This window comes from Ruegeria sp. YKSD179 (genome assembly GCF_059612885.1).
The window spans coordinates 1-56,424 of sequence record NZ_JBXWRL010000003.1 but is presented as its reverse complement, the minus strand read 5'-3'; the positions used below and the strand labels follow the sequence as shown (position 1 = coordinate 56,424).

Here is a 56,424-nt window from a genome sequence, read left to right as displayed (position 1 = left end):
CAGAAATAGCGCTATTGAGTGATGATGGGTAACGAGCATTGGAATAACTTTCCGTTTTCCGGATCGCCATGCCTTTGATACGATCGCTGATTGACTACGCTGTATGCGCGTTGTCATCCCCATTTCAGCAAAACAATTCGTGAACGACTTCGAGTAAACGACTTGGACGTTCGTCGGCAAGGCGATAAAATATTGCCTTACCTTCACGACGCGGAGTAACAATGCCCTCCAACCTCAGGCGGGACAATTGTTGTGACACCGCTGCCTGACGCGCCGATAGCAACTCTTCCAACTCTGTCACTGATTTTTCACCCGAGGCAAGATGACAGAGGATCATAAGGCGGCCTTCGTGGCTGATTGCTTTTAGAAAATTTGAAGCCCGCGCCGCGTTAGCAACTAAATCAACCAAATCTTGAGAGGGCAACTCTTGTGAAAGCTGGGGAAGAGCCATTGTTTTCGATTCCTTAACTTGCTCGATATCGCATAAGTTGATCGCACTTGTGCAACTTCAGTATTAAGTTGTCCACACCATTCGAAGTATTGAAGTCAAATATTTCCATATGTCGGGCTCAAATCGATGCGAAATTTAAAGAAATTTGATAAATGTCATGCCTGTCATGGGCCTGTCCACTTTTGAGTTTTTACCGGGTTCGATCTTTTTCGCCATGCATATGGTGAGTGTGGAAGTGTTAAGTTTCCGATCAATCGATCAAAACGGACCGCAAGGCGTCAGGCGACCCGCCGATCCGCTTAGCCCCCCGGCGGCGGCACTAAGACTCGGGTAACACATTTACGGGTAGTGTCCCGATCCACAGCAAAGCAGGCAGGTTCCGAATGTTCGATCCAGTAGATACCTATATGAATACGCTTGTTCCGATGGTTGTCGAGCAGACCAGCCGGGGTGAGCGCGCCTATGACATTTTCTCTCGTTTGCTGAAAGAACGGATCATCTTTATCAATGGTCCCATCCACGATGGGATGAGCCATCTTGTGGTGGCTCAGTTGCTGCATCTTGAGGCAGAAAATCCGAACAAAGAGATATCGATCTACATCAACTCGCCTGGTGGAGTTGTGACAAGCGGGCTGTCGATTTACGATACAATGCAATACATTAAGCCAAAATGTTCGACTTTGGTAATCGGTCAGGCGGCGTCGATGGGATCGGTTTTGCTGGCCGGTGGCGAAAAGGGAATGCGATTTTCGCTGCCCAACAGCCGGATTATGGTGCACCAACCCAGTGGCGGATACCAGGGTCAGGCAAGCGACATCATGATCCATGCGGCAGAGACGCAGAAACTTAAGGATCGCCTGTATGACATATATGTCCGTCATACCGGGCAGACAAAAAAGGCCGTTGAAAAGGCTTTGGACCGCGACAATTTCATGAGCCCTGAAGAAGCCAAAGAGTGGGGCCATATCGATGAGATTGTGGAAAACCGTGCCAAAATGGATGAGGACGAATCCTGAAGTCTAAATCCCGCAGTCATTCGTAAAGTGTGATTTTGAGATTGTAGCCGCTACAACGCTGGCCTAAGCTACAACAACAGGCGGAAAGCGCGGCCCGGTCAGGGCCGCAGGGACGGAGCCCGAAAGGTACAAAATGGCGACGAATTCAGGCGGTGACGGTAAAAACACGCTCTACTGTAGTTTCTGCGGCAAAAGCCAGCATGAGGTACGTAAGCTGATCGCGGGGCCAACCGTTTTCATCTGCGATGAATGCGTTGAATTGTGCATGGATATTATCCGTGAGGAAACCAAAGCCAGCGGATTGAAGTCGTCGGATGGGGTGCCTACGCCCAAGGATATTTGCGAGGTTCTGGACGACTATGTGATTGGTCAGGCAACTGCCAAGAGGGTCTTGTCTGTAGCGGTGCACAATCACTACAAACGTCTGAATCACGCTCAAAAAGCCGGCAGTGATATTGAGCTGGCGAAGTCAAATATTCTGTTAATCGGCCCGACTGGGTGCGGTAAAACCTTGCTGGCCCAAACGCTCGCGCGGATTTTGGATGTGCCGTTTACGATGGCGGATGCGACTACCCTGACCGAAGCCGGTTATGTGGGAGAGGATGTCGAAAACATCATTCTCAAGTTGTTGCAGGCCAGCGAGTACAATGTTGAACGTGCACAACGCGGTATCGTCTATATTGACGAGGTCGACAAAATTACCCGTAAGTCAGAAAACCCATCGATCACACGCGATGTATCGGGTGAGGGCGTTCAACAGGCTTTGCTTAAACTGATGGAAGGTACCGTTGCAAGTGTCCCGCCACAGGGCGGCCGTAAACATCCGCAACAGGAATTCCTGCAAGTGGACACAACCAACATCCTTTTCATCTGCGGTGGTGCCTTTGCCGGATTGGACAAGATCATTGCTCAACGGGGCAAGGGATCTGCAATGGGCTTTGGCGCAGATGTCCGTGACAATGACGAGCGTGGTGTGGGCGAAATCTTTAAAGAACTTGAGCCTGAAGATTTGTTGAAGTTCGGCCTGATCCCTGAATTTGTTGGCAGACTACCCGTTCTGGCCACATTGGAAGATCTGGATGAAGACGCTTTGGTTACGATCCTCACCAAGCCTAAGAATGCTTTGGTCAAGCAGTACCAACGTCTATTCGAACTGGAAGACTCCGAGCTGGCGTTTACAGACGATGCACTCAAAGCGATTGCCAAAAAGGCAATTGAACGAAAGACCGGTGCGCGCGGCCTAAGATCGATCCTCGAGGATATACTGCTGGACACAATGTTTGAATTGCCTGGGCTAAAGAACGTCGCCGAAGTTGTGGTAAATCTCGAGGCCGTGACTTCGGACGCTCAACCTTTGATTATATATGCTGATTCAGCGCAGGAATCCGCTTCGGCAGGTTAAAAACTAAACGATTTGATAGCTTCGGCGCGGTACATCCCGCGCCGTTTTTATGTGAGGGCAAATTGACGATTCAAAGAATATCTTCTGGCGGTGAATTCGAGGTCAAAGTCGGGTATTGTCGCGCCGTAGTTGCTGGCGGCTTTATTCACGTTGCTGGTACCGTCGGCCAGGGGGACGATGTTGTAGGGCAGTGTCTGTCTGCATTGGAAATTATCGAAGGTGCTCTTGCGAAAGCTGGCGCAAGCTTCGCTGATGTAGTGCGCGTGACATACATGCTGCCCGACAGAAAAGAGTTTGAACCTTGCTGGCCTGTTCTTGCGAAAACATTTGGCGACAACCCGCCTGCGGCTACAATGATTGAGTGCGGTTTGATCGATCCGAAATACCGCATCGAAATCGAAGTGACGGCGTTTCTACCGGAACACAAGGCAATCTCGACGTGACACTGGACCTCCGCCCGCCTTTGGTTCATATCTGCAGGAACAAAATTGTCGGAGGTTACCGATGGGAATCCTGAACACTCTTTTGCGGGCCGTGACTTGGTGGAATGGGGCAACCTTGAACACTCAGATTTACACCGCACGCAAGGGCGTCAAGGTAGGCGAAGACGACGAAGGAAATGTGTTCTATCGCACTGCGGACGATAGCAAGCGCTGGGTCATATTCAATGGTGAAGCCGAGGCAAGCCGCATTGACCCTGATTGGCACGGATGGCTACATCGCACTTGGGATGAACCCCCGACAGATAAGCCACTGCCACATAAGTCCTGGGAAAAACCACATCAAGAAAACCTAACGGGTACAGCGTTAGCTTATACCCCAGCAGGTTCCTTGCGCCGCGTAAACCCTGTCGAACGCAAAGACTACGAGGCGTGGAGCCCGGAATAAGCGAGGCGAGCAATGTCGACTTACAATTTAACCGAAATTCTTGTCGGTGGGGTCGTTTTAGCAGGTGCCGTGGCGTTCGGTGTCTATGCTAGCCAGTCGACTGGTTTTTCGCAGAACCGAACTGGTTACGAGCTTGGGGCGTCGTTCCGGTCTTTGGAAGGTGTAGGCGTGGGTACCGATGTTCGTTTGGCCGGTGTCAAGATCGGCACGATTACAAATGTTTCCCTGAACCCTGATACCTATCGCGCCGATACCAGTTTTTCCGTGGCCGAAGGTGTTCTTATTCCGGACGACAGCGCTATAATCATCTCATCCGAAGGGCTTTTGGGCGGGAATTTTGTAGAAGTTATGCCCGGCGGATCACCATTCTACTTTGAAGCCGGGGATGAGATTGAGGATACGCAAGGTGCGGTAAGCCTGATCTCACTCTTGGTCAAGTTTGTGGCTGGAGACAATAGCGAATGACACGCGCATTGGCGGTATTATTCGCGTTAGCTGTGACGGGCGCATCTGCCCAGCAAAGGGCAGAATCTGGCCCTGGGGCTGCTATGCGAGGCTTGGACAAGGTAAGCGGCCAAACAATGGATTTTGAGATCCGGACCGGCGAAACGAAGGCCGTTTTCGGGTTGGACGTTGCGTTAGGGGATTGTCGCTATCCGGCTGATAACCCAACCGGGGATGCGTTTGCTTATCTGACGATTTGGGAACAGGACAAGGCCGAGCAGCTGTTCGATGGATGGATGATTGCCACGTCCCCTGCGCTGAACGCACTGGATCACGCACGTTACGATGTTTGGGTAATCCGCTGTATCACTCCTTGAGGCGTCTGGGACAGCTGGGCAGTGAAGTCTGCACTCAGATCAAGGGCTTGCTTTAGTTCCGACTGATAAACGGCCCGTGGAATTTCGATCGCTCCGAGGGAGGCGAGATGAGCAGTCAGGAACTGAGCGTCGAATAATGTGAATCCTGTTCGGCGCAATCGATCCACCATGTATGCTAACGCAATTTTTGATGCGTCCTTGCGAAGGGAGAACATACTTTCGCCGAAAAATGCCGCCCCGAGGGCAACGCCGAAGACGCCTCCGACCAATTCTTCATCCTCCCAAACCTCCAAAGAATGCGCATGCCCGGAATGGTGCAGTGAGCGGTACAATCTGCGCAATTCGGGATTGATCCAAGTGTCGCTGCGATCGGCACAACCATCCACCACACCGTCAAAATTCTGATTGATCGTTATTGTATAGCCACACTTGCGAATGCGCCGGGCAAGGCTGCGTGAAATGTGAAAGCCATCCAAGGGGAAAACACCACGAAATTTAGGGTCGACCCAAAATAGCTCGGGATCGTCGCGGTGTTCGGCCATCGGAAAAATCCCAATGGAATAGCCATGCAAAAGAAGTTCAGGAGAAAGACTCATGTCGGGCGACCTGAAACCGGGGGGATTGCTCCCCCCGATCCGATTTTCTTACTGGGCCATATGCTCCGCAAGCCAGCGCTCCAGCCAGTGGATGTTATAATTACCGCTATGAATGTCTGGTTCCTGAAGCAAAGCGTGAAACAGCGGAACGGTGGTATCAATGCCATCCACAATCAGTTCGCCCAATGCGCGTTCAAGACGGGCTAATGCTTCGGCCCGGTCACGTCCCTGAACGATCAGTTTCGCGATCAATGAATCGTAGTAAGGTGGGATCGAGTAGCCGTCATAAAGTGCTGAATCCATTCGCACTCCCAGACCGCCGGGAGCATGATATGCTGTGATTTTACCTGGGCAGGGTGAAAAATTCGGAAGCTTTTCAGCATTGATCCGTACTTCGATGGCATGACCGTTGATTTCCAGATCGTCCTGACCGAACGACATAGGCTCGCCAGCGGCAACGCGAATTTGTTCGCGAACCAGATCAACGCCAAAAATGCCTTCGGTCACTGGGTGTTCCACTTGCAGACGGGTGTTCATCTCAATGAAGTAAAATTCACCATTTTCGTACAGGAACTCGATGGTTCCTGCGCCAATGTAATTGATTTTGGCAACTGCATCCGCGCAGACCTTACCGATTTTGGCGCGTTCCTCCGGGGTGATGCAGGGTCCGGGGGCCTCTTCAAACACCTTCTGATGGCGGCGCTGCAGAGAGCAATCGCGCTCGCCCAGATGCACGGCGTTACCTTTTCCATCACCGAAGACCTGGATTTCAATGTGGCGCGGTGTGGTCAGGTATTTCTCGATATACACTTCATCGTTGCCAAAGGCAGCTTTACCCTCGGCTCGGGCGGTCATGAATGCGCTTTCCATTTCGTCAGCACTCATGGCGACTTTCATACCGCGACCGCCGCCGCCTGCTGTGGCTTTAATTATAACGGGATAACCAAATTCCTCGCCGATTTTCCGTGCCGTTGCGAGGTCAGGCACACCACCGTCCGAACCCGGAACGCATGGAACACCAAGTTCTTTCATCGTATCCTTGGCAGTAATCTTGTCTCCCATGACGCGAATATGTTCGGCAGTCGGGCCAATAAAGGTGATGTCGTGGTCTTCGACGATCTGCACGAACTCGGCATTCTCGGACAAGAAGCCATAGCCGGGGTGGATTGCCTGCGCACCTGTTATTTCACAAGCTGAAATGATCGCAGGTACAGAAAGATAACTTTGCGGGCTGGGCGGAGGACCAATGCAAACAGATTCGTCCGCCATGCGTACATGCATCGCGTCGCTGTCGGCGGTAGAGTGGACGGCGACCGTCTTAATCCCCATCTCGCGCGCGGCGCGTATCACACGCAGGGCGATCTCGCCTCGATTGGCAATCAGGATTTTGTCGAACATTGGCCCGCCTTACTCAACGATCACAAGAGGAGTGCCGAATTCCACGGCGTCGCCATCTGAGACAAGAATGCGTTTGACAGTACCGGACTTGGGCGCGTGAATATGGTTCATCGTTTTCATGGCTTCGACGATCAACAATGTGTCGCCTTCGGAAACGGAAGCACCGACAGTGATGAAGGCGGGTGCCCCTGGTTCAGGCTGCATGTAAACGGTGCCGACCATGGGTGAAGTCACTGCACCAGGGTGGCTGGCGGGATCTTCCGAAGCCACAGGAGCTTCGACCACGGCAGGTGCTGCCGCCGGGGCGGCGACCGGTGCGGCAGGGACTGCGCTTGGCACTGAAACCTGAACCGGAGCGGCCGGCGCCGTTTGCGATAGGCGGCTTACGCGGACGTTAAGGCTGTCCTCCTCTCCGTATTCCCGTTTTACCTGCAGTTCAGTCAGATCGTTTTCGCGCAACAGTTCGGCCAGTGCCTTGATGAACGCTACATCCGCTTCGTGTTTGGTATCTGTCATGAGTGTCCTCGAAGGTTCCCCTTTGGCCCGTTTGTTTTGCCCAGGCTTTGATTTGATTACGCAGCGTTATAAGCGAAGCAGTTGGTCAAGAAAAGCATCGTCTGACCCTCAAAAGCAGGGGCTTTCCCACAAATTTCTGCGCAAGTTTCGTTTACAAGGGCATTCCTGACAACTTGGCCACCAGCTCTGGCAGTTTTCGCGCGCCGAATTTTTCTAGCAGGCGGGCTCTGTACGCCTCGATTGTGCGATAACTCAACCCTAATTCCGCGCCGATTTCCTTTGCGGACAAACCTCTGCACGAGAGGATCGCTACCTCGCGTTCACGGGTCGTCAACTCCACAAGCGGCCGCTCTTCGGAGATGTCGGAAAAGCTCCATATTCCATGGCGGAAGGGGTCGTCCGGAGTCAGCGACCGCCCCCTGGCGCGGCACCAAAACAAATTGCCATTGCGCCGTCGCATCACACGTTCGTCCGAGTAATAGCCTGTGTCCCGCATTACCTCTAAACTGCGGGCACCGATCCGTTCCCAATCGGCGACGGACGGATAAAGGTGCAGCAACGGCATGTTGCGGTATTCCGCTTCTTCGCCACCGAAGGTCCGCGCAAACTGTAGGTTGCATCGACGGATGATACGGTTTTCCAACTCGACAAGGCCGATGGGGGCATATTCGAAAGCAGGGTCGCTCATATACGCATGGTGACTGGTATTTACTGCAATGAGAAGGGGTAGCTTGCGTTTAGGTAACTCAGCTGCTGCCTCATTTCTGTCAACGGTGTAAAGATATGTTGGAAACACCGGGGTAAAATTTTATAATCAATAAGAAAAACTGAAAACTTCTCTGAAATTACCGGTTTTTCACTTTAGGAAGTTTGATCATGCGGGACACACTGACAGGCAGTAGAATACGCGAACGGCGGCAGATTTCGGGTCTGCGCCAAGCAGAACTGGCGCGTCAAGTGGGGATTTCTGCGTCGTATTTGAACCTGATCGAACACAACCGTCGCAGGATTGGCGGAAAATTGTTGATGGATATAGCCGGAGCGCTGTCGGTTGAGCCTTCTTTGCTGACCCAGGGTATCGAAGAAACGTTGATTTCGGCGCTTCGCGAAGCTGCCGCAGACGCAGTTGGTCAACAGCCTGAACTTGACGGAATGGAAGAATTCGCAGGGCGTTTTCCCGGATGGTCAGCTGTTCTGGCGCAAATGCACCGTCGGGTTGTATCCTTGGAGCGCACGGTTGAAACATTATCTGATCGCCTTACCCATGATCCGCATCTGGCGGCATCAATGCACGAGGTTTTGTCGACGGCTGCGGCCATTCGCTCGACTGCCGCCATTTTAGCCGAGCCAGGTGAGATAGAAGCGGCTTGGCGGGATCGTTTCCATCGAAACCTGCACCAGGATGCCGAACGGCTGGCGGAAAGTTCAAAGGCATTGGTGACATATCTGGACGATAGCGAAGGGCAGGGGGAATTACGCGTTGCCCCGCTAGACGCGGTCGAAGCGTTTTTTAATAAGATCGGCTTCCATTTCCCCGATCTAGAAGTCGATAGTGATATCAACAGCGTTCCACTGGAAGATCTTGATACAGCGGCTGCTCGTACGATCGCGTCTGATGTCCTCGATCTTTATGTTAGTGATGCACGGGCCTTGCCGCTTAGTGAATTGGCGGAAGTGTTTGATCCAGCAAACCCGGAACCGCTGGCTCTTGCCCAAATGTTTTCGGTAGATCTTCCGACGGTATTGCGTCGGATTGCCACTTTGCCCGAAAAAATGATGTCACAACCAGCAGGTTTGGTGATCTGCGACGCTTCTGGCAGCGTTTTGTTTTACAAGCCGACACCCGGTTTTGCCATGCCTCGACATGGCGAGGCGTGCCCACTTTGGCCAGTATTTGCGGCACTAAACCGCCCACTCGTGCCGATCCGAAAGCGTGTTGTGCAACTTGGGAGAAATGCAGCAGAATTCAACTGTTACGCGGTTGCTTGGCCGCAACCTGCCTCGGCCTTTGGGACCGATCCCGTTTATCGCTCGGTAATGTTGGTTCTGCCGGTTGATGACAGTCCTCAATCAGGGTTAGCACCTTTGCAAGTCGGAACCAGCTGTCGGATTTGTCCAAAAACTGAATGCTCTTCGCGTCGCGAACCATCAATTCTGAGCGAAGGCTTTTGACAGTTTCCTGACAGAGCGCTTAATCTACCCCTGACGGGCGGTCCTGTGCGCCACCGGTCATGGGGAGGGATTGCAAATATGAGCCGTAAGGTTCTGTTGATTGAGGATGAGCCCAACATTACCGAGGCGATCCGATTTCTGCTAACTCGTGAAGGTTGGCAGGTTGAAACGCACGCTGAAGGCACAGACGCTGTTCAGGTGATCAAGGCAGCCGAACCGGATTTGGTTATTCTGGATGTAATGCTGCCGGGCAAAAGCGGTATGGAGATCCTTCGCGATCTGCGCGAGCACCAGGATATGCAGCGATTGCCTGTTCTGATGCTGACCGCACGGGGACAATCACGGGATCGGGAAATGGCGGAAAAAGCCGGTGTTAGCCGGTTCATGACCAAGCCGTTTTCGAATGCCGAAGTTTTGACTGCCGTGCGTGACCTTCATGCTCAGGCTTCGCGGTTATGACCCCAGAAGAACAGGGCGAGCACCGACGACCGTCTTTGTTTCTGGAAAGGCAAAGCTATCGTCGGCGCCGTTTGATGGACGCGGCGCGCTTGTTGCCGTTCCTTGGTGCTGCATTACTTGCCGTTCCGTTACTTTGGCCGGATGAAAGTGATGGGACCGGCGCAGTGCCGCTATCCGCGGCGATTTTCTATATTTTCGCCTGCTGGGCTGTTTTGATCCTGATCAATGTCGTCTTTGGCTTTGCGGCAAGGAGGCTTGCTGCGCGTGAAAAAGGTGATGCGGAGGCGGACACATGGCAACGCTGAATGTCCTGATACTTGTGTGTCTGGGCTATGTGGTGCTGTTATTCGGTGTTGCCTTTGCCGCTGATCGGCTAGCGGCAGCAGGGCGGGGTAAATGGTTACGCTCGCCACTGATTTATACATTGTCTTTGTCGATTTATTGTACAGCTTGGACATTTTATGGTGCGGTCGGAAACGCAGCCCGCTCGGGGTTGGAGTTCGTTACCATCTACTTGGGCCCAACCTTGGTAATGGTCGGTTGGTGGTGGGGTCTTCGAAAGCTGGTAAGGGTTGGGCGCAGCCAGCGCGTCACATCCATCGCGGACTTGATTTCTTCCAGGTACGGTAAGTCCAACACCTTGGCTATCTGCGTGACGACATTGGCGGTAGTGGGCGGAACACCCTATATCGCGCTGCAATTACAGTCGATTACGTTGTCTTTCTCGATTTTTGCCGAGGCAGACCCAACGGGTCTGTATCGAGAGGGATCCAGCGTGTTTTGGGTGGCCGCAGGACTAGCGGTATTTGCCATTCTGTTCGGAACACGAAACTTGGATGTGAATGAACGACATCATGGTGTAGTCACCGCGATCGCGTTGGAATCTGTTGTGAAATTGTTTGCGTTGCTGGCGGTTGGGATCTTCGTCGTTTGGGGTATTGCCGGTGGATTGGCTCCGATGATGGAACGCATAGACGCGTCGGAGATCGGCAAATGGAATGTAGATGCAAGCCGCTGGGCCACATTTACTTTCTTATCGGCAGCTGCATTTATCTGCCTGCCGCGAATGTTTCAGGTCATGGTCGTAGAAAATGATGATGAAAGCCATCTAAGAACGGCTGCTTGGGCTTTCCCACTGTACCTGCTGCTGATGAGCCTGTTTGTCGTTCCGATAGCGGTAATTGGGTTGGACCTTATGCCCAAAGGGTCAAACCCGGATTTATTCGTGCTGACAGTGCCGCTGTCTCAGGGCAATGATTGGCTTGCAATGCTTTCGTTTATCGGCGGTTTTTCTTCTGCCACATCGATGGTTATCGTAACGGCAATGGCCTTGTCGACTATGGTTTCGAACCACGTGGTGATGCCGATCTGGTTAAGCACACATGAAGGGTCAGCCTCCGTTTCGGGTGATGTTCGGACGATCGTGTTGATGGCACGCAGGGTCTCCATCGCAGTTATTATGGCGCTGGGATACTTCTATTATCGCGTGTCGGGTGGGGGGGCAGCGCTGGCCTCAATCGGGCTGGTGGCCTTTGCCGGAATTTCCCAAATTCTTCCCGCGTTGGTGGGCGGACTGTTTTGGCGAGGAGCCACCCGAACCGGTGCGCTGGTTGGGCTGAGCATTGGATTTATCTTGTGGATATATACTCTGTTACTACCGGGAATGGGCGGTGGGATTATTCCGATCTCGGTCATTGAAAACGGGCCTTTTGGGTGGGGTTGGCTAAGGCCGCAAGCCCTGTTCGGGATTGAAGGAATCGATCCTATGGTCCATTCCGTGATGTGGTCCCTATCTTTGAATACAATCGGGTTCTGTGTTGCTTCGCTGTTAAGTTTTCCCAGTCCGTTGGAACGTTTGCAGGGTGCGCAATTCGTGAATGTTTTTGACCATTCTGTTGCACCGCAAGGCTGGACAGGATCGGTAGCCCAAAGCGAAGATCTGATGATCATGACACAGCGAATTCTTGGGGTAGTTCCGGCCCAGGAGTTCTTTCAAGCGGAAGCCGAAAGGCAAAACGGCCGTACAGGTCGACTGCCCGAACCCACCCCCGGCTTTTTGCAGCGGCTTGAACGTGAATTGAGCGGTTCTGTCGGTGCGGCGACAGCACACGCGATGATCGGTCAGATTGTTGGCGGGGCTTCGGTATCTGTCGAAGACCTGCTGGCCGTTGCAGACGAATCCGCGCAGTTGTTGGAATATTCCAGTCAGCTTGAAGCCAAATCAAACGAGCTGAGTCGGACTGCCCTGAAACTGCGCGAAGCAAACACCAAGCTGACCCAGGTATCAAAGCAGAAGGACGCCTTTCTGAGCCAAGTGAGCCATGAGCTGCGAACTCCGATGACATCAATCCGCGCATTTTCCGAAATCTTGCGAGACACTGACGGTTTAAGCGCAGAAGAGCAAACACGATATGCTGCCATCATCCATGACGAGGCTTTACGCTTAACGAGGCTATTGGACGACCTGTTGGATCTCAGCGTGTTGGAGAGTGGTCAAGTCAGCTTGAATACCGGCGACGGAAGTCTGAGTGCGGTTCTGGATCGTGCCATTTCCGGCGCGTTGGCGGGCGGCGACGGAAAGCTGAGCGTTCGGCGGGTTCGCGCGAGCGAACGCATCCAACTGCACACTGACCTTGACCGGCTAGGACAGGTATTCATCAATCTAATTTCCAATGCACAGAAATATTGCGATGCAGCTTTGCCAGAATTGACCATATCGACCCATGATGTCGGTGGACAAGTCGTGATCGATTTCGTCGATAATGGCAGCGGTATTCCAGCCGAGGCTCAAGCATTGGTGTTCGAGAAATTTGCGCGGGTCGGCTCGGACAAAGCGGGTGGTGCAGGCCTGGGACTTGCGATCTGCCGTGAGATCATGCAGCGCCTTGGGGGCGACATTGCGTACTTACCGGGGCATGGCGGAGCGGCGTTCCGGGTGAGTCTGCCGGTGGCTTATCAACAGGCTGCACAATAAATTGGTCATAAATACATTTGTAACCGTCTGCAGAGTACACTGGGTAACGGATCAATATTTTACGGCGACTCGATGCCATGACGGAAAAGGTCAACGCAGCCTTAGTGCGCAAGCTTTCGACTGGGCAAGACAATGCCGCGAGAGGCAATCGTTCGGTATTGCGGGCGCTTCGCTTAGCATGCGCGCGCGAGGGCGAAGACAAGTTCAACTTGTCACTCACTGTGATTGGCGCGAAACAAGCCACACGCATGCCGTCCGAACTGTGTAAATCTGTTCAGGACGATTGGTTATTGTTGCTGGTGGACTCAGATAACACAGGACCTGCGGCTTTTTGTCTGGACCCAGGTTGCGTTTCGGCAATACTGCAAAAACAGACGATTGGAGAGGTTTTGGCGAATCCGCCTCAGTCGCGTGTATTTACGGATACTGATGCCGCAATGACGTCTCCTCTGGCCGAAGGGGTGTTGCGACGCGCCAAAGAATTGGTGGACGCGCCAACGGATGTATCAAGCCTGTCAGGACTGGAATTTTCCGCACGCGCAAAAGATTTGCGCTCGCTAACTCTGGCCCTGATTGATGCCTCATACCGCGTATTTGACCTGACTGTGGAGTTGGCGGGAGGTGCTCGGCAGGGTCACGTGTGCGTCGTTTTGCCGGAAACAACGGTAACCGAAGATGCCGAGGCTGTGGAATCAGTCGACAATGGCCCAAATCTGGATCAGGCCGCCGGAGTGATCCGGGCCGAACTGCAATCTGTGATTTGCCGCATGTCATTACCACTGGCGGAGTTATCAAACCTGCAGATTGGTGATGTAGTGCCGTTGAATGGGGTCCGTCTGGATCATACCGAAATCACAACAATTGACAGGACGCGAATAGCGGTGGGGCGTTTAGGTCAAAGCGGTGGTATGCGCGCAATTCGTATCAATGAACAGGTGCGCGAGCCGGCGCTTTTGGCCTCTGATCAAAGCCTGCATATGCAAACCGGCCTGGCGCCCGAACCCCAAGACTGGCAAGCCGTAGAACCGACCCGTGAAGTCATCAAGCCTGTTACGATGGACTCGACCGAACTGATCGTACCTGACCGTCAACAAGTGACATATGCGACTCCGGAGCATAACTTGAGCGATATCAGGCAATTCGCCGGTTCAAATGAAACCGACGAGCAGGAGCCCGTGGGATAAAATCAATTCAACTTTGCGACTTTTCCATCTGTTCCAAAGCTGGGCGCAGTCCTTCCAAAGCGTATCCAGCCTTGCTTGTCGCTTCTAAAATTTCTTCGGCACTCATGCAGTCGCACTGCCCAAGTGCCCATACGACCGAGCATCGGGTCCCGGAAGCGCAATAGGCGAGTACTGGGCCTTCACAGCTTTCGGCCAAACTCTTTTGGCGGGCGACGTTTTCCGGAGTCATCGTCTGATGTGTCAACTCCAGAACTTCGTATTCCATCCCCGCAGCGCGAACAGCCTCTCCGATCGCATCTGAATGCATTTCGGTTGGAACTTCTGTGTTTGGACGGTTGCATATCACCTTGACAAAACCAGCCTCTGCGATGGCTGGCACGTCATCAACAGTGATTTGCGGTGAAACGGCATAGCGGTGTGTTATTCGACGAATCTCCATGGCAGTTGATTAGGACGCGTTTGCGAGCCTGTCCAGTTGTCTGCCCAGAGGTGGCGCCGCCAACATGCCGGCAATCATTGCGATGAGAAACAAAACCCCGTTGATTCCGCCGTAGCTGAGCGATGCCATCGCCGGACCGGGGCACAATCCCGCCAAGGCCCAACCCATCCCAAATAATACAGACCCGACAACGAGACGACGATCAATTTCCATACTTGGCTTGGCCGGGAATTGGCCGCCGACTAAAGGCGTTCTGCCGCGGGTCAAGCGCCAAGCCAGCAACATCGGTATGATAGCCCCCGCCATTACAAAGGCCAACGTAGGGTCCCAATTACCAAAAATGTCCAACCAACCCTGAACCTTGCGCGTATTAGTCATCCCCGAGATCAATAGCCCGGTTCCAAAAAGTGATCCGGCTGCAAAAGCAAACAAACCGCGCATCATATCAACCCCAAAACATTTCGGAACAACGCCAGAGTCAGAGCACCGGCCAGAATATAAATCACCGTCGCAACGATCCCGCGCAAAGAGAACCGGGAAATACCGCAAACACCGTGTCCTGAAGTGCAGCCGTTAGCGACACGAGTTCCAACCCCCACCAATAGTCCAGCAAGAATAACGATCGAGATGTTGCTTGTCAGATGCGTTTGAGCGGCAGGTGCAATCAGCGGGCGCAGCAAAAGGGGCATCCCAATCAACCCTACGACAAAAATCAGTCGTTCCATCTTTTTGTCCAGCGGTCCACGCTCGACCAAATTACCCAAAATACCGCTAGCGCCCATGATGCGCCCGTTGCAAAGCAGGTACACTGCCGCACCAAGCCCGATTAGCAATCCACCAATCAGGCCCCATATCCATTCAACGTACATTTTGCTTCCCCTGACGCCCCTTAGGCCGATTCAAAGTTTATTTACCGGCAGCTTCATCATCACGTCGCCATGTTCGTCAGGTGGCGGCATTTGTCCCGCGCGCATATTTACTTGCAGCGACGGCAGGATAAGGCGCGGCATGGCTAGCGTCGCATCGCGGGCATCACGCATTTCGACGAATTCCTCAATACTGCGACCCTGGCCGATGTGAATGTTTAATGCCTTCTGTTCACCCACGGTCGTTTCCCACGCATATTCATCGCGACCCGGCGCTTTGTAGTCGTGGCCAACGAAAATCCGCGTTTCGTCTGGCAGGGACAGAATCTTTTGAATTGAATCATACAGGGTTGCTGACGATCCGCCCGGAAAATCGCAGCGAGCCGTACCGAAATCCGGCATGAACAACGTGTCGCCGACAAAAGCCGCGTCGCCAATAACATAGGTCAAGCACGCTGGTGTATGCCCCGGCGTGTGCAGAACGTCCCCTCGCATTTGCCCTATATGAAAGCTGTCGCCTTCCGAAAAGAGGGCATCAAACTGGCTTCCGTCGCGCTGAAATTCAGTGCCTTCGTTGAATACTTTTCCAAATGTATCCTGAACAACGACTATGTTTTTCCCAATGCCAATCTTACCGCCCAGCTCCTGTTGAAGGTAAGGCGCCGCTGACAAATGATCGGCATGAACATGGCTTTCCAAAATCCACTGAACCTTGAGTCCGTTGTCTTTGACATATTCAATGATCTGATCCGCGGCCTGAGTTCCCGTGCGCCCCGAAGCGTGGTCGAAATCCAGTACACTGTCGATAATCGCGCAGGCGGTACCTGCTGGTTCCTGCACGACGTAGGACACTGTGAACGTCTGCTGGTCGAAGAAAGCTTTCACTTTTGGGGTCATGGTGTCCTCCATCAGAATGCTATCATATACAAATAGTGGAATATGATAGGTTATTCAATTCACGATTTGATGTCAGTCAAAGCATCACGGGTAAATTTCGCATAAGAGTTAACCGTGCGGCATACAATCGGCAGGATTTTGCACCAATCGGCAAGAAATTGCGAGACGTTCATCAAGTCTCATGTTGGTCTTAATGTTGTTACCTATATCAAGCACAGTCGCATCACATGGGAGGAAGCAGATGACAGCTCAGGATCTCTACTACGAGGCGGAACAGCTCGAAAAAATGCTGCATGGTGCTTGTCTGGACACACGATTGGAATTGCAGCCAAGTGTCAGCAAGGTGCTTGACAGAATGCGTGCCCAGCGCGTTCAGATACCGTCCCGGCTACGGCGTCTGGATGCCGCACTGTGTGAAGACGCAATCGAAGCGCAGTTCGATAACATTCCTGTCTGACCAACTTGGTTATCCGAAGGAAATCCCGAGGATGACCAGCATAAGACCCAAAACGGACAGAAATAACGATGCAAGGTTCCAGGGTAACACGCCCTGAACGGTTGCACGCAACTCTTCGTCTGAAAGACCGGCCTTGCGTGCTTTCATTACCCGAAAGATGCACCAGACAAGACCGAATAAGCCGGCAAGTGACAGGGCGGCTCCGCCCCAAACGATAATGTCGAACATGGATTCTCGTGTTTGCCAGTACAACTACGTCTGCGCTTAACGGATCGACGCCTTTGGCACAAGGCCGAGGCCTGGATTGTGCGCTTGCGCCTTGCGCTGTAGCGATGTATCCGGCGTGTTGCCCGATTATCTTGCATCACATATCAGTTCAGGGAGAGACGCAAATGGAAGACGTCACCGAAGATCAATCTGAAGTTAACTACCGGGTGACCGCAGGCGAGTTGCGTCAGTTCGTTGAACGATTTGAGCGCCTTGAGGCTGAAAAAAAAGACATAGCGGATCAACAAAAGGAAGTCATGGCCGAAGCAAAGGCGCGCGGTTATGATACGAAGGTGATGCGCAAGGTAATTGCCCTGCGTAAGCGGGATAAAGATGATATTGCCGAAGAAGAAGCGGTACTGGAAATGTACAAAGAAGCTTTGGGAATGTGAATCTATTCGCAAAGCGTTTTGCCACGCCTCCTGATCCTGTATCGCGTTTTACCGAGGACTTCGATCACTATCGACTGTTTCGAAGAGACAGGCCATCGTGAAACAAGTGCACTTTGGCCGGGTCAGCGTTAAGTTTGACGTTTTGCCCACGCAGGTTCTTTTCGATCCCGGGAAATTTTGCGACTATGTCCTCGGCACCTGGGCGACTGGCGAAGTACAACAGAGTAACCTCGCCTAAGGCTTCGATGAAATCGACGTTCCCTTCAAGAAACGTGGATTTGTCGTCAGGGAAAAAATCCTCGGGTCGTACGCCAACATTTACACGCAATCCCATTTGGTCAGATTTTGTAGCGATCGAAGATACAGCCACCCCGCCTGAGTCGAGAGTGATCGAGGTCATATCGCCCGTTTCAGAAATTACGCCTGGCAGCAAATTCATCGCAGGGGAACCAATGAATTGCGCTACGAATTCATTGTCAGGGGTTTCATATAGTTCCAGAGGCGTACCGACCTGAGCAATCCCTTTGTTTGCCAGAACGACGATCCGGCTGGCCAACGTCATCGCCTCAACCTGATCATGGGTAACGTAGATCATAGTACTCTCAGGCATCGCCTCTTTAAGACGTGCGATTTCAATTCGGGTGGCAACACGCAAGGCAGCGTCCAGGTTCGAAAGCGGTTCGTCGAAAAGATAGACTTTTGGGTCGCGCACGATCGCCCGTCCGATAGCAACCCGTTGGCGCTGCCCGCCTGAAAGTGCCTTGGGTAACCGATCGAGAAAAGGTTCCAACTGTAAGATTCGGGCTGCGCGCTCGACTGCGGAATTTATCTCGGCGTTTGACATTTTTGCGATTTTCAGTGCGAAAGCCATGTTCTCGCGTACCGTCATATGTGGGTATAAGGCATAGGACTGAAACACCATGGCGATGCCACGCTGTGCGGGCGGGACATCGTTCATAACTTGCCCTTCGATTTCAAGCATGCCGCCTGAGATCTTCTCCAACCCCGCAATCATACGTAGCAAAGTGGATTTCCCACATCCCGATGGACCGACGAAAACGATAAGCTCGCCTGTTTCAATGTCGAGGTTAATATGCTTCAGAACATCGACAGAACCGTAGGTTTTGGCCACATCTGTTAGCTTGAGTTCCGACATGGCTTACCTCGTTTCCCTGACCAGAAGACAGAATTGAGCGGCGTCCAATTTGACGGTTCCAATCCCATAAACACTTCCCAATTCCCCGCCGATCGAACGCCATTCACCTTGGGGGAGTGAGGCTTCGATAGCGCTTGAGCCTAGATTAAAGGCGCAAAATATCTGTTCAGCATCGTCTTCGCGGAAAAACGACAGAACCGAGCCATTCTGTGTCATTTCGGTCTGTGTGCCGGACCTCAACGCAGAGTGTGCGTGGCGCAGGGCGATCGCACGGCGATAGTGATGCAGCATTGAATTTGGGTCGCGTTCAGATTGGTCGACGGCGCGTTCTGCTTGCGCAGTGCTCACCGGCAACCATGGGCTACTGGTACTGAAACCCGACTGTTCGTCTTGTGCCATCCAAACCATTGGCGTGCGGCAGCCATCCCGACCTTTGAATTCGGGCCAGAATTCAATGCCATAAGGGTCCTGCAAGTTTTCAAACGGCACATCGGCTTCAGGCAGTCCAAGCTCCTCGCCCTGATACAAACAGGCCGAGCCGCGCAAACACATCATCAGGACCGCGTGTTGACGAAGGGCCGTCTCATCCAAATTCCAACGCGAAGCGTGGCGTTGGACATCGTGGTTGGAAAAGGCCCAACATGGCCATGCGTCGCCAGCTTTTTCTTCCAGTTGATCAAACACGTGCTTTGTATAAGCTGCGGTTACGGCGCGTTTTTCAAGAAATTCAAAAGCATAGCACATATGCATTCTTTTATCGCCGGTGGTGTAATCCCCCATAATTTCTAATCCGCGTTGCGCATCACCGATCTCACCCAAACAGGCACGGTCCGGATATTCGTCTGTCAGAGCGCGAAGCCGTTCTAGGAATGCGATGTTTTCTGGCTGGCTTTTTGAATACAAATGATCCTGATGGTTATAGGGGTTGACCTGCGGCGCAATTGAGGAATTCCGCTGATCCATCGGCAATGCCGGGTTATCTCGCAACTGCTTGTCGTGGAAATAGAAATTGATTGTGTCCAATCGAAACCCATCGACACCCAGATCCAGCCAAAATCGCGCCACATCCAGCAATGCATCTTGCACATCGGAACAGTGAAAGTTCAGGTCAGGCTGTGAGCCAAGAAAATTGTGTAGGTAGTATTGTTGGCGACGCGAATCCCACTGCCAAGCAGAGCCGCCAAAGATCGACAGCCAATTGTTCGGCGCTGTGCCGTCCGATTTGGCATCGGCCCAAACGTACCAATCGGCTTTTGGATTTTCCTGGTTTGCCCGACTTTCACTGAACCAGGGATGCTGATCCGAAGTGTGTGAGAGGACCAAATCGATCATTACCATCAGGCCCTGTTCGTGCGCCTGACCAAGTAAGGTTTGAAAGTCCTCCATCGTGCCAAACATCGGATCAACGGCTCGATAATCACTGACGTCATAGCCGAAGTCTTTCATCGGTGATTTGAAGAAAGGAGAGATCCAAATTGCATCCACGCCCAAGGATGCGATGTAGCCTAGGCGCTCAGTAATGCCGTTCAGGTCTCCGATGCCGTCGCCATTGCTGTCCTGAAAACTGCGTGGATAAATCTGGTAAATCACGCCGCCGCGCCACCAATTGGACGAAACTTGCAAGGACTTGTTTAGGGTTGCGTTATTTTGCACGTTCATTTCACGCCTTTATTTTACGGACCCGGCCAACAAACCGCGGACCAGATATTTCTGCATTGCAAAGAAGACAATCAGTGGAACGACGATCGATACGAATGCCGCCGTTGCAAGTATTTCCCAATTGCCGCCGCGCGTACCAAGCAACTCGACAATGCTGTTGGTCATAACGGTCGTCTGACCTGATGCGTCGATCAGAAATACTTTGGCGACCAGCAAGTCGTTCCAAGTCCACAAGAATTGCAGGATCGCAAAGGACGCCAACGCAGGAAAGCTAAGCGGGAGTATGAGTTTCGTAAAGATTTGGAACTCGGTTGCGCCATCCACTCTTGCATTTTCGATCAGATCGCGCGGAAGGCCGGCCATGTAGTTTCGCAGCAGGTAAATCGCCAACGGCATCCCAAAGCCCGTGTGGGCCATCCATACACCGAGGTAGCCTTTGCCTATCCCGATCCCCAGATGAAATTTCAACAATGGGATAAGGGCCAGTTGAAGTGGAACAACCAACAAGCCAACAACTGCAGCGATCAGCAAGGCACGACCCGGGAACTCCATCCATGCCAGCGCGTAGGCCGCGAACGCGGCGACTAGAATTGGGATGATAGTGGCGGGAACCGTTACTGTCAGCGTGTTGAAGAATGCCCGTGTCATGCTGTCCGTGCTATCTTCTGCCAACAGTACTTTGTGATAGTTATCCAGCGTGAACTCTGGTGGAAGTTCCGCGGTAACGAATACACGTGCGCCCCGAGCCCCGGTAAATTCTTCTGCGTTTTCCATCCTGTAGTTGCCGCTGGCATCCACTGTGATGGTTCCACCTCTGCGCAATTCGGCTGTCTGTCCCGGCTCAAATGCGTCCACCGCACGTGAACTAACGCCCCATTTCGAAATTGTAGCTTTTTGACCAGCATCAAAAAGGTTGCCTTCGATCACATACATTCCGTCTTCGAGCACTTGGTTTTCTGCCGCAGCAGAACGCAAGGTCAGGTTCTGTTCAGACGGGAACAGAGATTTCCACCATCCGCTTGTCGCAATCTGGTCGGCCGTACGGAAAGACGAAATAAACAACCCCAGAGTCGGCACCACCCACAGCACCACTAGAAAAATAACGGAGAGATGGACGACCCAACGCAGGGCGGGCTTGGTTCCTGCAATATCACTCATGTCAGGCTCCTACTTCATCTCATTGCGTGCATTACGCACATTCCAGACAAGGATCGGGGTAACCAGCAGCATTATGACCATCGCCGAGGCTGAGCCTACGCCCCAGTCATTGGCCCGAAACAGCTTGTCGTACATGTAGTTGGCAAGAACCTGTGTCTCCCACTGGCCATTCGTCATCGCGAACACAATGTCGAAGACTTTGAGAACCAGGATGGTAATCGTGGTCCAGACGACAAGGATGGTCGTCTTGATTTGCGGTACCTTGATCTTGAAAAAAATCTGAAATGGGTTCGCGCCATCCAAAATTGCGGCTTCTACAGTTTCTTCCGGGATGCCACGAAGCGCCGCCGACAGAATGACCATGGCAAAACCGGTTTGTATCCAGATCAAAACAACCATCAGGAAAAAGCTGTTCCAGAAGGGTATGGTCAACCATGTTTGAGGCTCGGTTCCACCAAAGAACATGTATAGGGCGTTCAGTATCCCGATTTGATCCTGTTCAACCGGACGGGTGTCATAAACCAACTTCCAGATCACCGATGCACCTACGAAAGAGATCGCCATCGGCATGAAAATCATGGCTTTGGCGACGTTTCCCCAACGTATGCGGTCGGTTAGCTGAGCAACGAGCAAGCCGAAAAACGTCGACAAAGCCGGAACCACAATAAGCCACAGCATATTGTTTCGCATCGCTTCCCAAAACTTCGGTTCGGCCACCATCTGTTTGTAGTTTTCCAGGCCGACCCATTCATACCCGCCACCAGGTACACGATCAGTCAGCGATAACCGCATGGTTTCGATGACTGGGTAAGCCAGATAAAGACCCAGCGCCGCGACCGCGGGAAAAAGAAACAGCCATGGCCGAATTATGTTCGCCCGGTTTATGTTGCGGCCAGCATTTGGTCCGCGCGGTGGGAACAAAACTTTGTCCAGAAACTGGTTGGATAAGTAAAAATAACCCACACAACCTGACACGCCGATGGCAATGGTCAGCAGGCCCTGAAATGCCGGATGCATGACGCTCTCCGTTGCGAAAAGGGAAGGCGGCCAAAACCAGAAGGCCGCCCTTGTTCAATTGCGATTAGTCCAATGCATCCCATGAGGATTGGATCTCGTCGGCAACCTCTTGCGCGGGTTTGCCACCGGTGTAGTCGACCATGCCGGTCCAAAATGTCCCTGCGCCAACACCTCCGGGCATTAGGTCAGAGCCATCAAAGCGGAATGTCGTTGCGCCAAGAAGAATCTCGTTCATCTTTTTCAGAGTAGGATCCGAGAAGACAGAAGTATCGACGCCCTTATGAGGTGTCAGAAAACCCGTCAGAGCCATCCAAATTTCATGCGCTTCAGGCGTCTGAAGGTAAGCGATTAAATCATGTGCGGCTGGGCTGTCATTAGTGATGGCCCAAAGAGTTCCTGCACCAAGTACCGGGCTACCCAAATCCTTGCTTTCATAAGCCGGAAAGTAAAAGAAATCTGCGTCTTCGCCAACCACGGTACCATCAGGGAAGAAGGCCGGAATAAACGACGCTTGGCGGTGCATGTAGCATTGCGGAGGTGAACTGAACATCCCCTTGGGGCTATCGCGAAAGTCTGTTGTCGCAACCGCACCAGCCCCACCTGCGACAAAGTCGTCATTAAGGGCAAATGCGCCAAATTCCTCGATCGCGGCGATCACCTTGGGGTCGTTGAACTTCATTTCATTCGAAACCCAGGCATCGTAATCTTCTGGTGATTGAGTGCGGAGCATCATGTCCTCGACCCAGTCAGTGGCCGGCCAGCCGGTCGCACCTCCGGAACCCAATCCGATGCACCATGGCGTTTCACCGTCAGCCACGATTTGTTCTGTCAGCGCCTTCAACTCCTCCATGGTGGTTGGCACTTCGTAGCCTGCGTCTTCAAAGTTTTCGGGCACGTACCAAACAAGCGATTTTACATCGACCTTGTAAAAGAACCCGTAAAGATTGTCCTGCCCGTCCGGACCCGAGTAAGTGCCCAAGTCTACCCAAGACTGACCAGCTGCGTAATTGTCTCGAATCCAATCCGCAGTGCCATCGTTAAGCGGTGTCAGAAACCCGGATTTGGCCATATCTGCTGCTAATCCCGGTTGTGGAAAGACGGAAACATTTGCTGCGGAACCTGCCTCGGCATCAATCCGAATTTGTTGTTCGAAGCTGTCCGAGCCGACATAAGCATATTCATGCCCGGTAGCAGCGGCAAAACCGTCCAGGACCTTTTGGACGTTCTCTTGATCAGGTCCCAGCCACGGGCCAAAGACGGTGACTTTCTCGGCCTGCGCGGCGCCCGCCATCAGGGCGAACATGGCCGCGCCTGCGTAAAGCGAGTGTTTCATGGATTTTCCTCCCAACAGTATCTTACGCCCTTTTGAATTTAAATTTCCAAAGCGCTTTGAATGACACGGTTTATCCGTCAATGATGCATTTCTGTCAATATTTCGTTTGCCAAATCTCAAAATATTAATAAAAAATGCCATAAATCAAAAACGAGTTGACTGAAGTGGCAAACCCAATAAATACAAGTTTTGCGAAAATTTGAAGGCGCTTTGAGGCCCATGAACCTAAAGAAACTCTCTGAAATCCTTGGCTTGTCGCAAACAACTGTCAGTCGCGCGCTCAACGGGTATCCCGAGGTGAACGAGGAAACGAGAATTCGGGTCCAGGCCGCTGCTGCAAAGCATGGTTACCGCCCCAACAGTCGGGCAAAAGGGTTGGCGACAGGGCGGTCATTGGTGATAGGGCACGTAATTCCAACTTCTTCTCAGCACGAAATGGTCAATCCGATTTTCGGTGATTTTGTTGCCGGTGCTGCCCGTGCGTATGCTCAGCATAACTATGACATGATGTTCACGCACGCGCCCGACACATCAATAGAGGAATCTTATCGCAGCCTTTTTAACCGCGGTGTCGTTGACGGAATTGTCTTGCAGGGTCCCAAGGTGAATGAGCCGCGAATCCCCGTCCTGTCGCGATTGGGCGTGCCGTTCATTGTGCATGGTCGCTCGACCGGTACGCAGGTGCCGTATGACTGGATTGACGTCAACAACCAAAGGTCATTCGAACGGGCGACGCAGTTTTTGATCGATCTGGGGCACCGTCGCATCGCACTGATAAATGGTTTAGAAGAGATGGACTTCGCGCGGCGCCGCAGGAATGGCTACTTAACTGCGCTCGAAAAAGCAGAATTAACCCCTGATCCCGCATTGCTGCGCAGCGCAGAAATGACCGAAATCTACGGGTATCAAACTGCATGCGACATGCTGAAATTGGATGATCCACCAACGGCAATTTTGGCTTCTTCGATAATCTCAGCGATTGGCGTCCGTCGGGCGTTGGAAGAGAGCGGTTTGAAAATGGGGCGCGACATCTCTGTCATTGCCCATGATGATGAACTGTCATACATGCGCAACGGTCAAGATGTACCGATCTTTACCGCCACTCGTTCTTCGGTAAGACATGCGGGTGAGCTTGCCGCAGAGATGCTGATAGAACGGATCAACGCCCCCGACGATCCCCCGAAATCGTGTTTGTTAGAAGCGGAGCTTGTGGTCGGAAACTCAACTGGTCCCGTTCGGCAAAGGTCTTGAAATGAAACACAAACGAAGCGACTTTCCGCAGGATTTCCTATTTGGAGTCGCGACCTCCGCCTATCAGATTGAAGGCCACGCCCAGGGCGGCGCGGGAAAGACACATTGGGATAGTTTTGCCGCTACTCCCGGTAATGTCGTAAACGCCGAAAACGGTGATCTTGCCTGCGACCATCTCAACCGGTTTGAGCAAGACCTGGACTTGATCCAGGACGCCGGATTCGACTGTTACCGTTTCTCGACGAGTTGGGCACGCGTGTTGCCATAGGGCCGAGGGGCGGTAAATCAAGCGGGTTTGGATTTTTACGATCGGTTGACTGACGGACTGCTAGAACGCGGCATCCGCCCATGCGCTACGCTCTATCACTGGGAGTTGCCATCGCCTCTTGCAGATCTTGGGGGATGGCGAAATCGGGACATAGCAGGTTGGTTTGCTGATTTTACCGAGATCATCATGGGTCGGATCGGTGATCGGATGTTCAGTGTCGCACCTATCAATGAACCGTGGTGCGTGAGTTGGCTAAGTCATTTTGACGGCCATCATGCCCCGGGTCTTCGTGATATACGTGCCACGGCACGCGCCATGCATCATGTTTTACTGGCTCATGGGCGCTCGATCGAGGCAATGCGCGGGTTAGGGATGTCTAATTTGGGTGCCGTGTTCAATTTGGAATGGGCTGAACCTGCCGATGACAGCGCGCAGTCAGAAAACGCTGCGGCGCTTTATGACGGGATTTACAATCGTTTCTTTCTTGGAGGCGTTTTCAAGAAATCCTATCCGGAAAACGTGCTGGATGGATTGGCGCCACATTTGCCGGCGGACTGGGAGGATGACTTCGAAACCATTGGCGCTCCGGTTGATTGGTGTGGACTGAACTATTACACGCGTAAGCTGATCTCTCACACGGATGCCCCTTGGCCCAGTTTAAAAGAGGTGCAAGGACCTTTACCAAAAACGCAGATGGGGTGGGAAATCGATCCTGACGCACTGTCCCGCTTCTTGATCCGTACAGCCCGTGAATATACAGGGGAATTGCCGATCTTTGTAACCGAGAACGGAATGGCCAGTTCTGTACGTCAGCAAGACAATGATCGCATCGATTACCTGGACCTGCACCTTTCCGCGTTGCAAGAAGCGCTGAACCAAGGTGTGCCGATAAATGGCTATTTTGTCTGGTCACTACTCGATAACTATGAATGGGCCTTGGGGTATGAAAAACGCTTTGGCCTTGTCGATGTGGATTTCAAGACATTGAAGCGAACACCCAAAGCGTCATACCATGCCATAAAATCGGCCCTGGCCTCTATTTAGCCCTAGGAAATTTTTGTGAGCTTTGGGATGGAAGGCCGTCTATGGTCTTAGAAACTTGATATCTGGCATGGCTTCTAACATTGCCAGATCCTGTTCGTACAATTCGGTAAAAGCCGAGACTATTTCGTCGCTCCAACCCTCCAGGTCAAGTTCTTCTTCTATGGCATCGGGCATGGCGTATTCATCAAAAATTCGACTTAGTTCCGAGCGAAGCGAAGGGTCGCAAGGCGCGGATTTCTTCTGCATTAAGTTCTGAATTTCTTGTTTGCCAGTTCCTGACACCAGTGATGATAACAGCGAATACTCTTCGGACAGCACAGCGTTTTCGGGTAAGCCAGCCATCGCCCGAGCAATGTCTCCCCAGACGAGTGGCGTATCTTCGTTGCTCCATACCGTGAAATTCACGTTAGGTGCGAGATCTCGAATGTTGTCGATCATGGCTAGCCAACTCAAGCAACTCAGGTCGGTTTGGCGAAGGATACGTTGTCGCTGTGACTCTGGTTGGCTCATTAACGCCCGGGGGATAAAACTGCCCGGGTTTCGCAGCCCAATGAACAGTTCGACTTCAAACCCCTCAAAAATTTCCACCAGACACGCGATGCGTTGTCCTGCAAGGGGATAGAACTGCCCGTCCATAATCGCCGTTTCAATTTCTCCAATGAATCGTGGGGTCGACAAGATTAGCCGATCAAAATTTCCATAATTTGGTATTTGTTTAAGAAATTCTTCTCGTGCCCGCTGAATGGACTGTCGATTTTCGAACGAGTCGAGAGCGGTTCGAAAGTAGTTCTTGTAGGTACTAAAACCCCGATAAGCCACATTCCACTGACCAAGCACTTGGGTGTTGGCCTTCAGGAGATCGAGCAGCCGACCATCGTCGGAATGAGCAACGCCTGCGTGGACGACGACTTTCATGGTTATTTGTTCGCCTTCATTTTCAAAGCGTCTCAACTGGGTTACATCCTATGGAAATGACAGTCAAATCCGCGGATCGCTTCAAATTGCACCTACAAACACAAGATAATTTGCTTAAGGTGGATGATAGATGAAATTTCATACTTGCAGTCACTGTTCTGAAGCATTAATCGACTGTCCAAGCCCCTATAGCTCAGCTGGTAGAGCAACTGATTTGTAATCAGTAGGTCCGCGGTTCGAGTCCGTGTGGGGGCACCACTAAATCTATTTTTTTGTTTTTAAGTTAATAACTTACGGGCTTGGATGCTTTTTTCGTCCACCCGAATGTCCACCTCGGTCGATGCCCTTGCCAATAAAATTAAGCGCACTCTTGCCGAGATCGATGTAACTGATAACTTAGCTGTCTTCTGACAATCATTGTTTTTTGTTTGGCGATCACCAGGTTCGCATTTTTTGACGTGTTAATTCGCGGAGAGTGTTTGGGCTTCACTACAAATACTGTTTAAGCAGGAATCCGAGATCGTTTTTTCTTCGCCCCGCGTCGTCCAATTTGCGCCTCTTGCAATTAGCAGCATAGGTGCAAGCTGATCCAGGAGCTGCGATCCTGCGAGCTTTGTGCGCACTCTGTCCGGTGGAAACCTGCCAATAGTGGCCAGCAGCCAATCCTTGCGCGCTGGTCCATCACGGACGGCTTGTATGAGCTTGATTAGGGCTTTATCGCTACCAATCACTAACAAGGCCTCTGACGCGGCCGGTGCAGTGACTTCGTCACCGCCGATTAGCAAAACTATCAGCTCATTAATAACTGTGTCCGGCGTGTCCTCACCAAATGCTGAAATTGCGGTTCGCATTCACAGCTATTCTGCCTCGCGCCTCGAGACGTTATCAGTGGAGCGCTAAGCGTCCCTTGAATGCGCAGAACCAGACTTACTACATATCTCCAGTATACTATGAATGGAATATATTCGAGCTTTTTGGTCGAAAAGTCGAAGCCGCTCTACGTGCGGACACAATCCTTACTGGTTCAGCCGATGTGCCACTACTTCCCGAAGAGCAATCACGCGATGTCTCCTATGAATTAGCCTCTGCGGACCACTTGCATCATCTGGACGACTCCAGCGTCGATTACGTTTTTACCGACCCGCCATTTGGTAGCAACATATTCTATAGCGACATGAGCCTATTCCATGAAGCCTGGCTCGGTGAGATCACAGACAACGCAAGCGAAGCCGTTGTTCACACCACCGGGAAACGCAAAACTGGTGCGGAAGAACGATATCATAAGCTACTTAGAGGCGCTTTTCAGGAGGCGCACAGAGTGCTTAAGCCAGGCGGTAAAATGTCTGTTGTTTTTGGCAATAGTAGTGGGCGAATTTGGGGGCTTGTTCAACGGGCACTGCGGGAAGCCGGTTTCGGCGCCGAGCCAGTTCATATTGCAATACTCGACAAAGGTCAGCGTTCTGTTAAGGGCCTAAATTCTGGTACTGAAAGTGTTGTAACAGTCGATTTGATAATGACTGTCCAAAAGCCAGAAGGAACTGAGCATGAGCACAAAGTCCGTAAGCTGACGAATGGCGATGCTCGGCATCTTATCGAAGCAGCCATTCAAGAGTTGCCAAAGAATGTGGCCAGGAACCCAAGCCATCTCTATGGGCGTATCCTTAGTAAAGCGATTCAAGACCACATCATGCTTGATGAACTGCATCTGGGAGATGTGCTGATCGCGTTGCGAAACGCAGGATACTCAATCGAAAAAAAGACAGGAACTTTAAGCTTCTAAAAATACGGTACGGCCATACCAGTGGGCTCGAATGGCGTCAGAGACGAAATTAGCGAACTCTGGGACATCAACACTAATCTGTCAGGGTACGCGCGACCCGTTTGGCTCGAAGGATGAAGTCAGCGGGTATGAGCTGTCTTCGACAATCCAGATGAGGTGGTTTGAAGACGGCGATCACGATCTAAAGCCGCGCAAGCGCATCTCAGGTTTCACGCATGCGGATCACATCGCTTCAATGGGTGTAGCGGTTTCAGCATGGGTAGAAGGTCTCGTTGGCTAGAGACACCTCAGCCCGCTGGGTTTACCGTGTTTACAGGGTTTGCTTGGGCCACCTGCAGCCTTCGGCCAACATTTAACATAAGGGCGCTTATCGCCAAAGCAGACGCTCGCTGCGCGGCAAACAAAGGTCCGCGTTGCGGACGAACCAGACAGTCGGGTCGCAAGCTTCAACGTCAACAAACGGCCCTTAACGGATTATCAGCAGCCTTTAGCATTACTGCGGTCGCAATCCGCAAAGCCGCCATTCGCTGCGACAGGAAAAAGCAAAGCGAAAAGTCATCGATAGTCCGGCAGGACGGTAACCGGTTTCACTTCACTACGCCGAAATACGCCAGGTGCGCTCGCCTCGTTCCATCGAAAAAGAGTGATGTGCCAAAGGCCCGGGCGCCTTCGTGAGGGATCAATCAATCCGATATGCCCGTCTGCTCTGATCCGATCAGCAGCGAACCATGAGGACGGATCCCTACCGGCAGCTACGAGTTTGCGCCAGGGCTGACTGGCAAGCGCATAGATATCTGCGGCTTCGGGGCTGCGCAAATCGAACAACGCGCATCGTTCCACCTCGAAAGTCAACACAACCCGCGGGCGATCATCCTTCCTGACGTCCTGACCAATAGCGACTTTTGCGCTTTTGACATCAGGGCTCAGATACAAAGCGTCCTGCCCCCGGCGATTGAACCGGGCGGGTGGGCGATCCGGTGCGCCGCGCATGAGGTGAACGTCTGGGTCATCGGCCCAAACAATCTTTACGAATTCTCCGGAAACTTCTGTCAGCATAACGGGTGGCACTGATCGTTTGCGCGTCGCGTTATAGGAAAGACGCAGGGCGGCAGGGGTTTTCCTAGAAAAGAGAAGACGCATGATACCTTGATTGAAATCACCTACTCATGTTTCCTCGCATTGTGTTGCATTTCCAAAGGCCTCTCGCATGAAGGTTCCAAAGATCGCCCTCCTTGGCGCAATTCTCGAGTCAAATCGTTTTGCACCGCCGGCTGATTTGTCGGACTTTAAGTCTCTGACATGGCTTTCAGGCGATGCTTTGATGTCTGAAGCGAGATCCGCGACACCAAAGCTGGCAATAGAATTTGCAGCCTTTGTCAGGGCGATGGATGCTACGGGCGACTGGACGCCGGTACCCTGTATCTTGGCAGCCAGCCACCCGGCGGGTCCAGTACGAAAATCTGTAATCGAAGAGGTCATAGCGACTTCGGAAGACATGCTGCGCTCAGCTGGCCCTGTTGACGCAGTCTACATCTGCAACCACGGCGCGATGGTTGCCGAGCATGACCACGACCCCGACGGTTTGTTGATGTCACGCATTCGGGGAGTTGTAGGACCGGACATACCTGTCATTGCGACACTCGATCTGCATGCAAATATCTCACAACGGATGGTCGATGCCTGTGACCTGATCGTCGGCTATCGGACCAATCCTCACGTCGATCAGATAGAACGTGGCGAGGAAGCCGCCTTTTCGCTGCGCCGGGTTTTGGCGTCGGGCGTCCGGCCCCAAACCGCGGATGTCAAACTGCCTCTTGTTCCGGCATCCGTGACCCTGCTAAGTGCCGAGCACCCGTATGGCGCGCTGATCGACCATGGTCAGCGACGACAAGCCGAAGGTCGAGGTGAGATTCTAAACGTATCGATCTTCGGTAATTTTCTTTTCTCCGACACGCCCGACAACGGTCTGAGCATCGTTGTCACCGCGCGTGAGGACCAGAAGGCGGCCAATGCACTGGCGGAAGAATTGGCAGACATGGCCTGGTCATTGAGGAAGGATTTCGTTCGGAAACTGACATCCGTGACGGAAGCGATCTCAATTTCCGCTGACCAAGCGCGCACGCCTGTGATTTTCTCCGATGCCGGTGACAATCCTGGTGGCGGCGGCAGTGGCAGGACGACGGAACTGATAGCCGCTCTTCATGCGGCAAAAGTCGAAGAATGCCTATTCGGTTCCTTTTGTGATCCGGAACTTGCGAACGAAGCCCATGGCATCGGTGTCGGCGGCAAATTCAGGGCACGATTCAACCGGTCTTCCGATTCCAGCGCTTTCTGGGCGCAATGGGATGTGCCTTTTGAGGCGGATGCAGAGGTCTTGGGTCTCCATAATGGAGATGTGGTAGGTGAACTGGGCATGACGGCTGGTCGGAGATTGGCCCTAGGGCCATCCGCTGCGCTTCGTATTGGTGGTATCACCGTGGTGGTGATCACCGATCGCACACAGACTGCCGACCCCGTGTTCTTTCATATGTTCGGGCTGGATATTGCGTCTGCCCGGACTGTTGTTGTGAAATCCCGAGGCCACTTTCGGGCCGGGTTTTCCAACTGGTTTGGGCCAAACCAGGTATTTGAGGTCGACACGGGCGGGCTTACGTCGCCAGTTCACGACCGCTGGCCGTTTGCGAATTTGCCACGACCGAACTTTCCGATGGACGTCGACACCTCGTGGTCGGCTAAGATGCTGCGCTAGACGGGCTCTGAGTATTTGTCCTGCGGCGTCGTCAACTTGACAAATTGCATGAACTGGCGGGCAAGCTGAGAAGGTGGCCTGCCTGATGGAAGTACAAAGCTCGTGTCATAAAAAATGGCGGCGTCAAATGGCCTGACGACGACACCTTCCATCCCTGACGACAACAACGGGAAGGGATTGATCAGCGTCACGCCCAAACCCTCGCGGACGAGCTCCAGTGCGGCCATGTTCGTTGCCGTTTCTGCGACTTGTTTCGGCCGAATTCCAGCGCGCGCAAAGATCTTTTCGGTGATCGCTCGCGTCCCCAGCCTTCGCAGAAACTCGATCAGCGCGACGCCTTCAAGGTCGTGCGGCGTCACCACTCGTTTTTCCGATAGCGGATGGTTGCTCGGCATGGCGCAGACCACCTGACTGCGGCGCCAAGGCATGAGATGAACACCCGTTCGTTGGATCATCGCACTTGTCAAACCAAGATCATAGCGGAGGTCGAGAATGCCGGCGACCAGCACGTCCGTGGCCTGAATATCCAATTGAAGCTGCTTTCCTTCATTCTTCTTGAGAAAACTGGCCACCCTGGAGATGACAAAGTGATGTGCCAGAGTCGGCGGCACGATCAGGCGTAACGGCTCGTTATCCGGAGTAGCCCATTCTGCGCCCTCAATGTCCGCCAGCGTCTCGAAAATTGGGTCCAGTTTTTCGTTGAGACGCAAGGCTTCGTCTGTTGGGTCGATACGTCCCGATCGCCGGAGAAAGAGCGATCGCCCAACACGGGCCTCGAGTTGTGATAAGGACCGGCTCACGGCAGACTGCGAAATCCCGAGACGCCGCGCGGCGCCGATGGTTGTCCCAGTCGTGATCACGGCTCTTAGCGACTCGAACTCGCGCAGTCTGTGTCTGTGTTCCGTCATGCTACATTACTCCCCCGGTACGAGCGGCTGAACATCCAAACTCTTGGATTGGTCTATGCAAAGTCGCATAGCAATAAGTATTGGCAATGATTTTTGCGGTAGCTAGCCTTTTTTAATAGGGCGCGGGATCGGCCAAAGATTCGCCCATTCACAAGCGCCAAACAAACAGGGAGTCTTTTTGATGAGGAAACTCACATCTGCGACAGCCGTCGCTGTCAGCATTTTGGCTTTCGGCGCCAGTGCTGTTTCGGCCGAAAAACTAACGATCGGCCTCGCTTCGGAGCCGACGTCACTCGATCCGCATTTTCACAACCTGGGTCCGAACAACGCGATGTCCGTGCACATCTTTGACCGGCTGATCGCGCAGGATGAGAAGCAGCGCCTATCGCCGGGTCTTGCCGTGTCATGGGAGCCGATTGATGAATTGACTTGGGAGTTCAAGCTGCGTGAGGGCGTAAAGTTTCACGACGGAAGTGACTTTACGGCAGACGATGTAGTCTGCACCATGGCGCGCGCGCCGGACGTACCGAACTCTCCATCGGGATACGGCACCTATCTCAAGGGTAAGGAAGTCGTCAAGATCGATGACTACACGGTGCATTTCAAAACGGCCGCACCTTATCCGTTAATGGGCAACGACATTTCCACGATCCCTGTGATCTCAGAAGTGGGCTGCGAAGCAACGACGGAAGACTTCAACGCGGGTACGGCCGCCATCGGCACAGGGCCGTTCAAGTTCCAAAGTTACACGCCGGGTGAAAGCATCGTGCTGGTACGGAACGACGACTACTGGGGTGATGCACCGATCTGGTCCGAGGTGGAATTCCGCCCAATCACGTCCGGTCCGAGCCGTGTTGCATCGCTTCTTGCCGGTGACGTGGACATGATATCGGGCGTACCAACGACCGATATCACAACACTTCAGGGCAATGACGGTATCCAGTTGAGCCAGGGCGTGTCCAACCGAGTGATCTATCTTCACATGGACCAATTCCGCGAGGATTCACCCTTTGTGAAGGCCAACGGTGGCGGCGATATCAAGAACCCCCTCATGGACGTCCGCGTCCGTAAGGCGATCAGCATGGCGATCAACCGCGATGCAATCGTTGAGCGTGTCATGGAAGGGGTTGCCCTGCCCGCCGGTCAGCTTCTGCCCGAGGGGTTCTTTGGCGTGTCTGACAATTTGGACGTCGTGGCCTATGATCCAGACGGTGCTAAAGCGCTTCTGGCTAAAGCCGGTTATCCCGATGGATTTGAAATGACAATCCATGGGCCGAATGACCGTTACATCAACGACGCCAAAATTGCCGAGGCAATTGCGCAAATGTTGACCCGTGTTGGCATCAAGACAGCCGTCGAAACCATGCCGCGTTCGGTATACTTTGGGCGCGCTTCCAAAGGCAGCCCAGAGGGTCTGCCGGAGTTCAGCTTTATCCTCGTCGGATGGGGCGCGGGGTCCGGCGAAGCGTCCTCGCCTCTCAAATCGCTGATCCACACCCATGACAAGGATGCGGGCTTTGGATCATCAAACCGTGGCCGACACTCGGATGCTGAAACCGACGCGTTGATCGAAGAAGCCCTGCGAACAGTCGATGACGCAAAGCGGCAGGAACTGCTCGCCGCGGCAACAGAGCGCGCGATCGAGAACGTGGCGATCATTCCGATGCACTTCCAGGTCAACACCTGGGCGGCCAAAAAAGGTCTGAGCTACATCCCTCGGACCGACGAATACACTCTCGCGACAGGCGTCGTGAAAGAGTAACCGCAATGCATCCGGGCCGCCTTCGCAGCGGCCCGCAGCCTTTGCCCAGGGAATGTCCTCATGACCGTTTTTGTCATTCGCCGATTGCTGCAAGCAATGCTTGTTGTCTTCCTGATGTCGGTGATTGTCTTTTTTGGCGTCAACATCGTTGGTGACCCGGTCTACATGCTGGTAAGCCCCGACGCGGATCAGGCTGACATCGAAGCGGCCATTCGACGGCTTGGATTGGATCGGCCTATTTGGGAACAGTACTGGTTGTTCCTCAAAGGTGCGGCACAGGGTGACCTCGGCGATAGCTTCGTCTTCGGTGAGCCCGCGCTCAAACTGATCCTGCACCATATGCCTGCCACGATGGAACTGGCCTTCAGTGCACTCTTTCTTGCCATCGTGATCGGAATTCCATTGGGGCTTTATGCCGGGCTCTATCCCGACAGCCCGCTTTCCAAAGGCGTTATGGCTGGCTCGATTCTCGGTTTCTCGCTGCCGACCTTCTGGGTCGGACTAATGCTCATCATGCTGTTTGCCGTAGAACTTAGATGGGTACCTGCGACAGGTCGTGGCGACATCGGCTCGTTTCTTGGGATTCACAGCAGCCTTTTTACGCTCGATGGGTTGAGCCACATCTTCCTGCCTGCTCTCAACCTGGCACTTCTTAAGATTTCGCTGGCAATCCGTCTCACCCGAGCGGGTGTCCGGGAAGCGATGGGACAGGATTACGTTAAATATGCCCGGGCCAAAGGGCTTTCGACCCGACGCATCATTCTGGTGCATGTAATGAAGAACATCATGATCCCGGTAGTGACCGTCATGGGCCTCGAATTCGGCAGTTTGATCGGGTTCTCGGTGGTGACTGAATCAATCTTCGCGTGGCCGGGAATGGGCAAACTGCTGATCGACGCAATACTGCAATTGGATCGGCCTGTCGTCGTCGCCTATCTGATGATCATCGTACTGTTCTTCGTGCTGATCAATCTGATCGTCGACATACTTTACTCGATCCTCGATCCGAGGGTTCGTTTGCAGGATCAGGGCGCATGACCGACACCGTCACAGATCATTCGCTGACCACCGCCAAATCCCCTAAGGTTGAGACGCCGTTCCAGCGATTTCGGGCCGAGTTCTTCGAAAGCAGGATCGCAACAGCGGCGCTCGGCATATTCCTGATCATCGTTCTTTTGGCCATCCTGGCACCCTGGATCACACCGCAGAACCCCTACGATCTTGGTCAGGTCAGCGTCATGGATGGGCGCTTGCCGCCAGGTTCCGAAGCCTTCGACGGATACACAATGTGGCTCGGCTCGGACGGGTCTGGGCGCGATCTCTACTCGGCAATTCTCTATGGTTTGCGTATCTCTCTGACCGTTGGGCTTGCATCTGGAGTGATTGCCCTTCTGATCGGTATGGCGATCGGTCTGGTCGCGGCCTACGCTGGTGGCCGGACCGAAGCGTTCATTATGCGCATCGTGGATCTTCAACTGTCGTTCCCGGCATCGCTGGTTGCGCTGATGATGGTTGCGGCACTTGGTAAGGGTGTCGACAAGATCATTCTTGCCCTTGTAATTGCGCAATGGGCCTACTACGCCCGCACGGTGCGCGCGACCGCGCTTGTCGAGCGTGGAAAGGAATATGTTGAAGCCGCACAATGTCTCGGCATTTCGCGTTCGCGGATCGTCTTTCGGCATATTCTCCCGAATTGCATGGCGCCTCTGATTGTCGTTGGCACGGTACAAACCGCCAGTGCGATCTCATTGGAAGCGACGCTTTCGTTCCTTGGCGTAGGCCTTCCACAGACTGAGCCGTCGATCGGGGTGCTGATCGCAAATGGATTCGAATACATGCTTTCAGGACGCTACTGGATTTCCGTTTTTCCCGGCGTCGCGCTGTTAATGACGGTGGTGTCCATCAACCTTGTTGGCGACCATTTGCGCGATGTTCTGAACCCGAGGTTGAAGAGATGACTGAAGTACTCGAAGTCAGCGGGCTGAAGACCCACTTCTTCACGCACGCGGGTGTGGTCAAGGCCGTAGATGGTGTGGATTTCACCGTCTCCAAGGGCGAGGTAATGGGTCTGGTGGGTGAGTCCGGGTCGGGCAAGTCGATCACCGGGTTTTCCATCCTTGGGCTGATCGATCCTCCCGGGCGCATCGTCGATGGGTCAATCCGTTTTAATGGTGACGAGATCGCGAACGCACCGGAAGAGCGACTCAAGACCTTGCGTGGCAACCGAATCTCGATGATCTTTCAGGATCCGATGATGACGCTCAACCCGGTCCTGCGCGTCGATACGCAGATGATCGAGGCCATTCTCGCCCATGAAAACGTAAGCCGCCAAACCGCCTGGGAAAGAAGCCGTGATGCGCTTGGTTTGGTTGGCATCCCATCGCCGGAAGAGCGATTGCAAGCCTATCCGCATCAGCTTTCCGGTGGGATGCGGCAGCGCGTGGCGATTGCGACAGCCTTCTTGAACCAGCCGGACCTCATTATTGCTGACGAGCCGACGACAGCGCTCGACGTGACAATTCAGGCGCAGATCATCCACGAGGCACAGAAGCTGACGAAACGCACAGGAACCGCGATGATCTGGATCACGCATGACCTTGCCGTTGTGGCAGGGCTCGCGGACCGGATTTCGGTGATGTACGCAGGACGGATCGTTGAGCAAGGCGGTATCGACGATGTTATCGACCGTCCGTTGCATCCCTATACGGTCGGGCTTCTCGGATCGGTTCCGACGGCGAACCGGCGCGGGCAGCGTTTGTTCCAGATCGAAGGGATGACGCCAAACATGCTCGCCCTGCCTGAAGGATGCGCCTTTGGACCGCGTTGTCAGGCCCGAACGGCAGCGTGTTCCCAGCGCCCCCCGATTAAGGACGTGGATGGCCGCAGCCTTCGCTGTTTCAATCCGCAACGCACCAAGGAGACGACGCTTTGAGTGAGCCGCTCGTTGAAATCCGAGGCGTTTCGAAGCGCTTCACCAAACGTTTGGACGTCGCGGGGAAAATCGCACAGCGACTTGGCGCAAACATCCGGGAAGAAACGGTCCATGCTGTCGATAACGTGAACCTGTCGATTCAAAAGGGTGAGGTTCTGGGATTGGTCGGCGAATCCGGCTGCGGCAAGTCCACTTTGGGACGTGTTGTTGCCGGCATTCACCCTGCAAGTGACGGACAGATGTTCTACGGAGGCAAAGATGTTGCGACGTTGAACGGCACCGACAAACGCGCGGCGACCCTCGCAATTCAGATGATCTTCCAGGACCCCTTTGCCAGCCTAAATCCGCGAATGCGCGTCGAAGATATCATCGGCGAAGCACCGCGTATGCATGGGATCGTCAGCAAGGCAGAGAGTGCGGAATACGTGGACGACGTGATGCGCAAGGTCGGCCTCGACCCGTCGCTCAAGCGGCGTTACGCGCATCAGTTTTCCGGCGGTCAGAGGCAACGGATTGGAATTGCACGTGCGCTCGCCGTGAAGCCGAAGTTCCTTGTCTGCGACGAAGCCATCGCTGCGCTGGACGTGTCGATCCAGGCGCAGGTTATCAACTTGTTCATGGATCTGCGCGAAGAGCTGGGCCTGACCTATCTGTTCATCAGCCATGACCTGAGCGTCGTCGAACACATCGCCGACCGCGTGGCGATCATGTATCTGGGCCGCATTGTCGAGAGCGCATCGACTGAGGAAATTTTTTCGGACCCACGCCATCCCTACACGAAAGCGCTGCTTGCAGAGGCTCCGCGTCTTGATCAGCGCCGGCGTGAGTTTGCCCCGATTGAGGGGGAAATTCCGTCGCCGCTCGATCCGCCATCTGGATGTACCTTCCACCCGCGTTGCCCGGTGGCGACCGCTGAGTGCCGCACCACTGTTCCTGAACTGAAAGCGGGGCGCGGCGGGCGCGAAACGGCTTGCCTGCTGGAACACGCCGAAACCGTTTGAACGAGAAGCTGGAGAGCCCCTTGAAAAACGCCGATCCGATCTGGGACCACGTCGACCGCCATCGTGATGATTTTATCGCCTTGTCAGATCGAGTCTTTGACACGCCCGAGACGCTTTATGCCGAGTACAAGTCCGTCGCCGAACATGTGCAGATGTTACGCGCTCAGGGGTTCAAGATAACAGAGAACGCAGCTGGCATTCCTACGGCCGTGATTGGCGAAGCAGGAGACGAGGGTCCGGTGATTGCCATCCTCGGCGAGTTCGATGCGCTGCCATATCTGAGCCAGGCGCCAGGTGTGGTTGAACATCAGCCGCTTGAAGAGGGCGGCAACGGGCATGGGTGTGGTCACAATCTGTTAGGGGCCGCCGCACTCTTGGCCGCGACGGCGGTGAAAGACTGGCTGGCCGAAAACGGCATCAAGGGCCGTGTGCGATACTATGGCTGCCCCGCTGAAGAAGGGGGCGCGGCCAAGACATACATGGTGCGCGAAGGACTGTTCGATGATGTCGACGCAGCCATCTCGTGGCATCCAGCGACCTTCACAGGCGTGAATGAGGCCAGATCGCTCGCAAACACCCGGATCGATTTCACTTTTCATGGAAAAGCTGCCCATGCGGCGGGTGCACCGGAATTGGGTAGGTCGGCGCTTGATGCGGTTGAACTGATGAACATCGGTGTAAATTACCTGCGCGAGCACATGCCCGACAGCGCCCGGGTGCACTACGCCTATCTCGATGCAGGTGGTGTTGCGCCGAACGTGGTGCAGGCCAAGGCCACGGTGCGCCAGCTCGTCCGCGCCAGTTCGCTACCCGACCTCGCCGATCTGGTTACGCGTGTCAGAAAGATTGCAGATGGTGCGGCGCTGATGACCGGAACGCAGGTCACAAGTCAGGTCTTTTCCGGCGTTTCAAACCTGCTTGGAAACCGTCCTTTGGAAGAAACCATGCAACACGAACTAGAGAAACTCGGACCCGTCGCCTTTGACGAGTCAGACCTCAGCTTTGCCCGTGAGATTCAGACTACATTGACCACGGCTGACATCAACACGACCTTCAAGCGGATCGGAGCTAAGCCCAAAAAGGATCTCGCACTCTGCGACTTCATCGCACCTCTTGATCGCCACAGCGATGGTGGCGAAGGCTCAACAGATGTCGGGGATGTGAGTTGGGCTGTTCCGACGGTTCAGGCTCGGGTCGCGACCTGCGCAATTGGAACGCCATTTCATACCTGGCAAACAGTTGCACAAGGCAAGGCACCCGCAGCGCACAAAGGCATGATCTACGCCGCAAAGGCAATGGCCGCGACAGCCTGTCGACTGGTTGAGGACCCGTCACGCATCGATGCTGCGCGCGCGAAGCATCAAGACCATCTGGGCGAAACGCCGTACACATGTCCGATCCCTGCAGACGTGCGACCACCTGTCTGAGGGAAAGTGAACATGACCCGCGCTGCTGCCATAGACAACGTCGCCGAATATTTTGACAGCGGTCGATTTGCAACCGATCTTAGCGAACTGGTTGCCCATGAGACGGAGAGCCAGACACCAGAGAAAGCGGCGGAACTTCCGCGCTATCTTGAAGAAGCCCTCGTTCCGCGCCTGCGCAGTCTTGGGTTCTCCTGTGCAATACACCCGAACCCTGTGCCAGATGCAGGTCCTATCCTTGTCGCTGAACGCATCGAGGACGACACAGGCCCAACGATCCTGTCCTATGGGCATGGCGACGTGATCCGCGCCCAAACCGATCAGTGGCGCAACGGGCTTTACCCGTTTCGTCTTGTGGATGAGGGCGATTGCCTCTTCGGACGCGGTACCGCTGACAACAAGGGACAACACCTCATCAACTTGGCTGCGTTGAGCTCCGTCATCGACGCTCGTGGATCACTCGGCTTCAACATTCGAATCCTTATTGAAATGGGTGAGGAGATGGGGTCGCCGGGGCTGTCGGAGTTTTGCGCCACGCACAAAGAAAACCTTGCCGCGGATGTCCTGATCGCATCGGACGGACCACGCCTTCAGTCAGACACGCCGACGATGTTCATGGGTGCACGGGGCGGCAATTCGTTCGACCTCATCGTTGACCTTCGAGACGGCGCGCATCATTCCGGTAACTGGGGCGGTTTGCTTGCCGACCCCGCGATGATCCTTGCGCAAGCCCTCTCGACGATCACCGATGTGAGGGGCCAAATCCAAATACCAGAGTGGCGGCCGACCAGCCTAACCGAAGACATCCGGCATACCCTGCGCAATTTGCCGGTAGGCGGAGATGGCGGTCCGAAGATTGACGAAGACTGGGGCGAAGAAAGTCTGACACCGGCCGAACGGGTCTTTGGCTGGAACAGCTTTGCGATCCTCGCAATGAAAAGCGGTGTCCCCGAAGAGGCGGTTAACGCGATCTCGGGATATGCCAAGGCCGCCTGTCAGCTCCGCTTCGTTGTTGGCACCGATCAAGCCGGTATCCTGTCGGCCCTTCGTCGCCACCTTGATGCAAGAGGATTTCAGATCGTTAAGATCAAACCTCACGACCGCGGATTTTTCGATGCGACGCGGACATCGCCGGAGCATCCTTGGGTGTCGTTTGTCGCGCGTTCGCTGGAAGAAACGTCTGGAAAGCGGCCACATATTCTGCCAAATCTCGCCGGTTCCCTGCCCAATGAGGTCTTTTCCGATGTGCTCGGCCTCCCAACGATTTGGGTGCCTCATTCCTATCGTGGCTGTTCACAGCACGCGCCAAACGAACACGTGTTGAAGTCGGTGTCGCGTGATGCATTGCGGGCAATGGCCGGTCTTTTCTGGGATATTGGTGACCTTGCCAGGCCACTCTGACCGCGCGCCACAAAGGCTTTCATCCATACCTGGATCGGGCGGGTATCGCACTCCCGACTTTAACTGACCGCTTTGCGGACAAAACCGACTTTTGTAGCCACGACTATTGCTCATACTGAAAGTGCTTGCATCCGCAGCGGTAGATTTTTCGGTTGAGCAATGATTTCCGGTATGCGGCCATTCTGCTGGGCCAATCCAGCCCGAGTTCAAGCTATCCTTTCGGTGTAATCAGCGTTGAAAATTGAACGCCAGCGAAGCGGGCTCCCAAAAAGAGAAAACGAAATTCCGTTTTTGAATTTTTGTAACTTGCACGATTAGCAAAAACGACATCGGGTCGCTGGCAGGAAAGATAAAATGAGGAAACAGGTTTGACTAGTTCCCAGTCCATTGAGCACTTCTCATGCACGAACGTCGAATACCAGAATGGCTTCGCCATGCGCCAGCACCCAGCGTGCGGGGATTCGCCATTCTGGCGGGAACGGAAGCGATTGCCAGGGGTATTTTGATCTCTGTCTTTCCGGTAGCGATGTACAACGCGCTGAAGGATGCGCGATTTGTATCCGAAATTTATTTCGCCATTGGCGCGGTATCACTCTTGATCGGTCTTCTGGTTCCCTACCTGATCCGGTTTGTCCCACGGAGATGGGTCTATGTGTTCGGCACTCTTTCGTACGTCGCGGGTGCGGTTGTGACGACCGTTGCGACCCCTGCTGCCGTTATTGCGGGGCTCGCACTCACAACTTTCGCCGTTGTGACGACATTTGTGTGCTTCAACGCCTATGTACTCGACCATGTTGCCAGGATTGAACTGGGACGTTTTGAGACATCGCGGCTTTTTTACAGTGCGCTGGGTTGGACGGCTGGGCCTGCACTTGGCGCGATATTGTACGAATGGTGGCGACCTGCGCCGTTCCTGATTGCAGCCGGTGCGGCGATTGTCATGCTGCTCATCTTTCTTGTTATGCGCCTCGGAAACGGCAGGCTCATCACCAGAAGCCAAAGCGCTCCCGCAAATCCGTTCGCCTATTTCGGGAGGTTTTTTGCGCAACCGCGATTGGTTGCCGGATGGGTATTCGCAGTCGTTCGTTCCTGTGGGTGGTGGATTTATGTCGTATACCTGCCCATCTATGCGGTTCAGAACGGGCTAGGCAGCCAGCTTGGAGGGATTGCTTTATCGATTTCCAATGCCGCCCTGTTTTGCACTCCACTGATGCTTCGTTTCATGCAGCGCAGTTCGGTACGCGCAGCAGTCAGAACCGGATTCCTCATGTCCGGGCTGCTGTTTCTTTTTGCTGGAGTTCCATTCGGAATCCCTGAAGTCACAATCGCATTCTTAATGATGGGCTCGATTTTCCTGATCTTGCTCGATGTTTCCGCTGGTTTGCCGTTCCTTCTCGCAGTCAAACCTTCCGAACGAACTGAGATGTCAGCAATATACTCGAGCTTTCGCGACGTTTCGGGTATTATTACACCTGGTGCCGCCTGGCTGGTTCTTCTCGCTGCACCGCTCTCTGGCGTGTTCGCTGCGGGTGGCGCAGGTTTGCTTTGGACGTGGGTTCTGGCTCGTAAGCTGCACCCCCGGTTGGGCCAGACACGCATATCTGTCGAAAGTACTTCAAAGGAAGCTGGCAAAGTTGCTTCTGATATGGTGAGCCTGCCAAACTTAGTCCATGAGAAATCAGTCGCCAGTCGCTTACCGACTGATACATAATAGAAGCCAGCCATTGAGTGACCAAAGCAACTCAGGCGTCAGTACCGTGCAGCCTCTAGGATTTAGTAGAGACGTTGGACTACAAGAAATGCCATTTCAGCGAATGTGTTAAAGGCAAGCTTAACTCTTTCGACTCTGTTTCCTACACGAAAGGAACCGTTAGCCTTGTAGTCTCGGACTCTTAATCAAACGAGTACGGAAATCATCACCGAAACGTCGGGCCATGCGCCCAGACCGTCAACGAATACCGATCACCATTCTCAACCGGTGTCACCTGATGCAACAAGAAGCTGGGAAAGATGGTCGCGCTGCCCTGATGTCGGCTGGCCGTTACAGCATAAGCGCCCGGCATTATCTCCAAGTCTCCGCCGTCGTACATTCCGGGTTTGCTGAGTTGAACGACCAGCGACAGCTTTCTTTTTCGGGCAACAGGCCCGTCGCCGATATCGGAATGCCACGCAAAATGACCACCATCTGATGCTTTATAGCAGGCAATCTGCGGACTTTCGGCGAACTCGCTCAGATCAAAGCCAAACTTGTCGGTGTTGGAGCGACGGACAACATTGATCAGGCGTGACATCACCCAATCAGAGCCTTCGACGTCGTCCAGCCAGGTCACATCCGCTCTGCGCAGATTATGATCCTTGTTTTGCCCGACAAGCAGAGCCTCGTTCGCCGGGGCTTTTTGTGATGCAGCAACAATCTGCTCACATTCCCGCGCGGTAAATGCACCGGGAATCGAATGAACTTCCAGCATTCTTTACACCATTTTTGATTGGTACTGGATTTTGCCAAAACGCACAGATGGCGCTACGCTGTTTTCGACCTAAGAGGCTGAAAGCGACGTAATTTTTCTACAATCTCAATTGTTTTGGGTCCAGGAATCCGGATTTGGAATTCACCCTAGACGTTCTCGGATCCCAAACGGTATACGATGTGCGGCTATCGCCTGCTATTGGACCTTTCAGCGAATTGCATAGGTTTATTCCACGCTGGCTTAAGGTCATTGCGATGGCGCGTACCGTGATGGTCGCCCGGGAGAAAAGCGGACATTCGGCTGTTCCGCAGCATAAGACAGATTGGGCTCGGAGCAACCGTTCGCCGCAACCCTTAAACACGACTGCTTCGCGGACAACCTTGCCATCCGCTTCATTTTTCTCATTGTCTGCTAGTGGCGTACGACCGACATCTACGCTTTCCCCGAAAAAGGGGATGGTTCTTCTGCTGCCATTTGGTGCAAAGAAGGACGTCTTCGCTCCTACTGACGGATTTGCAACGTGTTGAAGCTCATCAAGAATGCGCGCCTCTATTCACCTGAACCTGTTGGTTTGGGCCATATTCTCACTGCGGGTGAACGCATCATTTACCTCGGCAGCAATAAACCCGAATTGCCTGACCAGCTTCAGGCAGAGATCATTGACGTCGAAGGCGCAGCGGTTGTTCCGGGTTTTATTGATGGGCATGCGCATATAACTGGCGGTGGCGGTGAAACCGGACCAGCCAGTCGGGTGCCGCCGCTTGTCCTGTCCTCTTTCACGCGTGCCGGTGTCACTTCAGTCGTTGGAGTATTGGGCACGGACGATCTGACCCGCAACACGCAGACGCTGGTGCAACAGGCCTATGGGTTGCGCGAAGAAGGACTTTCAGCCTGGTGTCACACCGGTGGCTATCACGTCCCACTGACCACCCTCACCGGTTCAGCCCGTGGAGACATTGTGTTCCTTGATCCGGTCATCGGTGTTGGGGAACTGGCGATCAGTGATCACCGGTCGAGCCAACCGACATTGGACGAGTTTCTGCGGATCGCAAGCGAAGCGCATGTCGCAGGCCTGATGACTGGCAAGGCGGGGATTGTGCATTGCCATATGGGAGATGGCGAGCGAGGGCTGTCAATGTTGGAACAAGCTATCGCGACCTGCGAAATCCCCGCACGCGTCTTCAATCCAACCCATGTCAATCGCAACAAACCACTCTTCGAACAGGCCGTGGCGCTAGCACGGCACGGATGTTACATCGACGCTACCGCATTCCCCTGCGGACATGTCGAGCCGGGCATCTCTGCTACTGAGGCCTACATTCAGTTTCGCGATTTGGGCGGTCACGCCGACCGGTTCACCATCAGCTCTGACGGTGGTGGCTGCCTGCCCGCCTTTGACCATGAAGGCAATCTGACACGGTTTGGTGTGGGTTTGTCGGACACTTTGCCGGACACGCTGCGCGAACTCACCAACAGAGGAGTACCAATGCCCGAAGCTCTGGCTCCGCTGACCTCAAATGTCGCCGACCTGCTGAAGCTGCACCAAAAAGGTCGTCTGAACGTGGGTATGGACGCTGATTTGGTCGTTCTTGACGAAAACACTGCCGTGCGGCATGTGATGGCCCGGGGGGAATGGCATGTACGCGACGGCCAGATAGCCCGACGCGGCATGTATGAACAGGTTTGAGCGTCCGCGCGGTCCCCGGTGGCTGCCCGCTATAGCACCGGAAGGTAGTTAAGATATGTGCCCTGCACCCGTTGATGCAGAAACCCCGCGCGGGTTCATCATTCCGATCGGCGGCGGTGAAGACCGCGTCAAGGAAATGCAGATTCACCGAAAGTTCGTAGAACTGTCCGGCGGTGCCGACGCTGATATCATCGTAATCCCAACAGCCTCGATGCTGGAAGAAACCGGACCGGACTATAACCGCATCTTTTCCGAGCTTGGTGCAGGCAAGGTTGAATTCCTGCCTATCTCGCGCCGCGCCGATTGCGACAACCCGGATTACGCGGGGATGCTGGATCGTGCTACCGGAATTTTTATGACCGGTGGGAACCAGTTGCGCCTGTCAGCGATTCTTGGAGGCACGCTGGTCGCCCAGAAAATCCGGCGCCGAAACGCGGCAGGGGTGCCGGTTGCAGGAACATCGGCCGGTGCTTCGATCATGTCCGAGCATATGGTAGCAGGTGGCAGCAGCAACTCTGGTCCAGCCGAAGGTAACATCACGCTGGCTCCCGGTATGGGTCTGACCAACGCCGTCATCATTGATCAGCACTTCACCCAACGCAACCGCCTGGGTCGATTGCTAACCGCTTCATCTTTTAACCCTTTTCTAATCGGATTGGGCGTTGACGAAGACACGGCGGCCTTCATTGGGCCCGATAACGTCTTTGAAGTAATCGGCAGCGGAACGGTTACCGTGGTGGATGCCAGCCATTTGACCCATTCTTCGATGTGGGATGCCCGTCGCGGCGAAGCACTCAGCCTTCTTGGACTTCGGCTTGACGTTCTGGGTGAAGGGTGCCGTTATGATCTGACGGCTCGCCAGGCTTTTCCGCCGGATGAGCATATGGCGTTCTGCACATTGCCGGATCTGTCCGAGGATGAGGCCGCCAGCGGAGGGAAACAATAAGCTAACCAACGGGGAGCCTCATGAAAATAATCTCGACCAATGTCTTTGTCGGCCCGAATGTCTGGGCAAGTTTTCCGGTCATTCGCCACGTCATTGATCTGGGCGTTCTGGAAGATTGGCCTTCGGCCAAAATTGGTTCCGAGTTTATTGATGCATTGACCCAGGCCCTTCCCGGTCTGGCGGAACATGGCTGTTCCTACCGCGAACCCGGTGGTTTCATCCGCCGATTGCGCGAAGATGAAGGCACTTGGCTTGGTCATGTTTTGGAACATTGTGCCATCGAAGTGCAGAACGTGGCCGGTTCGGATGTAACCTTTGGCCGCACGCGCGGCACAGGCGAACCCGGCCAATACAACATGGTTTACGAATACCGCCAGCGCGATGTTGGTTTGGACGCAGGCAAGCTGGCAATGCGGCTGCTGATGCATCTATTGCCGCAATCCCTCAAGGAACAGGTGGACTACGACTTCGACCCGGAATTCAACTGGGATGACGAGTTGCGTAGCTTTGTGCTGCGGGCGCAGCGCAAGGAGTTTGGTCCCTCTACCGGCTCATTGGTTAAGGCCGCGCAAGAGCGTGACATCCCTTGGATCAGGCTGAATTCTGGGTCACTGGTTCAGTTCGGGCACGGCAAATACCAGAAACGCATTCAGGCAACCATAACCTCTGAGACCAAGCATATCTCGGTCGAGATTTCCTGCGACAAGGAAGACACCCACAATCTGCTGAACGATCTGGGCCTGCCTGTGCCGCAGCAACGCATGGTTTATTCCGCGCGTGAAGCCGTGCGCGCCGCCGCACGGATCGGGCACCCGGTGGTGGTCAAACCGCTCGATGCCAATCATGGGCGTGGTGTTTCGATCAACCTGAACTCGGATGAAGAGGTCGAGGCAGGCTTTGCCGAAGCCAAGGAACATTCCCGCAGCCGCGCCATTCTGGTGGAAAGCTTCATCACCGGGTTCGATCACCGGATGCTGGTGGTGAACAACAAGCTGGTCGCTGTAGCCAAGCGCGTGCCGGGCCATGTGGTAGGCGATGGCACGCACACGATTTCCGAACTGGTTGACATCGTGAACCAGGACCCGCGCCGTGGCATCGGGCACGAAAAAGTGTTGACCATGCTTGAGATTGACAATCAAGCCAACCGCCTGATGGAGAATGCGGGCGTTAACGAAGAGACCGTTTTGCCGGATGGCGAAGTTTTCTATCTCCGTTCGACGGCGAACCTGTCGACTGGCGGCACGGCCATTGATCTGACGGATGTGGTGCACCCTGACAACCGTGACATGGCCGAGCGTGCCATCATGGCCGTCGGGCTGGATGTGGGCGGCGTCGATTTCCTGATCGACGACATCACCAAATCCTACAAGGATATCGGCGGCGCGATTGTCGAGGTGAACGCCGCCCCTGGTTTCCGGATGCACGTGGCACCGTCCGAAGGTCAGCCGCGCGACGTGGCGGGCAAAGTGATCGACATGCTGTTTCCGGCCACCGAGGAAACCCGCATTCCCATCGCGGCAATCACCGGAACCAACGGCAAGACGACCACTTCAAGGATGTTGGGGCACATCATGAAAACCAGCGGCAAGACCGTTGGCATGACCTCGACCGATGGCGTTTATGTTGACGGCAAGCTGAGCGTAAAGGGCGACATGACGGGACCTAAGTCGGCACAGATCGTTCTGCGCGACCCGGCTGTCGATTTTGCGGTGATGGAAACCGCACGCGGCGGACTTGTGCGCTCGGGTCTGGGCTATCAGCGCTCGAACGTAGCGGCCTGCCTGAACGTCTCGGCAGATCATCTGGGTCTTGGCGGCATCAACACGGTTGAGGAACTGGCCGTTGTCAAACGCGTGGTGGTGGAAAGCGCCACCGACACGGCAGTTCTGAATGCCGATGACATCAACTGTTTGAAAATGGCCGACTATGCCGGTGCGGATCAGATCTTTTATGTCACCACCAATCCGGGGCACAGCCTGGTCAAGGAACATATCAAGGCAGGCGGCAAGGCAATTGTGCTTGAAAAGGGCATGAATGGTGACATGCTGACCATTTATGACAACGGTCTTCATATCCCGGTGCTGTGGTCGCATCTGATCCCAGCGGCATTGGAAGGCAAGGCCATTTTCAACGTCCAGAACGCGATGTTCGCCGCCGCGATGGCCTATAGTTTCGGAGTGGATCTGGACAATATCCGCCATGGGCTGCGCACCTTCGACACCAGCTATTTCCAGGCACCCGGGCGGATGAATGTCTATGACGAGCATCCCTTCAAGGTGATCCTCGACTATGGCCACAACCCTGCCGCGCTCAAGGCGATGGCGGCTCTGGCCGATCAGTTGGAGGTCAAGGGCCGAAGGCTGTGCGTTGTTGCGATGCCCGGCGACCGGCGCGATGAGGATATCATCGACGGGGCCGCCGCATTGGCCGGGCATTTTGATCATTTCATCTGCAAGGCAGATGACCGCCGCCGGGGCCGTGGACACGACGAAGTACCGCAAATGATGCGGCAGGCCCTGATCGACAACGGCGTCGATGATGCCGCGATCACGATCATCCCGGATGAGGTCGAAGCGGTGACTGCAGCGTTGGAACAGGCCGCACCGGGCGATCTGCTGGTGATTTTCGGTGATGACACAACGCGCTGCTGGAAGCAGATCATCTATTTCAACTCCGATAGCGAAGCGCCGGTCACAGAGGCTGCGCCGGTGGCAAGCCCCATCGACACCTCGTTCGAGGACATGTTCGAAAGCGACCAGAACCTGATCCGGGATGCGCGCGGCGTGCGCCTGGCCCGCGACATCAGCGAAGACGCGGATTAAGCGGGGGTACCGGAATGGACCGGATCGAAGAGCTTGAAAACGCGCTGACAATTGAAAGCGCGTACGCCGATCATATCCGGGTAGACGATGCCCGACGCTTGACCGGGCCGGGACTGTTGTGGAACCGCCCCGGCGCGGTGATGGATGTGTTTTTCACCGATACCGGCACCGCGCAGGTCACTGCTTTGTGGGAAAAACACGCGCGCCGCGTGCTGGACGCACTTGGCTGGCAGGATCAGGACGTAACCCACCGCAGTTTCACCGGTGGCGTCAATCTGGCGATTTCAGCACCGATGGATCAGCTCTATTCCGCTATCTTCGCGGTGCAAACCGTCTGGCATTTCTGTGCTGCCGAACTGTTGGCATCCGAGCCCGGCGATTTCGATCAGATGGTTGCGGATGTCAAAAGCGTTATGGAGAAGGAAGCCAATCCCGCGCTGATCGCCCTGATTGCGGCAGCAGAAGCGCATGGTGTGGATATCCTGTGCGATGATGACGAAGTGTCGATCGGGCACGGTACTGGCAGTCAGACCTGGCCGGTCGATGCGCTGCCTACCCCCGATGACTTGGACTGGTCGGCTCTGCACAATATCCCGGTGGCCTTCATAACCGGAACCAACGGCAAAACAACCACAACCCGTTTACTTGAGGCGATCGCGCGCGCTTCGGGCAAGGTTGCCGGGCTGACCTCGACCGAATTTGTGCGGGTGGGAGACGACATTCTCGACCGTGGCGATTATTCCGGCCCCGGCGGCGGGCGAATGCTGTTGCGTGACAAAAGGCTGGAGGTCGCCTGTCTGGAAGTCGCGCGCGGAGGTATCCTGCGCCGGGGTCTGCCGACCCGCGCGGCAACGGCAGCGGCGGTCACCAATGTGGCAAACGACCATCTGGGGCAATACGGGGTCAACACGGTGCCGGAACTGGCTCAGGCCAAATTCGCCGTGCATCGCACGCTGGCCGAGGGTGGCGTGCTGGCACTGAATGCCGATGACTTGTATGTCCGCGCAGAAGCGGAAAATACATCCGCAAATATCTGGTGGTTCTCGCTGGATGCGCAGAACAACCTTGTCCGTCAGGCGCGTGATGCGGGCAAGTGCTGCGCCTATGTGCAGGAGGGAGATATCGTCTTTTTCGACGGTGCGGTCGAACAGGTAGTCATTGCAGTTTCCGATGTTCCCCTGACCATGGGCGGCGCTGCGAAATACAATATCCTGAACGCGCTGGCGGCCCTGTGCCTTGCCTTGGCACTGGACTTGCCCGTTCAGGGGGCTCGGGATGGGTTGGCCGGGTTCAAACCCGACGCCAAGGACAACCCCGGACGCTGCAACGAGTTTAGTTACAATAATGCGCGTGTTTTTGTGGATTTTGCTCATAACCCGCACTCGATTTCGGCCGTTTGCGATGCGCTGTCAAGCCTACCGGCGAAACGGCGTTACATTATGCTCAGCCATGCTGGCGATCGGTCGGATCAGGATATTCGGGACGTTACCGCGACGGCGTTAAATTTCCAGCCCGACGTGGTCGTCGCAGCCGAACTGGAAGGGTATTTAAGAGGTCGCGAATTGGGAGAAATCCCGGACCTGATCAAAAAATCCGCCTTAGAACAGGGATATGACGCGCAACAAGTCCTGAGAGCATCTTCGCCCTCTCTAGCTGCCTCGATGATATTGGAAAAGCTGGAACCGGGTGATCTTGCCTTGCTGTTGGTTCTGTCCGAACGCGACGCCGTGCTCGCGATGCTCGACGGATAAACAGAGCCGGGTGCCGGTGTCACGCAGTTGTAGCTAGCACACGGCGATGTAAGCGCGCGCAAATGCAAACAGGCAGGGAAGTATGCACCAAAAATGTTGCACCTTCGACCTGAGACCGATCGGAGGCGGACTACGGTGCAGAACCCGCCAAGTGATCGTTGCGCAGTATCCGGTACTTTGGGCTCAGTGGAGACTTTGAGTGAATTCCACTCAACGACCGCAGTGCGGACAAAGGGTGAGTTCGCCGCGCTTTCTCCAATGGCAGCTTGCTGCCGGTCTTGGACGTAGTTCAGCGCAGTCATAAGTTTGAGATTGCCAGACATCATTAATTTCCCGAACGATGGCATGACCGATAATTGCCTGCGTGACGACGCGCCCCGATTGTGTCGGGAGTTTGAGCTCCATTCCTTCGCCTGCGGTTGTTCCACCGATGCACTTTTTCCGGTTCGGTAAAGAATGTTGCACAGTCTTACCGTGAAAAAATTGAGGGCGAATACAGATTTATTGGTTGGCGGTAGAAGCCCAGACGTTTTCTTCGAGCTGCACTGAATCCAAGATCTTGTGCGCGGCTTTATCAGTTCCTGAATTCTCGTTCATCTGCCTGGATACCTCGACCAGTCGATGGCGCATATCTACATCGCTAAGCAACACTGAGATTTTGTGTCGGAGAAATTCGTTCGACCAGTCCTTGCGATCAATCCGATGCCCGAGGCCCGTTGCCTCGGCACGTTGTGCGTTGTCATGTCCGTCCCAGCAATAGGGGAGTATCAGGGACGGAACTCCGTAAAACAGTGCTTCGCAAAAACTGTTGTTGCCACCGTGATGAATAAATAGCGCCGCCTGTTCAACAACAGAAGGCTGCGGGAACCAGTCGCCCAAATGAACGTTGTTCGGAATGTCACGGTAGGCTTCCAGAAAGCCCCCGACATTGACCAGAAAACGCGCAGGGATCGTGGCGAAAACGTCGATCATGCGCTTGATCAAATCCGTGTCGATTGCCCCCAGCGACCCGAAACTCATGTATACCAGCGGTCCGTCGCTTGCAGGGAAGCGGGGCAGTTCGTACGCGCTTTCAAGGCGTACGCAACCTTCTAAAAACACGAACTTATCTTCGGGTAGGGGAAGTTTCCGGTCAAACCGCACTGACCTGGGCGAGAGCAGCAGATTGAGGGTCGGCGAAGTTTCCAGGAATATCCCCGCCGGCAAGGCGGGCAGCCCATGCGCCTTGCGGAATTCGTTGTAACGACGGTGCACCGACCGAGTATGTTGCAAATAAGCTCTTTTAAATGTCTTGCAAGCCGCATCATCCCCAGGTGACAGGCCGGAAAGGTAAGGCGGCACGTTCGGATCAGGGATTTCAGTCTCTGCACAGGACACGATGCGGATCCAGGGACAGCGTGCCTTGGCGATAGCGGGGAACATGACAACATTGTCGAGCACGATCGCATCGGGGTCGATCCGCTCGAGGATCGCGGCAAGCTTCTCCTCGGCGGTGATCGCGGTGTCGACAATGGCCTCCCAGGTTGGGGTGACGTAGGCAGGAAGTTGATCAAGCGGGTTCAGGTTGAAATGCGGTAGGTGGGTATTGATGAACTCCTGCCAGTAGTCCTCAATCGCACCGACATTATTATTAGCGTTCTGCGGCAGGTGATACTCCCTGAAGCCATATTCCGCAAATATCCCGGTGAACCCTGCATGACAGATGAAAACCGGGTTGGCACCGTTTTCCTTGAGCTTTTGCGCGATCCCGACGCAGTTGAGAGCTGCGCCGAAGCTGGCCTCGGGAAAGAAGGCGATTGTCGGTGGTTTGGTCACGTGCGGACCCCTTTCAGCAATGGCGGGATACCGCGATTGGCGGCTTCGGGCCGGCGGATGCGGGAGCGGCGCAAATGCACAGTCATCTGATCGGCTGCAAGATCAAGCTGGTTGCGTTCGAGGCTATCGAGGATTTCCAGGTGCTCGATCATCGCCTGTCTCAGACGGAACCTGGGGATCACGCCACCCTTATGGGTCGCGTTGCGCAGCCGGTGATGGGCCAGCAGCGTGCCCCTCAGAAAACGGTTGCCCGACCCCTCTGCGATCAGGCTGTGAAATTCGAAATCGATCCGCTGGAACACGGCGGCGGTTATGCGGTCTTCGTCACTGCCGAGGAGATTTTCCATCTGGTTGCGCAACAGTCCCGCGCGGTTGCTGTCGATGTTGAAACCCGGTGCGAGCACTGCCTGCGGCTCGGCCATGAGACGGAAATCGAAGCTTTCGTCGATGGCATTGAGCGAATCGACCATGGGCTGAAAAGCCCAGGCGCGGCCGGGCAATTGGGTAACAATGCCATCCTTTGATAGTACTTTTAACGCATTTAGTACTGCATTGCGTGATACCGCATAACGCCGCACCAGCGCACTGACAGACTGCACGTCACCGATGCGCCGTTCGGCCCGGTCCGACAGGATCCGGTGCGCCAGTGAATCCTCGGCGACTTCCATACGCTGCAGGGCCTTGGCGGCCTGGCTGGCGGACCCGATGTTCAGGAAATATCCCTCTTCCTGCCGCCATCTTAAAATATCATTTTCTTCCAGTATTTTGAAAGCCGACCTGATGGGCGTTCGCGACACGCCGCAGGCTTCGGCAAAGGTCTTTTCCGCCAAGTGGTCGCCGGACTTTAGGCCGCGCTCCAGGGCAATGCTGAGAACCTGCTGTGCAAGCGCGTAGTGGTTGGGTCTGGATGTTCGGCGGGCTCCGGCCATTTTCTGCGCATTTCTCCCGATCCTGATTGTCGCGACCCGTGGGCCGCAATTACGAACAGCGAATACAGTTTGACGTACTTTTCATAGTAATAATACTGTAATGCATGGCGGTTCGCAATATCCGCCTGCGACATGACCCCGAGTGCCCCGCATCTCAAAAGGGCGACCGGTGGCAACAGATGGAGGATTGGAATGAACCGAAAAAACGCGATCCGTAGAACGATGCTGGGCGCCGGGCTGGCCTGTTGCGCAAGCGCGCTCATGGCCGGGGAACTGGTGGTGTCCAACTGGGACGGGTACATGGCGCCCGATGCGATTGACAGCTTCAACGCGGCCAGCGGACACGCGGCCGAGCTGGTTCTGCACGGCACCAACGAAGAGATCATGGGCAAGCTCATCGCGTCGAAAGGTAAGGGCTATGACGTGGTCTTTGTATCCTCGCCTTTTGCCGAGGTGCTGCACAATCTGGGTCTGGCGGAGGATCTGGATCACGCCAAGATCCCCAATATCTCGAACCTCTACGCGCAGGCGACCGAGCTTGAACACGACCCGGGTAATGCCTTTTCGGTTCCCTATGCCTGGGGCACGACCGGGCTGTGTTACCGCTCGGACCTTGTAAGCGACACGCCCGATAGCTGGATGGACCTTCTGACCCCCAGCGAGGATTTAAGCGGCAAGACCACGATGCTGGCCACCGATCGCTGGCTTTTGGCGGCGGGGCAGCTGGCCAAGGGTTATTCGGTCAATGAAACCGACCCCGACAAGCTGGCCGAAGTGCGCGACCTCTTGATCGACGCCAAGGGCACGCTTCTGGCCTATGACGACACGACCTTCTACGCCAAGCTGGTGTCGGGCGAGGCCGAGCTGGTTCATGCCTGGGACGGCTGGTGCAACTATGGCATCGCCGAGAATGCCGACATCAAATACGTGATCCCCGAAGAGGGCTCGGACCTCTGGGTCGACACGATGGTGATCCTGAAAAGTTCCGAGAACAAGGATGCGGCCTATGAGTTCGTGAACTTCATCCTCGACCCCGCGAACCACGGCTGGGCGGCCGAGAACATCCTCTACAAGGTGCCGAACGAGACCGCGATGTCTGGGCTTTCCGAGGATTTCATCGCGCAATTCCCGAATATGGGCATCGGTCCGGATGAGCTTTTGGGGTACGAGCAACTCCGGGATGTGGGTGAGGCGCAGCGCGACTATTCCCGCACCGTGTCCGAGATCAAGGCGGCGAACTGATCCGGCCCAAGCGGCACGCCCGACCCGGCACGTCACGATGACCGGGCCGGGCCCCCGCCCTGATCCCTGAAGGCCAGCATTTGCCGCCCGCGCGGCAGGACCCGGAACATCCGATGACCGACCGCAAACCCCTTTACCTAATGTCGCCGGCGCTGGCCTGGCTGACCGCGTTCATGGTGGTGCCGTGCCTCCTGATCCTGGCGCTGGCCTTCTTTCGGCGCGGTATCTATGGCGGTATCGAATACACCTTCACGCTGGAAAACATCGCATTGGTCTTTGATCCGCTTTATGCGGGCATCTTCTTGAAATCCGCAGGCATCGCGGGCCTGTCGGCCCTGATCGCCGTCATCGTCGGCTATGCCGCCGCCTATGCGATTGCCGCCGCGCCTGCCCGGCGCCAGCCGGTGCTGCTCTTTTTCGCGGTCCTGCCCTTCTGGTCGAACTACCTGGTGCGCACCTATGCCTGGATCGTGCTCTTGAACCGCGAAGGCCTGATCGCTTCGATGGCGCATTGGCTGGGCTATGACGGTGAATTGCCCAAGCTGCTCTATACCGAAAGCGCCGTGGTTGTCGGCCTCGTTTACAATTACCTGCCCTTCGTGATCCTGGCCTGCTACGCGCCCCTGTCGCGCCTCAACCCCGAGATTGCCGAGGCCTCGCGCGATCTGGGTGGGTCGGGCTGGACAACCTTCCGGCGAGTGACCCTGCCGATGACCTTTCCGGGCGTGGCCACTGGGTTCGTCTTTGTCTTCGTGCTGTCGATCGGCAACTTCGTGACGCCCGCGCTCTTGGGCGGCGGACAGTTCCAGATGATCGGCAATCTGGTCTATGCCCAGTTCCTCACCGCCAATGACTGGCCCTTCGGCGCAGCGCTGTCCATGTTCCTGATTGCGATCATGATGGGGCTTCTGACACTGCAGACTTTCGCCACCGAGCGCGCCTCGTGCGCCCGTCCGGAGGCAACGTGATGCGCGCTCAAGCCAATCCCCGCCTCATGCTGATGATCCTGTCGGCGGTATTCGCGTTTCTCTATATCCCGATCTCAGTGCTGGTGGGGCTGTCATTCAACAAGGGCGGGTTGCCCACCGCCTGGACGGGATTTTCCACCAAATGGTATGGCGAGCTTCTGCGCAACAGCGACGTGATGGGGGCCGCGTTCAACACGCTCATCGTCGCGCTGGTCTCTACCGTGCTGGCCACCATCCTTGGCACATTGCTGGCCATCGGGGTCGAGATCCGCCGTCGCAAAGGCCGGTTCATCGAAACCATCATCTTTGCCCCGATGATCATCCCCGATATCGTGCTGGCGATCGCGCTCCTCAGTTTCTTCTCGCTGCTCGACGTGACGCTGGGCCTGCATACGGTGATCCTGAGTCACGTGGTCTTCAACCTGGCCTTCGTCTGTTCGGTGGTCCGCGCACGGCTGAAAACCTTCGACTGGTCAGTGGTCGAGGCCTCGACCGATCTTGGCGCCTCGACACCGGTGACGCTCTGGCGGATCGTGTTGCCGGTGATGCTGCCCGCAATCATTGCGGGCGCGCTTCTGGCCTTCACGCTCTCGGTCGATGAATTCATCATCGCCTTTTTCACCGCCGGGGCAGGGCGCGATTCCATCACACTGCCGATGCAGATCTTCGCGATGATCCGGTTCGGCGTGACGCCCGAGATCAACGCGCTGGCGACTATCGTGATGGCGGTCTCGGTCATCGCGCTGGCTCTTTCGCAACGGCTCAACCGCGGGGGGCTTCCGGGGCAATGACACTGCTTTCCCTGCGCAACATCCAGAAACATTTCGGTGCTGTCCGGGCGGT

The 56,424-nt window shown here is 54.6% G+C and carries 54 protein-coding genes, 1 tRNA gene and 1 pseudogene; 34 read left to right on the top strand and 22 right to left on the bottom strand.

Annotated features, from left to right (window positions below):
- Window positions 1–124: 124 nt before the first annotated feature.
- Window positions 125–451 carry an ArsR/SmtB family transcription factor gene (locus AC2FNE_RS02105; protein WP_496804679.1) on the bottom strand — a complete coding sequence of 109 codons (327 nt, stop codon included), beginning with the start codon at window positions 449–451 and terminating at the stop codon, window positions 125–127.
- A gap of 383 nt (window positions 452–834) precedes the next feature.
- Here AC2FNE_RS02105 and AC2FNE_RS02100 point away from each other — a divergent pair, with 383 nt between their 5' ends.
- From AC2FNE_RS02100 to AC2FNE_RS02075, 6 genes are all read left to right on the top strand, one after another.
- Window positions 835–1,467, top strand: coding sequence for an ATP-dependent Clp protease proteolytic subunit (locus AC2FNE_RS02100; protein ID WP_170473450.1), 633 nt, complete (start codon window positions 835–837; stop codon window positions 1,465–1,467).
- 133 nt (window positions 1,468–1,600) lie between these two features.
- The gene (gene clpX, locus AC2FNE_RS02095) at window positions 1,601–2,869 is read left to right on the top strand and encodes an ATP-dependent Clp protease ATP-binding subunit ClpX (RefSeq protein WP_170473447.1); all 1,269 of its coding nucleotides are present in this window, start codon (window positions 1,601–1,603) and stop codon (window positions 2,867–2,869) included.
- Between the two features lie 62 nt (window positions 2,870–2,931).
- Window positions 2,932–3,312 (top strand): RidA family protein, encoded by a 381-nt coding sequence (locus tag AC2FNE_RS02090; protein WP_496804678.1) that lies wholly within the window; start codon window positions 2,932–2,934, stop codon window positions 3,310–3,312.
- A gap of 61 nt (window positions 3,313–3,373) precedes the next feature.
- A complete protein-coding gene (locus AC2FNE_RS02085) occupies window positions 3,374–3,757 on the top strand; it encodes an NADH:ubiquinone oxidoreductase subunit NDUFA12 (RefSeq protein ID WP_170604808.1) in 384 nt (127 codons plus the stop codon).
- 12 nt (window positions 3,758–3,769) lie between these two features.
- Complete coding sequence (gene mlaD, locus AC2FNE_RS02080; protein WP_496804677.1) at window positions 3,770–4,222, top strand: outer membrane lipid asymmetry maintenance protein MlaD; 453 nt, start codon at window positions 3,770–3,772, stop codon at window positions 4,220–4,222.
- Window positions 4,219–4,578, top strand: a complete 360-nt coding sequence (locus AC2FNE_RS02075; RefSeq protein ID WP_170604812.1) for a DUF2155 domain-containing protein — start codon at window positions 4,219–4,221, stop codon at window positions 4,576–4,578. The genes mlaD and AC2FNE_RS02075 overlap by 4 nt, the downstream gene beginning before the upstream one ends.
- On the opposite strand, the gene aat is transcribed toward AC2FNE_RS02075, so the two are convergent.
- From aat to AC2FNE_RS02055, 4 genes are all read right to left on the bottom strand, one after another.
- Window positions 4,542–5,174, bottom strand: a complete 633-nt coding sequence (aat, locus tag AC2FNE_RS02070) for a leucyl/phenylalanyl-tRNA--protein transferase (protein ID WP_170604814.1) — start codon at window positions 5,172–5,174, stop codon at window positions 4,542–4,544. The genes AC2FNE_RS02075 and aat overlap by 37 nt on opposite strands.
- A 48-nt stretch (window positions 5,175–5,222) precedes the next feature.
- Window positions 5,223–6,572: an acetyl-CoA carboxylase biotin carboxylase subunit gene (gene accC, locus AC2FNE_RS02065; RefSeq protein WP_170473429.1), complete on the bottom strand. Its 1,350-nt coding sequence runs from the start codon at window positions 6,570–6,572 to the stop codon at window positions 5,223–5,225.
- Window positions 6,573–6,581: 9 nt separating this feature from the next.
- Entirely contained in the window at window positions 6,582–7,088 is a 507-nt protein-coding gene (gene accB / locus AC2FNE_RS02060; protein WP_170473426.1) for an acetyl-CoA carboxylase biotin carboxyl carrier protein, read from the bottom strand.
- A gap of 151 nt (window positions 7,089–7,239) precedes the next feature.
- The gene (locus tag AC2FNE_RS02055; protein WP_170473423.1) at window positions 7,240–7,776 is read right to left on the bottom strand and encodes a LuxR C-terminal-related transcriptional regulator; all 537 of its coding nucleotides are present in this window, start codon (window positions 7,774–7,776) and stop codon (window positions 7,240–7,242) included.
- Window positions 7,777–7,964: 188 nt separating this feature from the next.
- On the opposite strand from AC2FNE_RS02055, the gene AC2FNE_RS02050 reads away from it, so the two are divergent.
- From AC2FNE_RS02050 to AC2FNE_RS02030, 5 genes are all read left to right on the top strand, one after another.
- A complete protein-coding gene (locus tag AC2FNE_RS02050; protein ID WP_170604816.1) occupies window positions 7,965–9,260 on the top strand; it encodes a helix-turn-helix transcriptional regulator in 1,296 nt (431 codons plus the stop codon).
- Between the two features lie 78 nt (window positions 9,261–9,338).
- Entirely contained in the window at window positions 9,339–9,719 is a 381-nt protein-coding gene (locus AC2FNE_RS02045) for a response regulator transcription factor (protein WP_170473417.1), read from the top strand.
- Window positions 9,716–10,024, top strand: coding sequence for a hypothetical protein (locus AC2FNE_RS02040; protein WP_170473415.1), 309 nt, complete (start codon window positions 9,716–9,718; stop codon window positions 10,022–10,024). The genes AC2FNE_RS02045 and AC2FNE_RS02040 overlap by 4 nt, the downstream gene beginning before the upstream one ends.
- On the top strand, window positions 10,012–12,693 hold the full coding sequence (locus AC2FNE_RS02035; RefSeq protein WP_170604818.1) for a sensor histidine kinase: 2,682 nt from the start codon (window positions 10,012–10,014) through the stop codon (window positions 12,691–12,693). Before AC2FNE_RS02040 ends, AC2FNE_RS02035 begins: the two co-directional genes overlap by 13 nt.
- A gap of 77 nt (window positions 12,694–12,770) precedes the next feature.
- Entirely contained in the window at window positions 12,771–13,877 is a 1,107-nt protein-coding gene (locus AC2FNE_RS02030; protein ID WP_496804676.1) for a flagellar motor switch protein FliM, read from the top strand.
- Window positions 13,878–13,884: 7 nt separating this feature from the next.
- On the opposite strand, the gene AC2FNE_RS02025 is transcribed toward AC2FNE_RS02030, so the two are convergent.
- Genes AC2FNE_RS02025 through AC2FNE_RS02010 form a run of 4 tightly spaced genes read right to left on the bottom strand, consistent with a single transcriptional unit; the run spans window position 13,885 to window position 16,079 of the window.
- Window positions 13,885–14,316 carry a protein tyrosine phosphatase family protein gene (locus AC2FNE_RS02025; RefSeq protein WP_170604822.1) on the bottom strand — a complete coding sequence of 144 codons (432 nt, stop codon included), beginning with the start codon at window positions 14,314–14,316 and terminating at the stop codon, window positions 13,885–13,887.
- A gap of 9 nt (window positions 14,317–14,325) precedes the next feature.
- Complete coding sequence (locus AC2FNE_RS02020) at window positions 14,326–14,757, bottom strand: DUF6691 family protein (protein WP_496804756.1); 432 nt, start codon at window positions 14,755–14,757, stop codon at window positions 14,326–14,328.
- Entirely contained in the window at window positions 14,757–15,185 is a 429-nt protein-coding gene (locus AC2FNE_RS02015; protein WP_170473402.1) for a YeeE/YedE family protein, read from the bottom strand. The genes AC2FNE_RS02020 and AC2FNE_RS02015 overlap by 1 nt, the downstream gene beginning before the upstream one ends.
- A gap of 30 nt (window positions 15,186–15,215) precedes the next feature.
- A complete protein-coding gene (locus AC2FNE_RS02010) occupies window positions 15,216–16,079 on the bottom strand; it encodes an MBL fold metallo-hydrolase (RefSeq protein ID WP_170473399.1) in 864 nt (287 codons plus the stop codon).
- 241 nt (window positions 16,080–16,320) lie between these two features.
- On the opposite strand from AC2FNE_RS02010, the gene AC2FNE_RS02005 reads away from it, so the two are divergent.
- Complete coding sequence (locus tag AC2FNE_RS02005) at window positions 16,321–16,536, top strand: hypothetical protein (protein ID WP_170473396.1); 216 nt, start codon at window positions 16,321–16,323, stop codon at window positions 16,534–16,536.
- A gap of 9 nt (window positions 16,537–16,545) precedes the next feature.
- Here the strand turns inward: AC2FNE_RS02005 and AC2FNE_RS02000 are convergent, their stop codons facing one another.
- Window positions 16,546–16,764, bottom strand: coding sequence for a hypothetical protein (locus tag AC2FNE_RS02000; protein WP_170473394.1), 219 nt, complete (start codon window positions 16,762–16,764; stop codon window positions 16,546–16,548).
- A 164-nt stretch (window positions 16,765–16,928) separates the two neighbouring features.
- On the opposite strand from AC2FNE_RS02000, the gene AC2FNE_RS01995 reads away from it, so the two are divergent.
- The gene (locus tag AC2FNE_RS01995) at window positions 16,929–17,195 is read left to right on the top strand and encodes a DUF2312 domain-containing protein (protein WP_170604824.1); all 267 of its coding nucleotides are present in this window, start codon (window positions 16,929–16,931) and stop codon (window positions 17,193–17,195) included.
- A gap of 67 nt (window positions 17,196–17,262) precedes the next feature.
- Here the strand turns inward: AC2FNE_RS01995 and AC2FNE_RS01990 are convergent, their stop codons facing one another.
- The 5 genes from AC2FNE_RS01990 to AC2FNE_RS01970 form a co-directional block, all read right to left on the bottom strand.
- Window positions 17,263–18,351 carry an ABC transporter ATP-binding protein gene (locus tag AC2FNE_RS01990; protein ID WP_496804675.1) on the bottom strand — a complete coding sequence of 363 codons (1,089 nt, stop codon included), beginning with the start codon at window positions 18,349–18,351 and terminating at the stop codon, window positions 17,263–17,265.
- Between the two features lie 3 nt (window positions 18,352–18,354).
- Window positions 18,355–20,010 (bottom strand): alpha-glucosidase, encoded by a 1,656-nt coding sequence (locus AC2FNE_RS01985; RefSeq protein WP_496804674.1) that lies wholly within the window; start codon window positions 20,008–20,010, stop codon window positions 18,355–18,357.
- A gap of 9 nt (window positions 20,011–20,019) precedes the next feature.
- Complete coding sequence (locus AC2FNE_RS01980) at window positions 20,020–21,168, bottom strand: carbohydrate ABC transporter permease (RefSeq protein ID WP_170604830.1); 1,149 nt, start codon at window positions 21,166–21,168, stop codon at window positions 20,020–20,022.
- Between the two features lie 9 nt (window positions 21,169–21,177).
- The gene (locus AC2FNE_RS01975) at window positions 21,178–22,185 is read right to left on the bottom strand and encodes a carbohydrate ABC transporter permease (RefSeq protein WP_170473382.1); all 1,008 of its coding nucleotides are present in this window, start codon (window positions 22,183–22,185) and stop codon (window positions 21,178–21,180) included.
- Between the two features lie 64 nt (window positions 22,186–22,249).
- The gene (locus AC2FNE_RS01970; protein ID WP_170604832.1) at window positions 22,250–23,518 is read right to left on the bottom strand and encodes an ABC transporter substrate-binding protein; all 1,269 of its coding nucleotides are present in this window, start codon (window positions 23,516–23,518) and stop codon (window positions 22,250–22,252) included.
- A gap of 219 nt (window positions 23,519–23,737) precedes the next feature.
- Between AC2FNE_RS01970 and AC2FNE_RS01965 the strand changes: the two genes are divergently transcribed.
- Window positions 23,738–24,769: a substrate-binding domain-containing protein gene (locus AC2FNE_RS01965; protein WP_170604834.1), complete on the top strand. Its 1,032-nt coding sequence runs from the start codon at window positions 23,738–23,740 to the stop codon at window positions 24,767–24,769.
- A gap of 1 nt (window position 24,770) precedes the next feature.
- A pseudogene (locus tag AC2FNE_RS01960) lies at window positions 24,771–26,081 on the top strand (GH1 family beta-glucosidase).
- 39 nt (window positions 26,082–26,120) lie between these two features.
- Here AC2FNE_RS01960 and AC2FNE_RS01955 read toward each other — a convergent pair.
- Window positions 26,121–27,032 (bottom strand): hypothetical protein, encoded by a 912-nt coding sequence (locus AC2FNE_RS01955; protein WP_254442480.1) that lies wholly within the window; start codon window positions 27,030–27,032, stop codon window positions 26,121–26,123.
- A 146-nt stretch (window positions 27,033–27,178) separates the two neighbouring features.
- Between AC2FNE_RS01955 and AC2FNE_RS01950 the strand changes: the two genes are divergently transcribed.
- Window positions 27,179–27,254, top strand: a tRNA-Thr gene (locus tag AC2FNE_RS01950).
- Window positions 27,255–27,457: 203 nt separating this feature from the next.
- On the opposite strand, the gene AC2FNE_RS01945 is transcribed toward AC2FNE_RS01950, so the two are convergent.
- Window positions 27,458–27,847, bottom strand: a complete 390-nt coding sequence (locus AC2FNE_RS01945) for a hypothetical protein (protein WP_496804673.1) — start codon at window positions 27,845–27,847, stop codon at window positions 27,458–27,460.
- Between the two features lie 56 nt (window positions 27,848–27,903).
- Here AC2FNE_RS01945 and AC2FNE_RS01940 point away from each other — a divergent pair, with 56 nt between their 5' ends.
- Entirely contained in the window at window positions 27,904–28,776 is an 873-nt protein-coding gene (locus AC2FNE_RS01940; protein WP_496804672.1) for a hypothetical protein, read from the top strand.
- Window positions 28,777–28,807: 31 nt separating this feature from the next.
- Window positions 28,808–29,056, top strand: a complete 249-nt coding sequence (locus AC2FNE_RS01935; protein ID WP_496804671.1) for an alpha/beta family hydrolase — start codon at window positions 28,808–28,810, stop codon at window positions 29,054–29,056.
- Between the two features lie 275 nt (window positions 29,057–29,331).
- Here the strand turns inward: AC2FNE_RS01935 and AC2FNE_RS01930 are convergent, their stop codons facing one another.
- Complete coding sequence (locus AC2FNE_RS01930) at window positions 29,332–29,916, bottom strand: RES family NAD+ phosphorylase (protein WP_496804670.1); 585 nt, start codon at window positions 29,914–29,916, stop codon at window positions 29,332–29,334.
- Window positions 29,917–29,983: 67 nt separating this feature from the next.
- Between AC2FNE_RS01930 and AC2FNE_RS01925 the strand changes: the two genes are divergently transcribed.
- On the top strand, window positions 29,984–31,525 hold the full coding sequence (locus AC2FNE_RS01925) for a M81 family metallopeptidase (RefSeq protein ID WP_496804669.1): 1,542 nt from the start codon (window positions 29,984–29,986) through the stop codon (window positions 31,523–31,525).
- Here AC2FNE_RS01925 and AC2FNE_RS01920 read toward each other — a convergent pair.
- Complete coding sequence (locus AC2FNE_RS01920) at window positions 31,522–32,433, bottom strand: LysR family transcriptional regulator (protein ID WP_170387145.1); 912 nt, start codon at window positions 32,431–32,433, stop codon at window positions 31,522–31,524. The two genes, AC2FNE_RS01925 and AC2FNE_RS01920, sit on opposite strands and share 4 nt — an antisense overlap.
- Window positions 32,434–32,614: 181 nt before the next feature.
- Here AC2FNE_RS01920 and AC2FNE_RS01915 point away from each other — a divergent pair, with 181 nt between their 5' ends.
- The 8 genes from AC2FNE_RS01915 (at window position 32,615) to AC2FNE_RS01880 (ending at window position 42,664) form a co-directional block, all read left to right on the top strand.
- Window positions 32,615–34,195 carry an ABC transporter substrate-binding protein gene (locus tag AC2FNE_RS01915; protein ID WP_496804668.1) on the top strand — a complete coding sequence of 527 codons (1,581 nt, stop codon included), beginning with the start codon at window positions 32,615–32,617 and terminating at the stop codon, window positions 34,193–34,195.
- 60 nt (window positions 34,196–34,255) lie between these two features.
- The gene (locus AC2FNE_RS01910) at window positions 34,256–35,233 is read left to right on the top strand and encodes an ABC transporter permease (protein ID WP_170482633.1); all 978 of its coding nucleotides are present in this window, start codon (window positions 34,256–34,258) and stop codon (window positions 35,231–35,233) included.
- On the top strand, window positions 35,230–36,153 hold the full coding sequence (locus AC2FNE_RS01905; RefSeq protein WP_170387150.1) for an ABC transporter permease: 924 nt from the start codon (window positions 35,230–35,232) through the stop codon (window positions 36,151–36,153). The genes AC2FNE_RS01910 and AC2FNE_RS01905 overlap by 4 nt, the downstream gene beginning before the upstream one ends.
- Window positions 36,150–37,127: an ABC transporter ATP-binding protein gene (locus AC2FNE_RS01900; RefSeq protein WP_496804667.1), complete on the top strand. Its 978-nt coding sequence runs from the start codon at window positions 36,150–36,152 to the stop codon at window positions 37,125–37,127. Before AC2FNE_RS01905 ends, AC2FNE_RS01900 begins: the two co-directional genes overlap by 4 nt.
- A complete protein-coding gene (locus AC2FNE_RS01895) occupies window positions 37,124–38,128 on the top strand; it encodes an ABC transporter ATP-binding protein (protein ID WP_496804666.1) in 1,005 nt (334 codons plus the stop codon). The genes AC2FNE_RS01900 and AC2FNE_RS01895 overlap by 4 nt, the downstream gene beginning before the upstream one ends.
- 20 nt (window positions 38,129–38,148) lie before the next feature.
- Window positions 38,149–39,555 carry an amidohydrolase gene (locus AC2FNE_RS01890; protein WP_496804665.1) on the top strand — a complete coding sequence of 469 codons (1,407 nt, stop codon included), beginning with the start codon at window positions 38,149–38,151 and terminating at the stop codon, window positions 39,553–39,555.
- A gap of 12 nt (window positions 39,556–39,567) precedes the next feature.
- Window positions 39,568–40,953, top strand: a complete 1,386-nt coding sequence (locus tag AC2FNE_RS01885; RefSeq protein ID WP_496804664.1) for a M20 family metallopeptidase — start codon at window positions 39,568–39,570, stop codon at window positions 40,951–40,953.
- Window positions 40,954–41,353: 400 nt separating this feature from the next.
- On the top strand, window positions 41,354–42,664 hold the full coding sequence (locus AC2FNE_RS01880) for an MFS transporter (protein ID WP_496804663.1): 1,311 nt from the start codon (window positions 41,354–41,356) through the stop codon (window positions 42,662–42,664).
- A gap of 205 nt (window positions 42,665–42,869) precedes the next feature.
- Here AC2FNE_RS01880 and AC2FNE_RS01875 read toward each other — a convergent pair whose 3' ends face one another.
- The gene (locus AC2FNE_RS01875) at window positions 42,870–43,421 is read right to left on the bottom strand and encodes a 2OG-Fe(II) oxygenase (RefSeq protein ID WP_170387162.1); all 552 of its coding nucleotides are present in this window, start codon (window positions 43,419–43,421) and stop codon (window positions 42,870–42,872) included.
- Window positions 43,422–43,941: 520 nt separating this feature from the next.
- Here AC2FNE_RS01875 and iadA point away from each other — a divergent pair.
- The 4 genes from iadA to AC2FNE_RS01855 are packed head-to-tail and all read left to right on the top strand — an operon-like array spanning window position 43,942 to window position 50,627.
- Window positions 43,942–45,108: a beta-aspartyl-peptidase gene (gene iadA, locus AC2FNE_RS01870; RefSeq protein ID WP_496804662.1), complete on the top strand. Its 1,167-nt coding sequence runs from the start codon at window positions 43,942–43,944 to the stop codon at window positions 45,106–45,108.
- Between the two features lie 55 nt (window positions 45,109–45,163).
- The gene (locus AC2FNE_RS01865; protein ID WP_170608805.1) at window positions 45,164–46,054 is read left to right on the top strand and encodes a cyanophycinase; all 891 of its coding nucleotides are present in this window, start codon (window positions 45,164–45,166) and stop codon (window positions 46,052–46,054) included.
- Window positions 46,055–46,074: 20 nt separating this feature from the next.
- A complete protein-coding gene (cphA, locus tag AC2FNE_RS01860; protein ID WP_480536216.1) occupies window positions 46,075–48,876 on the top strand; it encodes a cyanophycin synthetase in 2,802 nt (933 codons plus the stop codon).
- Window positions 48,877–48,890: 14 nt separating this feature from the next.
- On the top strand, window positions 48,891–50,627 hold the full coding sequence (locus AC2FNE_RS01855) for a Mur ligase family protein (protein ID WP_480536214.1): 1,737 nt from the start codon (window positions 48,891–48,893) through the stop codon (window positions 50,625–50,627).
- A gap of 501 nt (window positions 50,628–51,128) precedes the next feature.
- On the opposite strand, the gene AC2FNE_RS01850 is transcribed toward AC2FNE_RS01855, so the two are convergent.
- On the bottom strand, window positions 51,129–52,442 hold the full coding sequence (locus tag AC2FNE_RS01850) for a nucleotide disphospho-sugar-binding domain-containing protein (protein WP_170608807.1): 1,314 nt from the start codon (window positions 52,440–52,442) through the stop codon (window positions 51,129–51,131).
- A complete protein-coding gene (locus tag AC2FNE_RS01845) occupies window positions 52,439–53,371 on the bottom strand; it encodes a GntR family transcriptional regulator (RefSeq protein WP_170608808.1) in 933 nt (310 codons plus the stop codon). Before AC2FNE_RS01845 ends, AC2FNE_RS01850 begins: the two co-directional genes overlap by 4 nt.
- A gap of 192 nt (window positions 53,372–53,563) precedes the next feature.
- Here AC2FNE_RS01845 and AC2FNE_RS01840 point away from each other — a divergent pair, with 192 nt between their 5' ends.
- The 3 genes from AC2FNE_RS01840 (at window position 53,564) to AC2FNE_RS01830 (ending at window position 56,372) form a co-directional block, all read left to right on the top strand.
- Window positions 53,564–54,613 (top strand): polyamine ABC transporter substrate-binding protein, encoded by a 1,050-nt coding sequence (locus tag AC2FNE_RS01840; RefSeq protein ID WP_170608809.1) that lies wholly within the window; start codon window positions 53,564–53,566, stop codon window positions 54,611–54,613.
- A gap of 113 nt (window positions 54,614–54,726) precedes the next feature.
- Entirely contained in the window at window positions 54,727–55,581 is an 855-nt protein-coding gene (locus tag AC2FNE_RS01835; RefSeq protein ID WP_496804661.1) for an ABC transporter permease, read from the top strand.
- On the top strand, window positions 55,581–56,372 hold the full coding sequence (locus tag AC2FNE_RS01830; protein WP_496804660.1) for an ABC transporter permease: 792 nt from the start codon (window positions 55,581–55,583) through the stop codon (window positions 56,370–56,372). The genes AC2FNE_RS01835 and AC2FNE_RS01830 overlap by 1 nt, the downstream gene beginning before the upstream one ends.
- Window positions 56,373–56,424: the final 52 nt, after the last annotated feature.

Excerpts from the sequence above, each read along its gene's own strand:
- AC2FNE_RS02105 (WP_496804679.1), bottom strand. The coding sequence starts at position 451 with ATGGCTCTTCCCCAGCTTTCACAAGAGTTGCCCTCTCAAGATTTGGTT.
- AC2FNE_RS02100 (WP_170473450.1), top strand. The coding sequence starts at position 835 with ATGTTCGATCCAGTAGATACCTATATGAATACGCTTGTTCCGATGGTT.
- clpX (WP_170473447.1), top strand. The coding sequence starts at position 1,601 with ATGGCGACGAATTCAGGCGGTGACGGTAAAAACACGCTCTACTGTAGT.
- AC2FNE_RS02085 (WP_170604808.1), top strand. The coding sequence starts at position 3,374 with ATGGGAATCCTGAACACTCTTTTGCGGGCCGTGACTTGGTGGAATGGG.
- mlaD (WP_496804677.1), top strand. The coding sequence starts at position 3,770 with ATGTCGACTTACAATTTAACCGAAATTCTTGTCGGTGGGGTCGTTTTA.
- AC2FNE_RS02075 (WP_170604812.1), top strand. The coding sequence starts at position 4,219 with ATGACACGCGCATTGGCGGTATTATTCGCGTTAGCTGTGACGGGCGCA.
- aat (WP_170604814.1), bottom strand. The coding sequence starts at position 5,174 with ATGAGTCTTTCTCCTGAACTTCTTTTGCATGGCTATTCCATTGGGATT.
- accC (WP_170473429.1), bottom strand. The coding sequence starts at position 6,572 with ATGTTCGACAAAATCCTGATTGCCAATCGAGGCGAGATCGCCCTGCGT.
- accB (WP_170473426.1), bottom strand. The coding sequence starts at position 7,088 with ATGACAGATACCAAACACGAAGCGGATGTAGCGTTCATCAAGGCACTG.
- AC2FNE_RS02055 (WP_170473423.1), bottom strand. The coding sequence starts at position 7,776 with ATGAGCGACCCTGCTTTCGAATATGCCCCCATCGGCCTTGTCGAGTTG.
- AC2FNE_RS02050 (WP_170604816.1), top strand. The coding sequence starts at position 7,965 with ATGCGGGACACACTGACAGGCAGTAGAATACGCGAACGGCGGCAGATT.
- AC2FNE_RS02045 (WP_170473417.1), top strand. The coding sequence starts at position 9,339 with ATGAGCCGTAAGGTTCTGTTGATTGAGGATGAGCCCAACATTACCGAG.
- AC2FNE_RS02040 (WP_170473415.1), top strand. The coding sequence starts at position 9,716 with ATGACCCCAGAAGAACAGGGCGAGCACCGACGACCGTCTTTGTTTCTG.
- AC2FNE_RS02035 (WP_170604818.1), top strand. The coding sequence starts at position 10,012 with ATGGCAACGCTGAATGTCCTGATACTTGTGTGTCTGGGCTATGTGGTG.
- AC2FNE_RS02030 (WP_496804676.1), top strand. The coding sequence starts at position 12,771 with ATGACGGAAAAGGTCAACGCAGCCTTAGTGCGCAAGCTTTCGACTGGG.
- AC2FNE_RS02025 (WP_170604822.1), bottom strand. The coding sequence starts at position 14,316 with ATGGAGATTCGTCGAATAACACACCGCTATGCCGTTTCACCGCAAATC.
- AC2FNE_RS02020 (WP_496804756.1), bottom strand. The coding sequence starts at position 14,757 with ATGCGCGGTTTGTTTGCTTTTGCAGCCGGATCACTTTTTGGAACCGGG.
- AC2FNE_RS02015 (WP_170473402.1), bottom strand. The coding sequence starts at position 15,185 with ATGTACGTTGAATGGATATGGGGCCTGATTGGTGGATTGCTAATCGGG.
- AC2FNE_RS02010 (WP_170473399.1), bottom strand. The coding sequence starts at position 16,079 with ATGACCCCAAAAGTGAAAGCTTTCTTCGACCAGCAGACGTTCACAGTG.
- AC2FNE_RS02005 (WP_170473396.1), top strand. The coding sequence starts at position 16,321 with ATGACAGCTCAGGATCTCTACTACGAGGCGGAACAGCTCGAAAAAATG.
- AC2FNE_RS02000 (WP_170473394.1), bottom strand. The coding sequence starts at position 16,764 with ATGTTCGACATTATCGTTTGGGGCGGAGCCGCCCTGTCACTTGCCGGC.
- AC2FNE_RS01995 (WP_170604824.1), top strand. The coding sequence starts at position 16,929 with ATGGAAGACGTCACCGAAGATCAATCTGAAGTTAACTACCGGGTGACC.
- AC2FNE_RS01990 (WP_496804675.1), bottom strand. The coding sequence starts at position 18,351 with ATGTCGGAACTCAAGCTAACAGATGTGGCCAAAACCTACGGTTCTGTC.
- AC2FNE_RS01985 (WP_496804674.1), bottom strand. The coding sequence starts at position 20,010 with ATGAACGTGCAAAATAACGCAACCCTAAACAAGTCCTTGCAAGTTTCG.
- AC2FNE_RS01980 (WP_170604830.1), bottom strand. The coding sequence starts at position 21,168 with ATGAGTGATATTGCAGGAACCAAGCCCGCCCTGCGTTGGGTCGTCCAT.
- AC2FNE_RS01975 (WP_170473382.1), bottom strand. The coding sequence starts at position 22,185 with ATGCATCCGGCATTTCAGGGCCTGCTGACCATTGCCATCGGCGTGTCA.
- AC2FNE_RS01970 (WP_170604832.1), bottom strand. The coding sequence starts at position 23,518 with ATGAAACACTCGCTTTACGCAGGCGCGGCCATGTTCGCCCTGATGGCG.
- AC2FNE_RS01965 (WP_170604834.1), top strand. The coding sequence starts at position 23,738 with ATGAACCTAAAGAAACTCTCTGAAATCCTTGGCTTGTCGCAAACAACT.
- AC2FNE_RS01945 (WP_496804673.1), bottom strand. The coding sequence starts at position 27,847 with ATGCGAACCGCAATTTCAGCATTTGGTGAGGACACGCCGGACACAGTT.
- AC2FNE_RS01935 (WP_496804671.1), top strand. The coding sequence starts at position 28,808 with ATGGCGTCAGAGACGAAATTAGCGAACTCTGGGACATCAACACTAATC.
- AC2FNE_RS01930 (WP_496804670.1), bottom strand. The coding sequence starts at position 29,916 with ATGCGTCTTCTCTTTTCTAGGAAAACCCCTGCCGCCCTGCGTCTTTCC.
- AC2FNE_RS01925 (WP_496804669.1), top strand. The coding sequence starts at position 29,984 with ATGAAGGTTCCAAAGATCGCCCTCCTTGGCGCAATTCTCGAGTCAAAT.
- AC2FNE_RS01920 (WP_170387145.1), bottom strand. The coding sequence starts at position 32,433 with ATGACGGAACACAGACACAGACTGCGCGAGTTCGAGTCGCTAAGAGCC.
- AC2FNE_RS01915 (WP_496804668.1), top strand. The coding sequence starts at position 32,615 with ATGAGGAAACTCACATCTGCGACAGCCGTCGCTGTCAGCATTTTGGCT.
- AC2FNE_RS01910 (WP_170482633.1), top strand. The coding sequence starts at position 34,256 with ATGACCGTTTTTGTCATTCGCCGATTGCTGCAAGCAATGCTTGTTGTC.
- AC2FNE_RS01905 (WP_170387150.1), top strand. The coding sequence starts at position 35,230 with ATGACCGACACCGTCACAGATCATTCGCTGACCACCGCCAAATCCCCT.
- AC2FNE_RS01900 (WP_496804667.1), top strand. The coding sequence starts at position 36,150 with ATGACTGAAGTACTCGAAGTCAGCGGGCTGAAGACCCACTTCTTCACG.
- AC2FNE_RS01885 (WP_496804664.1), top strand. The coding sequence starts at position 39,568 with ATGACCCGCGCTGCTGCCATAGACAACGTCGCCGAATATTTTGACAGC.
- AC2FNE_RS01880 (WP_496804663.1), top strand. The coding sequence starts at position 41,354 with ATGCACGAACGTCGAATACCAGAATGGCTTCGCCATGCGCCAGCACCC.
- AC2FNE_RS01875 (WP_170387162.1), bottom strand. The coding sequence starts at position 43,421 with ATGCTGGAAGTTCATTCGATTCCCGGTGCATTTACCGCGCGGGAATGT.
- AC2FNE_RS01865 (WP_170608805.1), top strand. The coding sequence starts at position 45,164 with ATGTGCCCTGCACCCGTTGATGCAGAAACCCCGCGCGGGTTCATCATT.
- cphA (WP_480536216.1), top strand. The coding sequence starts at position 46,075 with ATGAAAATAATCTCGACCAATGTCTTTGTCGGCCCGAATGTCTGGGCA.
- AC2FNE_RS01855 (WP_480536214.1), top strand. The coding sequence starts at position 48,891 with ATGGACCGGATCGAAGAGCTTGAAAACGCGCTGACAATTGAAAGCGCG.
- AC2FNE_RS01845 (WP_170608808.1), bottom strand. The coding sequence starts at position 53,371 with ATGGCCGGAGCCCGCCGAACATCCAGACCCAACCACTACGCGCTTGCA.
- AC2FNE_RS01840 (WP_170608809.1), top strand. The coding sequence starts at position 53,564 with ATGAACCGAAAAAACGCGATCCGTAGAACGATGCTGGGCGCCGGGCTG.
- AC2FNE_RS01835 (WP_496804661.1), top strand. The coding sequence starts at position 54,727 with ATGACCGACCGCAAACCCCTTTACCTAATGTCGCCGGCGCTGGCCTGG.
- AC2FNE_RS01830 (WP_496804660.1), top strand. The coding sequence starts at position 55,581 with ATGCGCGCTCAAGCCAATCCCCGCCTCATGCTGATGATCCTGTCGGCG.